Here is a 57,671-nt window from a genome sequence, read left to right as displayed (position 1 = left end):
CAAAAGCCGGCGGTTTTCTGAAATATTATGGAAGTTTTGATACCAATACACTGTCTGTTTCTCAACCGAGTTTAGAGAAAAATTATGACGAGCAGCAACCTTCAGTCAACGGAAACAATACCTTTCACAGTCTTACTTACAAGCAGAAAATTGGCCGATATCTGATGAATTTGGGATCGTCTTTCAGCATCAATAAAAGTGATTTCGAAATAGGAATTCTGAATGGCGGAACTCAGCTCGGAACAGTGAATACGCATAACGAAGGTATTTACTGGAACAGCAAAGCGGTTTTTGAGCGAAAAATTGCTGCTGTGAGCAACATTAAAGCAGGTTTTGAATTGCTTTCAGAAAATGATAAAACCGAATCTTCCGTTTTCGGTGCGCCTTCACAAAATACTTCCGTCCAGAATTTTACAACGGCTCTGTTTGCAGAAAATAATTTGTCTTTAAGCAAAAATTTATCTACAAGTCTCGGCGTACGGGCTGAAAATTCGAGTTTTCTGAACCAATGGAATTTTGCGCCGCGATTCTCTGCTGCGTACCGTCTTTCAGAAAAATGGGTGAGCTCGCTGGCATACGGAATTTTTTATCAGACTCCGGAATCTAAATTTCTCAATCAAAACTTTAAACAGAATTTTCAGAAAGCTACACATTATATTTTTCAGATTCAGAGAAGTGAAGAAAACCGCACTTTGCGTCTGGAAGCTTTTTATAAAGATTACAAAAATCTGGTAAAAACGCAGACTTCAGGGTTTCAGAATTTTGTTTTACCAACCTACGGAAGCGGTTTTGCGAAAGGTGTGGAAGTGCTTTGGAGAGACAAAAAAAGTATTAAAGATGTAGATTATTGGGTTTCTTACTCATATCTCGACAGCAAGCGTGAGTTTCTTAACTATCCAACGGAACTTTACCCGAATTTTGCTGCCAAACACAACATTTCAGTTGTCGCCAAAAAGTTTGTCACCACTTGGAAAACAGGATTTAATTTTTCTTACACTTACACATCCGGACGACCATTCTACAATATTGTCGCACAAAACGGAACGAATGTACTTTTAGGAGAAGGTAAGGTGAAAGACTTTAATTCATTAAATTTCAGTCTGAATTACCTGCCAAATCTTGGAAAAAAAGATGCGAAAGCCTTTACGATTTTGGTGGCCGGTGTTAATAATATTTTAGGAAATAAAAATGTCTATGGCTACCGTTTTTCGTCTGACGGAAGCCTCAGCGCACCAGTTCTTCCTGCCGCCCAGACTTTTGTCTATGTTGGCTTGCTGATCAGTTTCGGGATTGATAAAACACAGGAAGCAATCGATAATAATCTTTAAAATTCATTTAAATTTAAACATAATATTCAACCTTAAAATTTAGAAATCATGAAAAAATTAGTTGTAAGCTTTGCTTTAATCTGTCTTGGGACGTTCTCTAATGCTCAGACTTCTTACGAGAAAGTGATGACCGAGAAAATTGCAAAAGTGCAGTCGACGGAGAAAACAGAAGAATTTCAGGCACTCGCCAATGACTTTGGCCGAATTGCCGACAAAGAAAAAGACAAATGGCAGCCACAATATTACGCCGCGCTCGCCTACATCCAAAAAGGAAGAATGCTGATGCGTGAAGGGAAAATGGACGATCTGGATGCGATTGCTGATCAGGCTCAGAAATTTGTAGATGTTGCAGAAAGCGTAGAAAAAAACAATTCGGAAATTAAACTTTTGCAGAAAATGATTTACTCGCTCAGAATGATGGTAAACCCGATGGAGCGTTTTATGACGATGGGAATGAAAGCTCAGCAGGAACTTGCTGCTGCAGAAAAACTCAATCCTGAAAATCCGCGTGTAACATTGATTAAAGCTGAAGACACGTATTACACGCCGGAACAGTACGGTGGAAGTAAGGAGGAAGGGAAAAAACTTTTTGCAAAAGCGATGGAACAGTTTAAAACATTTAAACCTAAAAATGCATTAGATCCGACCTGGGGAAAAGGCGAGGCCGATTTTATGATGGCCAACATTAAATAATCTCAAAACCTTCTGCAAAGGAGGTTTTTTCTTTTCAAATTTCAAAACTATTCAGCAATAATCGCACCGCATGAAACCCAAAAATCTCATCAGTCTTCTCTGGATTTCGCTCGCGACGGGCACTTTTTTCTTTGTGTTTTTTACCGATGAAAAATCGCTGCACAAATTTTTGCTCAGCTTTGCAGTCTCTGCGATGTATTCATTCTTTCTGGGCGCTGGAAACGGTTTTCTGAACAACTTTCTGAATAAAAAATTTCCGTGGTCTGAGGTCACTTCAAAGCGCGCTGCGATCAGTATTGTTTCTATTCTGGTGGTTAACTTTGTGCTGGTTTATTTCTGCAATTATGTGAATTTTGTGATTTTCCAAAAATCTGCAACCACGCAGGAATTTCTTGACGGGAAATACAACTTCATGAATTGGTTTATGATCAATCTCGCGTTGCTGATCTCGGCATTTCTCCATGCGAAAGGCTTTATGGAAGAGCTTAGAAAAAATTCGAGGAAGGAAGTTGTAGAACAGAAACTTATTGCCAAATCTGCCAATGCTCAGTTTGAGAGTCTGAAAAATCAGCTCGATCCTCATTTTTTGTTTAATTCTTTAAATGTTTTAAGCGCGCTTATTGACGAAAATCCGGTGCAGGCACAGAAATTTACGGCTTCCATGTCTAAAATTTACCGCTACGTTTTGGAGCAGAAAGATAAAGAACTGGTCACTGTGGAAGACGAGATTGAATTTGCGAAAACCTATTGCGATCTTCTGAAAACGAGATTTGAAGACAGTGTTGGTTTTGAATTTAATGTGCAGAAAGATGAGCTGAGAAGATTTGTCGTGCCGCTTTCGCTGCAGCTTTTGCTGGAAAACTGTATTAAACATAATTTCGCAACGTCTTCGCGGCCGTTAATAATTAAAATCTTTTCCGAAAACGGAACTTTGTGCATCGAAAATAATCTGCAGGTGCGCGGGCAGATGAAGGAAAGCGCAGGAATCGGACTTTCGAATATCGTTCAGAGGTACGCCCTTTTGACCAAAAAGAATGTTTTTATCGAAAAGTCTGAAGATTATTTTAAAGTAAAACTTCCGGTTTTAGATGAGAAAAAAAATATCACAACTGCAAAAGTGGAAACCCAAGACGAAAGCTACGAACGTGCGCGCCAGCGTGTGAAAGAGATTAAAAGTTTCTACGGAAATCTCATTTCCTACTGCATCGTCATTCCATTTTTAATTATCATAAATCTTATTACGTCACCAAATAGATATTGGTTTTACTGGCCGATGCTCGGTTGGGGAATTGGCGTTATCTCACATGGAATCAGTGTATTTACCATCGGAACCAATTGGGAGGAACAGAAAATCAGGAAAATTTTAGAAAAGCAAAAACGAAATCATGGAAAATAGTGAAAACCGTTCGCGGGAATACCGAGCCGCCTACAAACAGATGAAAAAAGAGAAGGGTTTTTATAAACATCTTGTGGTTTATCTGTTGGTGAATATTCTCATTTTAGGAGTAAATCTGTATGAGATGTATTCCGGAAAAGATCCGTGGAGCTGGAAGATTCTGCAGTTGCCATTTTTCTGGGGAATCGGTTTGGGAGCGCACGCGCTTCAGACTTTTTCTTCAGACATCCGTTTTGGTAAACGTTGGGAAGAGAAAAAAATTAATGAAATTTTAGATAAAAATAAAAAAAATGACAACCAGTGAAATTATATTTTCTGCCGCGGTTTTTCTCTGGTTCGCGAGCGAAATTTACTACAAACAAAAGCTGAAATCGGTCGGCAATGCTGCGAAAAAAGATCATTCCACGCTGAATATTTTATGGATCGTGATTTTGCCGTCGGTATTTATTTCGGTATATATTTCAGATAAAATCGTGTTGCCTATTTCAACAAATCAGATGATTCAGCTTGCAGGAATTTTCTTGATTTTCCTGGGCGTTGTCATTCGTTTTATGATCATCCAATCGCTTGGGAAATATTTTACAGTCGATGTTTCTATAAGGCAAGATCATCAGGTGAAAAAAGACGGGTTTTACCGCTACGTGCGGCATCCTTCGTACACGATGGCGCTCACGAGCTTTCTTGGTCTTGGTCTATATCTGAATAACTGGCTGTCTTTGGCGATTGCATTTGTCCCGGTTTTCTGTGCTTTTCTGTATCGAATTAAAATCGAAGAGCGTGTGCTCACAAATCAGTTTGGCGAAGAATATTTACAGTATAAAAAGTCTTCAAAAATGCTGATTCCTTATCTGTTTTAAACTGATTTAAAGCTGAAAAAAAAATCCTGATATCGCTGATGTCGGGATTTTTGCTGTTCGGTCTGCGTTTTCGACGGTTCGGTTACATAAAATTGATTTGAGGCTTCCGGTCGCGATATCTTTGAATTATCAAAACAGAACAAAACAATTTAAAAACAAGACGTTATGGAAAATTTTAGCTCAAACCAAGAAAACGCAGCTTACGAAAAAGCCGCCAGAAGAGTAAAAGAACTGAAAAGTTTCTACGGAAATCTCACTTCGTACTGCATCGTGATTCCGTTTTTATTTATTTTAAATATGCTCACCTCACCTCGCGAACTTTGGTTTTACTGGCCGATGCTGGGTTGGGGAATTGGTCTTATCGCACACGGTGCCAATACTTTCGGAATTGGAAAAGACTGGGAAGAGAAAAAAATCAGACAGCTGATGGAGCAGGAGAAAAAATCAAAAATAAATTTTTAAAATTACTATTAACAAATAAAATTTACGATCATGAATTATCAAAGCGCTTACTACAGAGTAAAGGAAATAAAAAAGTTGTACAAAAGTATTTTTTGGTTTGCCATCATTTCTATCATTATTATTTTCAGAAATTTTTATAAGACCGGAGAACTCCTGTTACCAAATATTGGCGGATCTTTTATCCTGACGATTTGGGCGGTCATCATCATTGCAAGAGTTGCCAAACTTTTTATTTTCAACGCAGAATGGGAAGAAAGCATCTACAGAAACGAGGTCGATAAAATGAAAAAACAACCTTTATCTGAAAAATTTTAATACTTTTAGACACGTAATAAATCTAATTTTCCTGTAAAATGATCCGCACTGTAATTATCGAAGATGAAAAACCGGCCGCGAGAAAACTTGAGCGAATGCTGAGTTTAATTCCTGAAATTGAACTGGTTGCAAAGATAGAATCTGTGGAAGATGGAGTTTCTTGGTTTGCGGGAAACGAGCATCCCGAACTCATCTTTTCAGACATTGTGCTTGGCGACGGTTTGTCATTCGATATTTTTGAAAAAGTCGGAACAAAAGCATTCATCATTTATACTACTGCTTTCGATCAATACACACTGAAAGCTTTTAAACTGAACAGCATTGATTATCTGTTAAAACCAATACTGGATGAAGATTTGCAGAATGCGGTAGAAAAATATAAAAGTTTTGTGCCGCAGGGAAATGTAGTTAGTTCGCAGGAAATCAAATCATTAATAAAGACTGAAAAGAATACGCTGTCCAGAATTTTGGTAAAAATAGGATACAATCTTAAGATCGTCCAGACTTCAGAAGTCAGTTGTTTCTACAGTGAGAATAAAATCGTTTATCTGCAGACGCAGGAGCGCGTTTATCCTACAGACTTTACTTTGGACGAACTGACTGAAACGCTTGATGATAAGAAGTTTTTCAGAGTAAACCGCCAGTTTATCATTAACTCAGATTATATTAAGAATATCCACACATCTCCAAACTATAAAGTAGAATTAAACTTCCAGCCGGCAGAAGAAATTACGGTGAGCCGCGAGCGTGTGAAAGATTTTAAAGATTGGTTGGTACAATAAAAAAAGATTACCGTTTCCAATAATCCTTTAAATTTATGCAATAACGCCACTTCCCAGCAGTTCGTCATCCATATACCAGGCTGCAAACTGCCCTTCAGCAATCGCTGACTGGAGATTGTCAAATTCCATGTAAAAAGCATTTTCAAACTGAAAAATTGTTGCATCCTGAAGTTCCTGTCGGTAACGGAATCTGGCTTTTACACGCATTGATTTGCCATTTTTCAGTTTTAAATCTTCACGCACCCAATGCACTTCTTCATTATTTACTTTCAAAGCTTTTTTATGCAGACCAGGAAAACGTTGGCTTTCGCCGACGAAAATAATATTGTTTTCCATATCGCGCGAGATGATAAAACAACTTTCCTTATGCCCGCCGATTCCTAAACCACGACTTTGGCCGATCGTAAAAAACTGTGCGCCCTGATGTTTTCCGATTACTTTTCCGTCAGATTTCTGATAGTTTATTTTTCGGCTTAAAAATTCAAGTTCTTCTTCTTTTGATGTAAATTCTGGAGTTTTTTCCTGAAATAATGGAGAATTCTCGAAAATCTCCACGATTTCTCCTTCTTTCGGAACCAGTTGTTGCTGCAGAAACTGAGGCAAACTTACTTTCCCAATAAAGCATAAACCCTGAGAATCTTTTTTATCAGCGGTTACCAAACCGATTTCTTTCGCAATTTCACGAACCTGTGGTTTTGTGAGTTCACCAATCGGAAAAAGCGCTTTTGAAAGCTGATCCTGATTCAGCTGGCACAAGAAATACGACTGATCTTTATTATTATCTTTCCCTGCGAGAAGATGGAAAATTTCTTTTCCGTTTTCGTCGGTTGTTGAATTAACGCGTGCGTAATGTCCTGTGGCTACTTTATCGGCGCCAAGAGACATTGCCGTTTTCATAAAAACATCAAATTTTACTTCACGGTTACACAGAACATCAGGATTCGGTGTGCGTCCTTTCTGATATTCGTCAAACATATAATCAACGATTCTCTCCTTATATAAATCGCTCATATCGATCACCTGGAAAGGAATTCCAAGTTTTTGTGCAACCATCAAGGCATCGTTACTGTCTTCAATCCACGGGCATTCGTCTTCCAAAGTCACGGATGCGTCGTTCCAGTTTCTCATGAAAAGTGCCACCACCTCATGCCCTTGTTGCTGCAAAAGATACGCGGTAACGCTGGAATCTACACCTCCGGAAAGACCTACTACTACTTTCATTCTTTTAATTTAAATTAAACCCTGCGAAACGCGAAGAGTTTGAATCTGCAAATTTACGATTAATATAAAAACGCTTAGTTTGATATTATAAAACGCTTTTGATAGACTGAACAGATTATAAAAAAGCATCCGGAGAAATTTCCGGATGCTCACAATCAATTATATTTAAAACTATTATGATGACTTTTCTGTCGACTTTTTAGATTTTGAAGTTTTTCCTTCTAAGCCGTCTTTTGCTTCATTCACATCCAAAACAATCGTTTCGCCGCTTACAAGCTTTTTATTAACCAACATTTCAGCAAGTAAATCTTCTATATACTTCTGAATTGCTCTTTTCAAAGGTCTTGCACCAAAATCTTTGTCCCAGCCTTTCTCAGAAATTAGATCTTTGGCAGCATCAGTAAGTTCTACTTTGTAACCTAATTTATCAAGTCTGGTGTAGAGTTTTGTTAGCTCAAGGTCGATAATTTTCTTGATATCATTTTGCTCAAGCGAGTTGAAAATAACAATATCGTCAATTCTGTTCAGGAATTCCGGTGCGAAAGCTTTCTTCAGAGCGTTCTCAATCGTACTTCTTGTACGCGATTCTGTATTGCTTTTCTTCGCATTGGTTCCGAAACCAACTCCGTCGCCGAAGTCTTTAATATCTCTTGTCCCGATGTTTGAGGTAAGAATAATAATCGTATTTCTGAAGTCGATTTTTCTTCCTAAACTGTCCGTTACATGCCCTTCATCTAAAATCTGCAGCAAAATGTTGAACACATCTGGATGTGCTTTTTCGATCTCGTCAAGCAAAACCACCGCGTAGGGTTTTCTGCGAACAGCTTCTGTTAACTGCCCACCTTCTTCGTAACCAACGTATCCCGGAGGCGCACCCACCAATCTTGAAACTGCGAATTTCTCCATGTATTCACTCATATCGATTCGTACCAAAGCTTCATCAGAATCGAATAATTCGCGGGCCATTACTTTGGCAAGCTCTGTTTTACCAACTCCCGTTGTACCAAGGAAAATAAAAGTACCAATCGGACGGTTCGGATCTTTCAGACCAGTTCTGTTCCGCTGGATTGATTTTACGACTTTTCTTACGGCTTCTTCCTGACCGATTACTTTGCCGTTCATGTTTTCGTCCATCTGCGATAACTTGTCGAGCTCATTTTTGCCGACTTTCGTTACCGGAACGCCGCTCATCATCGAAACAACTTCAGCTACGCTTTCTTCAGAAACGGTTTCTTTTTTCTCTTTAACATTTTTATCCCAAAGATCCTGAGCAGAATTCAATTCCATCTGAAGTCTTTCCTCTTCATCTTTCAGTTTTCTCGCTTCAAGATAATCCTGCGCTTTTACCGCCTTCTGTTTCAGTTCTTTAATGGTTTCAATTTTCTTTTCAAAATCAATAATCTCCGTAGGAACTTTCATGTTTTTGATGTACACACGAGATCCCGCTTCGTCCATTGCATCAATCGCTTTGTCCGGTAAAAAACGGTCAGTAATGTATCTGGCAGTAAGGTTTACACAAGCATTAATCGCCTCGTCGGTATACACCACATTGTGATGCTCTTCGTATTTATCTTTAATCTGATTCAAAATCTGAATGGTTTCGTCAACCGAAGTCGGCTCTACCATTACTTTCTGAAATCTTCTTTCTAAAGCACCATCTTTCTCTATATATTGTCTGTATTCGTCAAGCGTAGTTGCACCGATGCATTGAATTTCACCTCTTGCCAACGCCGGTTTAAACATATTGGAAGCATCTAAACTTCCTGTCGAACTTCCTGCGCCTACAATCGTGTGTAACTCATCAATAAAGAGAATCACATCGCGGTTTTTTTCCAGTTCGGTCATGATGGCTTTCATTCGCTCTTCAAACTGACCACGGTATTTTGTACCGGCCACCAGACTTGCTAAATCAAGTGTGATGACACGTTTTCCAAATAAAACACGCGACACTTTTTTCTGCTGAATTCTTAAGGCCAAACCTTCTGCAATCGCAGATTTACCAACTCCAGGCTCACCAATAAGCAACGGATTGTTCTTCTTTCTACGTGAAAGAATCTGCGAAACACGCTCGATTTCTTTTTCACGACCGATAACAGGATCCAGTTTCCCGTCTCTTGCCAACGATGTTAAATCCCTTCCGAAATTATCAAGCGTTGGCGTTTTGCTTTTAGCTGCGCCAAGATTTCCCGCAGGTTTTCTCATTTGCTCAAATTCTTCTCTGTCGTCATCATCATCATACGCTGAGTTTTGCGGAGCTTCACCTGAATTTTTAAGCATCGTCTGATATTCTCTCGAAACTCCTTCGTAGTCGATATCATACGCGCTCAAAATGTTTGACGTCGGGTCTTCGTATTTGTACAAAATTCCCAAAAGCAGGTGAACCGTGTTGATCTCATTGCTTTTATATTGTCTGCACTCCAGCTCAGCGCGTTTCACCGAATGATCGGCCATTCTCGTAAAAGAAATATTGGCGCTTTCTTTAGCCAAAGGATTCATTCCGGCAGTACTCAGTGTTTCAATCTTTCTTCGGATCTGCGTAAGATCTGCATTCAGACTCTGCAGAATTTCTTTCGCAGAATTATCTGTTTTTATGATACCTAGAAGGAGATGTTCTGTATTTAGAAATTCACTTTTCAGCCGCTTCGCCTCATTTTTGCTCTGTTTGAACACCTGGCTCAAACCCTGTGAAAATTTATAATCCATAGTATTGTATCTCAAATATTAAAAACGGCAACATTTGTCGTTTTATTCTCTTTCTAAATTACAAATATTTTACCAAAAGACAATTCCTGACTTTATGGCAGAATAATGCTTGACTATCTCTTTGAAAATGACTAAGTTTGTGCTCCTCAAAATACACCAAATGAGCCCTGAAACCGCCACTTACGTAGGATATGCCGCCTCAGTTTTTATCGTTTTAAGTTTTGTACTGCGCGATCTGAAAAAGATTAGAATTGTCAATATGATCGGCTGCATCTGTTTCGTGGTCTACGGCATTTTCAGCGGCATGCTTTGGCCGGTAATCATCCCAAACGGAATTATCTGCGGAGTACAGGCGTATCATTTGCTTTTTCCTGAAAAGAAATCATGAGCAGAAAGAAAATTCTCGTTTCGGCATTCAGCAATCTGACCACAGATCAGCGCATCGAAAAAGTCTGCAAAACGCTTCACGATAATGGTTTTGAAATAGAATTAATCGGCAACAACTGGAACGGCGAAGAAGAAATGTCGCGTCCGTATCCTTTCAGCCGGATTTCTGTTCATTCTAAAACTTTAAAAACCGCCTATTTTGAGTTTAATGTAAAGCTTTATAAGGTTTTGCAGAGGAAGATCGACGGCAACACGATTTTGCTCGCCAATGATCTGGATGCACTTTTACCAAATTATATGTTGGCGAAAAAATTTAAAATCCCGCTGGTTTTCGACAGCCACGAAATTTTCTCTGAAATGCCTGCCGTTCAGGGGAAAATGTCGCAGAAAATCTGGCGGTTGCTTCAGAAAAAAACTGTACCCCATCTTTCAATGATGATTACCGCAAGCGAAGGTTATGCGAATTGGTTTCAGAAAAAGTATGGTGTTAAGCCAACAGTTGTTCAAAATGCCCCGCGAAAGGTTGATCTTAAATTCGAAATTCCTGAAAATCAGCCTAAAATCATTTTGTATCAAGGCGCATTAAATCCTTTCCGTGGAATTGAAAAAGCGATTCTGGCAATGCATCACATTGAAAATACTGTTTTCAAAATTGCCGGTGACGGTCCGCGAAGAAAGGAATTTGAAGATTTGGTTATTCAGGAAAAACTTCAAAATAAAGTTATTTTTCTCGGAAAACTGCTTCCTGATGATTTGCGCAAAGTCACCAGAACTGCAGATGTAGGTATGAGCATTGAAGAAAATGGCGGCGACAGTTATTATTTCTCGCTGCCAAATAAAGTTTTAGACTGCATTCAGGCGCGCGTACCGGTCATTTTATCTGCTTTGCCCGAATTATTAAGCATAAAAAAATTGTTTGATGTCGGCGAAATCATTGAAAATCATCAGCCGGAAAATATAGCAAAAGCGTTGAAAACCGTTTTAGATAGAGGAAGAAAATCTTATCAGCCAGCATTGGAACGTGCTGCCAGTCAGCTTTGCTGGGAAAACGAAGAACCAAAATTGCTGGAAGTTTTCCGAAAAGCATCGCAGCTTTAGTTTAAAATAAAAAAGCGTCTCACAATGAAACGCTTTTAAATATTTTATTTTGGCAAACCTTTTTTCAGAGCCCAGTTGGCACGCTCTACGGCTTTTTTCTCCTTCCAGTCCATGTATCTGTTCTTAAACTGGCCTTTCATAATATTGTCAAAGTTCCGCTGAACGGTAAGATTCCACAAAGAATTGGCTTTCACTGCCCAGGATTTATCCCAAGCGCGAAGCGAAATGGAGAAACTTCCGTCGAGATATTTCATCCAGTGCCACCAACCGGTCGGCATGAAAAGCGTATCGCCATGCTCAAGGAAACATTCAATACCTTCTACACCGTCAAGCGCCGGGAATTTCTGAAAATCAGGATGTTCGATATCAAAATCTTCGAGCGCGTAGGTTGCATAAGGAAGTTTGTATAATCGGTCTTTCCATTTTTGTTCGAAAAGAAGAACGTGTTTTCTGCCATTAAAATGCGTGTGAAAGATATGCGCAAGATCGATATCGTAATGTAAAAATGTCACCGAGCCTTTTCCTCCAAAAAACATCGAAGGATATTTATCTAAAAATCCGCCCATCAGATCTTTTGGTGACAGGTAATCGCTGAGCAGTTGATTTGCATGCTTGATAGGATCGAAAAAGAAAATCCGCAGATCGGTAGGTTCTCTTTGTATAAGGTCGATATAATCAGCAAATTTCATCTCGGTCGTCGGCGTATTGATTGGTGCAGAAGGATCTGCTTTGGCACTGTCATACAGCGGAACGGTAATGTCGCCCACAACTTCCTTTATATAATCCATGGTCCATTTCTGATATGCTGGCCATTTTTTAGCCATATTTTTGATGACCAAAGGTTTTCTGGGTTTCAGATATTTTTCATAAAAATCCTCTTTTGAGATGTCGTCTACTATATCTATCGGTTTTAGAATAACCCCCATTTCTGTAAATTTTAATGTTACAAAATTATTAAATAAATGTTTACCACAATTACATTAGTTTTCTATTGGTGCTATAGAGTACATTCGTGATGGTGTGCAGCTGAGTTTACTTTTTTCAGATTTAAAAAAAAATTAAATCTCTACCACGTGTAACGAATGTGATGACGCGCTTACTAATTATCAAAATAATAACTATGATAAGAAAAGTTTCCCTCTTTCTGATGATGATGTTTTCTGTGATCGCTTTTGCGCAGAAGACCGTTTCCGGGAAAATCACTGATGAAGACGGTATCGCGATCCCAAGTGCGAGCGTTACCATCGAAGAACCCGGCAAAGACGCCATCATCGCCTACGGAATTACCAATTCTAAAGGAGAATATAAAATTACATTTACTTCTGCTGAAGCCAATCTTGATTTTAAAGTAAAAGCTTTTAACCAGAAGCCGATTACCAAACAGATCAGCAACAGTGACCAGACGCAGAGTATAAAACTGCAGTCGCAGGCTACAGAAATCAAAGAAGTACAGCTGAAAACCAAAATGATCACCGCTCGTGGCGACACCATTTCGTATGATCTGAAAGCTTTTGACAGCAAAAGCGACCGTACACTGGCCGATGTGATGCGGAAAATTCCCGGAATCGAGGTGAAAACCGACGGTACCGTTTTGTATCAGGGAAATCCGATCAATAAATTTTTGGTAGAAGGAAAAGATTTAATGGAAGGCGGTTACGGAACGATTAACAACTCTTTGCCGAAAGATGCGGTAGCGAAAGTTGAGGTTTTGGAAAATCACCAGCCTGTAAAAATGCTTCAGGGTAAAATACCTTCCGACGCAGCTGCGATCAATATCCGCCTGAAAAAATCGGTGACAATGACTGGAAGAGGTGAAGTAGGAGCAGGTTTCAGTCCGATTCTTTGGAATGTGAAACTCACGCCCATGTTTTTCAGCAAAAAGCATCAGTGGGTTGTTAATTATAAAACCAATAACGTCGGCGATCAGGTAGAAAATGAAGGCAATATGCTCGGAAGTTTTACAAGATACGAAGGCCGAAGAACAAACGCTGCACAGAATGACTGGCTGAGTGTAGAAAATGCATCAGTCCCAAATCTTCCTGTTAAGAGATATTTATTTAATAATGTACATTATGTTTCGGCTAATTATCTGACGAATATCGACGATAAAAAAGAGTGGGAATTGAAAGCCATCGCAAACTATACAAACAATGCGGTGGAAAGACAGGCGTTTAATCAGATTGAATATTTTGCAACACCAAACTCGCCAGGATATTTTATCACAACTGATATTTTCAACAATTTTTATACAGATAAAGCAAAAGGTGAATTGATTTTCACGAAAAACGCTAAAAAAGGATATTTTAAAAACTCCACAAGTTTTACACAGTTCTGGAATGCAGACCGCGGGCAGGTTACACGATCCAATACCGGAGCAGGAACGGCCTTTGGCGGAGCTACAAGAAATTCTGCTCAGACAATCGAAAGTCCAACGACGACTTTTCAAAACTCATTAAGCACGATTATTCCGTGGAAAGAAAAGATGGTGAATGTGACGTCTTTCATCAATTATCAGAAAGATGTGCAGAAATTAGGCGTTTCGCCGGCGTCTTATCTTTCGCAGATTCCAGGTTTTAATCCCGGTTTTTACTCGACATCGGTGTTGCAGAGTCTTCGTTTAAATTCTTTTACAGCAAATCATTCTGCCAATATAGGATTCACTTATAAAGGTTTTACGCTAACGCCAGAGGTTGGTTTTAATTTTGAGTCGACTGATCTTCGAAGCGTTCTCGGTAATTTTCAGGACGGAAATTATCTGGGTTACGGGGCAAGATTCGACAATGATCTGAAATATACGACGGCAACGCCTTATGCAAGTTTAGGTGTGAATTTTAAAAATGATTCCTGGTTGCTGTTTGCCAATTTCCCGGTAAATTCAAACAATATTAAAGCTGAAGATCCACTAAGATTGGTTGACCGTACGCTGAATAAAGTGACTTTCGAGCCTTCTTTATTTGCGCAGTACAATTTTGCTTCGTTCTTCAAAGCATCAGTAAATGCCAATATCAACAACAATTTTGGTGAAATCAATACCGCATATTCCGGTTTTGTTTTAACGTCGCCGGACAATCTGAATGCGATGGATCCGAGAAACCCGATTCCGCAAAATTTAAATAAATCTGCAGGAACGCGATTGGAATACAGAAATCCACTGAATAATATTTTCTTTAATGTAAATTACCGTTTTTCGGATGCCAAGAGAAATTTGATTTCAAACCCGACCATCGAGAACGGTTATTTCATCACGCAGTACATTGTGCAGGATAATCACATTCTGAATAATTTCTACAGCGCAGAGATCGGAAAATATTTTCCAAAATTTAAAACAAATGCCTCGCTTACATTTAATAACAGCACGTCGAAATCTGACGCATTCTTAAGCAGCGCTGCGTACAGCAATACGAATACAAATCAGTCTTACGGCGTGAAATTCAACAACACGTATTTCAGCTGGATGAGCATCGATTACAACGCGAATCTTACACGTACGGTGCAGTCGAGCAGCGGAGCGATTAACACTAATGCGAAGAGAAGCGGTTTTACGCACAATCTTGGCGTATTTTTCTACCCGTTGGAGAATCATACAATTGGTTTCAATTGGGATCAGATTAACACAAAAGCTCCCGATAATGATTTTAGAAATGCATTCTACGATGTTTCTTATCAGTTCACATGGAGCAAGAGAAAAATCGATTTTGAAGTAAAATGGATGAATATTGCCAACAGAAAAGTTTTCGAAACATACAACTTCAACGCGACTTCGATCTCTTACACCAGAATGATGCTGAGACCAAGCCAAGTCATGTTTACCGTTAAATTTAATTTTAAATAAAATTTTTAAACCCAATAAAAAGAACCAACCTCGATGAGGTTGGTTCTTTTTTTATCTAAAAACTTTCGTTGTCTGCCGTCGGGCCATAACTTCCCGGCAACGGAATTTCGTTAAGCCGGAAATATATTCCAAGTTGTGCGCGGTGATGTGTAATTTGGTTTAAGGAATGACGAATCGCTCCATAGACCGTCCAGGCGGCTAAAATATTTCCATCGTTTTTCAGCGACCAGTCGCGTTCGAGATCTGTTTCTGAAGCGTTCTCCAAAGCTTTTTTGCTGAAATTATAATTGTCATCGGCTGCTTTCAGAAGTTCGTCTTTCGAGGTGAGCAATTTGGGTTCCATGCCGCTTTTCGCAAAATCGAGTTCCGAACTGTTGAGCATAAAACCGGGCCAGCCGATAATTTCTGCAATGTGCGTGGCAAGATGAGCCATTTTCATGCTTTTGGGATGCGGTGCGTAATCATTTTTCCCTTCCGGATAGACTTCGAAAAATCTTCTGGTTGTCTGATACTCGCTTTCAAGTTCTTCTTTCAGTTGTTGTAAAGTGTTCATATTTAATTTTTTTTGGTATTTAAAATTAATAAAACTTTAAAAAAGATCATTCTGAAAAAAATTAAAACAAAAAAACTGTAACAAAAGATTACAAGTGATTACTAATTGTTTAAATCATAATTTACAATGAAAAACTTATTCTCAGTATTATTTATAGCGCTTTTTGCCGTGATGAACGCGCAGGAAGGCGAGAAAAGCAACATTACAGCCAACCGTTTTTTTTATGAGCTTACTTTTAAGCCGAAAAAAGATTCTGCAAAGGTGGATAAAGTGATGACCGTGCTCGACATTACCAAAGACAAATCGATCTACCGCGATTACACGATGATTGCACAGGATTCTATCATGAAAATAGAAATCGAAGCGATGCAGAAATCCGGCGTTTACAAAGACATGTCGAAAATGGTAAGAATGCCGAAATTCTCGATGAAAGTGGATAAAACCTATCCGGATATGAAAGTTTTGTACGTAGAAAGAGTAGCAAACGGCTTTACACCGATGAGTATTGGCTACACAGAAGACATTAATTTCAACTGGAAAATTTCAAACGACAAGCAAAAAATCGGAGCATATAATGCGCAGAAAGCAACCGCAGATTATGGCGGAAGAACCTGGACGGCTTGGTTTACGACTGAATTGCCTTTTCAGGACGGACCGTACAAATTTCACGGTTTACCTGGTCTGATCGTGAAGATTGAAGATGCTGATAAAAATTATTCGTGGATGCTTCAGGGAAATAAAAAAGTGAACAATTACGAAGAGCTTGGTTATGCTGAGAAAATTTCCGGTGGAAATCTGAAAGTAACTGAAGTTTCCCGTGAAAAATTCAGCAAAACTTTTAATGACTTTAAAAAAGATCCTCTGGCAACGGCGAGACCTTATTTCAAGCCGGAAATGATGAGCCAGAAGATGCCAGGAAGCGATATGACCATTGGCGACATGGTGAAGCAGCAGGAGAAAATGTATAAAGATTTTTACAACTCAAACGACAACCCGATAGAGCTGGCTGATGCTTCTGCAACAGGAAAACCTGCAAAATCTAAGAAATAGATTCATTTTTTTCTAAACTATATTTGACAGAAACCTGAAGACAGTAATGTTTTCGGGTTTTATTTTGAGATTTAAAGCAATAATTAAAAATCGTTATTTAGATCAAATTTAAATAGAGTATATTTGCAGTCCAAACAAATTGTTTCTTGAAACAGAAATTTTCACACAAACTCAGCGACTTCCCACGAAACAAAATGGGGAAGATTCTCACCTATGACAACGATCATTTGCGCATGCCCAACAAGATTATCGAGATGGGACTTTTGCCGGAGACTGTTTTTAAAATCCTATATCAGGCACCTTTTAGCGGGCCGATGTATATAGAATTTGGTGAAGAAAAAAGCCGTATCGCGCTTCGTGAAGAAGAAGGCGATTACATCATCGTAGAAGAATTGAATTGATGCAGCAGAATCAGAAAAAACAGGTACTTTTAGTCGGAAACCCAAACGTAGGAAAATCTACTGTTTTCAATGCTTTGTGCAACAAAAAGCAGAAGACCGGAAATTACGCCGGCGTGACCGTCTCCAGCCATTCCGGTACTTATTTTTTCAGTAATGAAGAGGTAGAAGTGATCGATCTTCCAGGATCTTACAGCCTTTACCCGAGTTCGGAAGACGAGGCGATTTTTTCCAAATATCTTATCGATAGACAGGATTCTTACGCGGGTGTTATTTACATTGTAGAGACACTAAGTTTAAAACGCGGCCTGCTGCTTTTTCAGCAGATTCAGGATTTGGGAATTCCGATTCTTTTGATTGTAAATCAAATCGATCAGGCAGAGCGTCGCGGTATTACCATTGATACCAGAAAACTTTCGCGTTCTCTTGGCGTAGATGTTATCGAGACCAATGCAAAAGAACAGCAGGGAATTGACGACATCAGAACGGCCGTTGCCCAAAATCTCTTTGCAAAAACAGATAAACCTTCGTTTGATATTCCGGCCGAACACAGCGGTTTTGTGAAAAAAATGGTCGAAGCAAAAAACTTTGATAATGAATACAAAGCGTGGCTCAATATTTCATTCGGAAAAACTTTAGATAAAATAGATTCTCTGCAAAATATGCTGCAGGAACCCGATGCTAAAAGTTTGGTTCCGAAACGTTTGCAGGTACAGGAAACCGTGAGACGATATCAGATTATCGATAGAGCTCTGGCTGAGGTAATTCATAAAAAACCACAGATGAAAGAGCTGCTCACGGAAAAACTCGACCGGGTTTTAGTGCACAAATTCTGGGGTTACGTGATTTTCCTTTTCATTTTGCTGGTAATTTTCCAGAGCGTTTTTCTTATTGCAGAATATCCAATGAACTGGATCGACAGTCTTTTTGGCTGGCTTTCGACATTCGCTAACGAGCATCTTCCGGAAGGACCGATCAACTCGTTGGTTTCTCAGGGAATAATTCCCGGGATTGGCGGTATTGTGATTTTTGCACCGCAGATCGGGATTTTGCTGTATTTTCTTTATTTACTCGAGGACAGCGGTTATATGGCACGTGTAATTTTCCTGATGGACCGTTTTCTGCGGCCATTTGGCTTAAACGGGAAAAGTATTGTTCCGCTGGTTTCAGGAACGGCCTGCGCAATTCCGGCAGTGATTTCTACACGGAATATTGAAAATTTAAAAGAAAGACTGCTTACCATTTTGGTGACGCCTTTTATGACATGCTCGGCGAGACTTCCGGTGTACAGCATCATTATCGGATTAATTATTTCAGATAAAACGATTTTCGGAATTCAGTATAAAGCATTGGTGCTTTTAGGTATGTATCTTTTAGGATTCATTGTAGCCTTACTTTCAGCTGCAGTTTTGAAAAAATTCATTAAAAATAAAGGTAAAACGTATCTGGTAATGGATTTGCCGACGTATAAAAAACCGCTTTTTGGATACGATCTGAAAATGGTTTTGGTAAAGGTCTGGGAATTCATCACCGGTGCCGGCAAGATAATTTTCATCGTGAGTATTATCATCTGGGTTTTAAGTTATTTCGGACCAAAACAGCAGCCTGACGAATTTATGGCAAGTGATGTAGAATTGGATCATTCGTATCTTGCCAGAATGGGAAGAGCGATCGAACCTGCAATAGCGCCGCTTGGCTACGACTGGAAGATGGGTGTCGGTATTCTCACAAGTTTTGTTGCCCGAGAAGTTTTTGTGGGAACAATGTCTACTTTATACAGCCTGAATGACGACGCACCGGAAGGTAAAGTAATCGATAAAATGCGGATGGATGTGAAACCAAACGGCGAAAAAGTGTTCAGTTTTGCCACCGGAATTTCCATTTTGCTGTTCTATGCGTTTGCGATGCAGTGCGTTTCTACGATCGCGGTCGTTTACAAAGAAACCAAAAGCTGGAAATGGACAGGTCTGCAGGTCGCGATGATGACCGGTCTGGCCTATTTTGTGTCTTTAATTGCGTATCAGATTTTAAAATAAATGGATAATTCGCTGATTTTTCAATACATCATTATTGCTTTGGCTGTTGCTTTTGCAGTGTATTCGCTGTACAGAATTATCCGGAAGAATTTTGCTCCGAAGAAATTCGATTCCAAAAGATCTTCCTGCGACAAAGATTGCGGCTGCTCGTAAAGCTATTGCATACATAGTTTAAAATGTCTTTTCAGAACTCGAGTTATCCACGTTACGTACAATTCATCATCCTTTATTTCTTTTATTCTTACTTTTGCAAAAACATTTCAGAGTATGTCATTAATTAAAAGTATTTCCGGAATCCGCGGAACAATTGGCGGCAAAGTAGGTGATAATCTTACGCCGCTTGACGTGGTAAAATTTGCCTCGGCTTTCGGAAGCTGGCTTCAAAATAATAAAAACAAGAAAGATCTAACCTTAATTATCGGTCGCGATGCAAGAATTTCCGGCGCGATGGTTAATTCTCTCGTGACGGCAACTTTGCAGGGTTTGGGAATTAATGTTATTGATCTTGGCCTTTCGACGACACCAACTGTTGAGGTGATGGTTCCAGAACTGAATGCAGACGGCGGAATTATTTTGACGGCCTCGCACAATCCGAAGCAATGGAATGCGCTGAAACTTTTAAATGAAAAAGGTGAATTCATCAGCGGAGAAAATGGTGCCGAAGTTTTGGCTTTAGCTGAAAATGAAGATTTCAATTACGCTGAGGTTGATGATTTGGGAGCTTACGAAACGCGTGAAGACGGTTTTGATATTCATATTGAAAAAATTCTGGCGTTGCCGCTGGTGGATTTGGAAGCCATCAAAGCTAAAAAATATAAAATCGTTTTGGATGCGGTAAATTCTACCGGCGGAATCGCGATTCCGATGCTTTTGGATAGACTCGGTTGTGAAACGGTAAAACTTTACTGTGAGCCGACCGGCCATTTTCCGCACAATCCGGAACCTTTGAAAGAGCATTTGGGAGACATTTGCGAATTGGTAAAAAAGGAAAACGCAGACTTCGGAGTCGTTGTAGATCCCGATGTTGACCGTCTTGCTTTAATCGACGAAAACGGCGAAATGTTCGGCGAAGAATATACTTTGGTGGCAGTTGCAGATTATCTTTTAAAACATAAAAAAGGCGCTGCAATTTCTAATTTATCTTCGAGCCGTGCTTTAAGAGACATCGCAAACAGTCATGATTCACAATATTTTGCAAGTGCTGTAGGCGAGGTGAATGTGGTAAATTTAATGAAAGAGAAAAATGCCGTAATCGGTGGTGAAGGAAACGGTGGAATTATTTATCCTGATCTTCATTACGGAAGAGATTCTTTGGTAGGCGTGGCTTTGTTTCTGACACATTTGGCGAAAGAAAATAAAACCGTTTCTGAATTACGCGCAGGTTATCCGGCTTATTTTATGGGCAAAAAGAAAATTGAGCTGACACCAGAAATTGATGTGGATGCGCTTTTAACAAAAATGGAAAAAGAGTATCAAAATGAAGAGATTTCTACGGTAGACGGCGTAAAAATCGAATTTGAAAATAATTGGGTTCACCTTCGCAAGTCGAATACCGAGCCAATTATCCGAATTTATACCGAGGCAAAATCTCAGGAAGAAGCCGACAAACTGGGCGATGATATGATCGCCAAGATTAAAAGTCTGATCTGAAAAATTAACAAAATCTGATAAGCAATTTTAATCGTATTTATTATTAACTTTATGTATAAGATTTTCAGAAAAGAGTATTTGTACATCTCATATCTCAAGTCTTAAATCTTAAACTAACTACATTGGAAGAATATTTTGAAAATGAACTGATAAAAAGGTTCGAGGAAATGATAGAAACTGATGAGCAAATCTATTTCGACACAGAAGAGTTAGAAGACATCATCATTTATTATCTTGAATTGGGAGATTTTAATTATGCCGATATGGCCGTTAATTACGCTCTCAAACTGCATCCCAACTCGCTGGATATCAAGATTAAAAAACTTGAAGTCTTGCTGGAGTGGGAAGAATACACCATGGCCAAAGAAATGATCGATGAGCTGAAAAGTGTATCGATGGAAAATACAGATTTTCTGGTCTGCTACGCTAAGTATTATTCAAATCTGGGAAATCCCAAAAAATCTATAGAAATCTGCAAACAGGCGCTCACATTAGGTGAAGAGGAAAATTTCCTGAATAACTTCATTGGTGACGAGTATATGAATATTGGTGATCCTTTTAATGCGTTAAAACATTATCAGCAGGCTTTAATGCAAGATCCCACTGATGATTATGCTTTGGAGAATACAATGAATTGCTACGGTCAGCTTAAAAAGAGCGAAGAAGCAATTACTTTTTTAAATGATTATCTCGATCACTATCCTTATTCTGAAAGTGCTTGGAGTGAGTACGGACAGTATTATTTCGCAAGAAAAAATTATGAAGAAGCCATCAAAGGTTTCGATTATATTTTGGCAATAAACTCGGGCGCAGTAAGCTTTTACGCAAGTAAAGCAGCATGTCTGGAGGCGATGAAAGAGTACCGAAAAGCAATTGAGATTTATGAAGAAATGCTTGAGCTGGAATACACTAAAGCTTTTACTTTCTATAAGATAGGTCACTGTTATAATGCATTAAAAGAGCCGATGATGGCGCTTGGTTTTTTCCAGAAAGCGTTGCGTGAAGATCCGCAATATTATCTTGCGATGATGGAGCAATCTTACATTTATGAAGAAATGGGAAGCATGCAGGAAGCACTTTATTTTGCTAAAGAAGCAGCTTTGCTGAATGACAGCAGTCTGGAATATCAAAAAAGACTGGCATTTTTATACGTAAATGCGAGAAAGCTAGAGGAAAGTCTGGTTTGTCTGAAAAGACTCGTAGATGGCGAGCCGACGCAGTTTGTGCATTGGTACGCTTACGTAGAAATGCTGATGCTGGTTGGTGAATATGAAGAAGCAAAAGATGCTTTAGAAACAGCGATTTCCATTCACGACCGTGCAGAACTGTATTATCAGCTGAGCAACTGTTATCATTTTTTGAAATCAGATAAAAAATCTTCTGAAATCTTGGCAAAAGCTATCGAAATGGATCCGGAACTGATCGCAGATATGCAGGAAAAGTATCCGCATTCTGATGACGAAAAGCGAACCGGTAAAGAGAAATCTAAGAAGAAGTAATTTTTTTGTTTAAATAAAAATAATCCTGCTGATACGAATTGGCAGGATTTAATTTTTTACAGCTGCCGCTTTGCTTCTGAGGAATATCAAACCGCCGATAATCACAATAGCGCCGGAAAATTGAAGTGCAGAAAGCGTTTCGCCGTCAAGCAGTCCCCAGATGATCGCGACAATCGGCATTAATAAAGTTACAGTCGACGCAAAAAGCGGAGAAGAAACTTTAAGCAAGCGGTAATTCATCATCATCGCCAATCCGGTTCCGAAAACGGCCAAAAGACTTACGAATCCCAAGCCAATCAGATTTTCTTTATCTAAAGTCAAAGTCGACGCAAAACCTGTCGCCAAGAGTGAAAATAGCGACGGCAAAAACAGCACGAAAGAAAATACAAATGCCGAGAGTACAGTGGAAGAAATATCCATCAGTTTTGATTTTACTGTCGTTGTGCTGACCGCATAGCAAAACGTTGCTGTCAGCAGAATGAGAATTGGTAATATTTTAAATGCATTTTCTCCGTTTCCGCCAAATGCAAGAATACAGACCCCTACAAAACTGATCAAAACACCGATCATCTGGCGGCGAGTGGTTTGAAATTTCCAGATCAGAGAGCCTACAATAATCACGAAGATCGGCATCATCGAATTTACAATGCCTGCAATGCTGCTGCTGACTTCAGTTTCTGCAATCGGGAATAGAAACATTGGAAAAAAGTTTCCTGTAAACGCAGCCAGAATCAACCACTTCAACTGTTTTCTCGGGAAAAGTTTGTAGTTTTTTATTGCGACCGGCATCAGGATAATTCCGGCGATCAACACACGAAGTGCACCTACCTGATAAGGTGAAAAATGCAGCAGCGATTTTTTGATTAAAATAAAAGATGATCCCCAGATAAGACTCAGAGAGATGAGGAGAAGCCATTTTTCTTTTTCGGCGTTCATTATTCTTGATGTAAAATGTGTAAAAATTCTCTTTTTGGGATCATTTTTGCGCCCAGACTTTCGAGATGATCAGAATGAGACTGGCAATCGACAATCGAAAATTGGTCCGCATATTTTTGCACGAAATAAATAAATCCTGCTTTTGAAGCATTGCTCACTTTGGCAAACATACTTTCGCCACAGAAAACATTTCCGATGTGAAGCCCGTAAAATCCGCCGACAAGATCATTATTCAGCCAAACTTCAATGCTTTTTACAATTCCAATTTTGTGCAGTTTTGTAAAAACTTCGATTAATTCGTCTGAAAGCCATGTACCATCCTGTCCTTTTCTTGGAGCGTTTTTGCAGTTTAAAATGACTTCGCGAAAGTTTTTATTTTCGGTAAACTGAAAAATATTCCGGTCAAGAATTTTTTTTATTGATTTTGAAACTTTAAGCTCATCCGGAAAAAGCACAAAACGCGGATCTGGGCACCACCAGAGAATTTCTTCATCCGGATTAAACCAAGGGAAAATTCCGTTTTCATACGCAAAAAGAATCCGCTCAGGCGAAAGATCACCACCCACAGCAATAATGCCATCGTGGCTGTCATACAGTGCAGGATCAGGAAACGAAATTTCTTCAGAATTGAGTAAAACCATTGCAGTAAAAAAATCCCGCTTTATAAAAAGCAGGATTATATGATCTTTTATGAATTTATATTAAAATGGCAAATCGTCATCGTCGTCTGATGCAAATGGGTTTTCGTTTGATGCCGAAGAAGCGGCTGCAGACTGAGATTGAGTAGGTTCAGAAGCGTTATCTGCCACTTTCTCCACTCTCCATCCTGTAATCGAATTGAAATATTTTGTTTCTCCCTGTGGTGAAACCCATTCTCTTCCTCTTATGTTGATGCTTACCTTTACATTTTCCCCTTCGTTCAGAGAGTCGAGCAAATTGATCTTGTCTTGCAAAAATTCGATGTTAATCGGCTGCGGATACTGCTCCTGCGTAAGTATCACCATTTCTCTTTTCTGAAAACCACTTGCAAATGTTTGTACCTCAGTGATTTTCTTTACCGTTCCTTGTAATTCCATATCGTAAATATTAGCTTCGTAAAAGTAAGAAATAGAAATGTAAAAAAGATGATGCCATAAAAATTTTGTAAAAATTAAATTTATTTTGAGAAAATTCTTGCAAGTTTAGATTTTTGCCCTATATTTGCACTCACAAAAACGAAAGAAGTTCTTTAAAATATTTCAAAAAATAATTGCGGATGTGGTGTAATTGGTAGCCACGCCAGACTTAGGATCTGGTGCTGTGAGGCGTGGGGGTTCGAGTCCCTTCATCCGCACATTTATTTGCGAAAATAGCTCAGCTGGTAGAGCACGACCTTGCCAAGGTCGGGGTCGCGGGTTCGAGTCCCGTTTTTCGCTCCACAAAATAGAGGTTTTATTTAAACTTCTATTTTTTTTGCCCGCCCTGGTGGTGGAACTGGTAGACACGCAGGACTTAAAATCCTGTGTCCGCAAGGACGTACGGGTTCAAGTCCCGTCTGGGGTACTAAAAACTCTCTGTAACTACGGTTATCAGAGAGTTTTTTGTTTTAAGGGGGAACAATTAGGGGAATTAATTCTTAAAGTTTTCTCATACTATTATTTCACTTATCACTTTAATAAAAATTACCAATGTATCCTCAATTTGAGTTTATACTAAGCGTTTCTTGTCGTGTATTAAACTAATTGCTCCTAATTCCTCTTATATCGTATATATTTACTCCTACATCTACAATAGTCCCTTTCGAATTTTAGTTTCACCATATTACACAAACAAGACTATAAGTATAATAGGGTTGGTTATAACTTAATATCGCATTTGAGGGTATATTTATTTTTTCTCAGAAATTTCCCTCGTTTTTGTGAAAAGTTTATTTAATGTAAAAATTAACTATTTTTTTAAAAATAACGATTGTAACTCCTCTAACTTCCACTATTGGATGATGTAAAATAGATTTGTTATTTATACAACAAAAATTAATAGTAAAAAAGGTTGGTCTCATAAGTTTATATTTGATATTCATTTTCATGTAAAACATTGTCTCTAATTTAACGCAAAATTAAAACATAACATAAGTTTTGTAAATTGAACAAAAATTTATGATTAATTAAGCTTTTTACAACAAGAGTAATAAAACACAAAACAAATCCTATGTTTATAGAAAAAAAATCCCTCGATGATATAATTCATGAATTACTACAAAAAATTAAAGAAGAAGGTAGTCAACAAACAAATAAAAAAGGAGCAAATAAAGAATTATTAGGGGTCTATATTAAATTAACTAATCCACTAAACAGAATTAGTGCATCTTTTTCGAAAAGTGTTTTCGTAAGTCCTATAGGAGAATTTCTATGGTATATGTCTGGATCAAATGAGCTCGATTTTATAAAATATTATATTAAAGACTACATTAAATATTCGAATGATGAAAAAACACTGAATGGAGCATATGGGGCACGTTTGTTTAATAAAAAAAATCCTCTTTTCGATCAAGTAAATCAAATCGTTGACCTTTTAAAAAAAAAAGAAAATACAAGGCAAGCTGTCATACAAATTTTTGATAAAGATGATCTTTTAATAGAAGATAACAAAGATATTCCTTGCACATGTACCTTGCAGTTTTTTATCAGAAGTAATAAATTAATTCTTTCTGTAACGATGAGATCAAATGATGTGTTTGTAGGTTTGCCACACGATATTTTTTGTTTCACAATGCTGCAGGAAGTGATAGCAAAAGAACTTAATAAAGAATTAGGTGATTACCATCATTATATTGGAAGCTGTCATTATTACGATGCGGATGAAAAGATAGTGAATAAATATCTAAAAGAAGGTTATCAAACCTCAAAGACTCAAATGACTGCTATGACACAAGAAACTTCATTAAAAGTCTTAGAAAAGGTCTTAAAATACGAAGAAATGATAAGGAAACATGAGCCACTCAATATTGAAGATGTTGATTTAGATCTTTATTGGAAGGATATACTATACGTTTTAAAGATATTCTCTTTAAGAAAAAGTAATAAGGGAGAGATATTTAAAGAAAAAATAAAAAATGTATTACCTTTATTAGATAATCAGAACTACAAAACTTATTTGAAGGAGAAATATGATGTTTGAGAAGATACGAGAGCTTCTAAATACAGTTGAAAGCTCTGCATCAGAATTAATAATTAAGGAGTATGTTCCAATTTTATATTTTGGAGACTTACAAAACTCAAAAATTGCAACTGTGGGATTAAATCCAAGTGATAGAGAATATTACGATACCAACGGTAAATCTTCTAACCGTTTTTTGAGCAAGCAGAGCTTAAATGTAAATTCTTGGAATGAAATTTCAAGAGATGAAATTTTAAAAGTCAAAACTAGTTTTGACTTTTACTTCAGTAATAAACCTTATAAAAGCTGGTTTAATAGGTTAGAAGATTTATTGACTGAAAGTGAATTTTCATTTTACTTTCCATATAACAATATGGTACATTTGGATATCATTCCAGTAGCAACAAAAAATAAGTGGGGTAATTTATCTATATCGGATAAAGAATTATTAATAAGTAGCTTCGGAAGTTATTTGGAGTATTTGATTATGGAATCAAATATTGAAATATGCATTTTGAATGGTCAGGGAGTTATAGATAATTTTCAAAAAGTTTTCAAACAAACAATACATAAGGAGCGAGTTATAGAGTGGGATATAAAAACGAAAAATAAGGTTGTTAAAGGAAATTGTTATAAAATGACTGTAAATCAACATAATAAAAAAATCCTGATTTTAGGATATAACCATAATATTCAAAGTTCTTTTGGCGTAAGCAAAGATTTAGTAATTTCGATAAGAAAATGGATTCAAAATGAGATAAGTAATTTTTATGAAAAATAATGATTTATATTTAGATGTTAAGAGAAAACTAGATTTTTACAAACGAGGAATGGAATTACCTGGAATAGACAGCCCTGATGCTGAAAATTCATTTATTAGACAATTCGTAGATAGTTATAAGAGAATAAAATATATTGAAACACTTAAAGCTAGACAGATAAGTGAGGATCGGAGGAATCCTAACTTAGATATTTACGATCCAATCAGAGCTTCAATTTTATATCATAGAGATGGAGATATTAACGAAGCTGTTTGGAATTTACTTCTCTATGTGCACTTTGGGAAAAATATAAAATCAAATTATGGGTTGATTCAAGCTGTCTATGGAAAGCTTGGCGATACTAATATTTGGAATTGGAATACCATCACGACTGATCTAGCTAACTTCAAGGTGTGGTTAGGCAATAATTTTTATGAAATTAAAAGCTATGGGAGCTTTGGCAATCACAGAAAATATCAATCTCTGAAAACTACTTCTAGAAGTGGCACTTACCAAACCTTCGAATCCTTCTTTAATTTAGTTGATAACGATTTTAATTTATTTACTTCTTCAATACCAAACGAAATAAAAATAGATAAGAATAAATTTTTTGATCATTTATATTGGCATTTTGATGGTATAGTAGGTTTTGGTAGATTAGCGGTATTTGACTTTTTGTGTATGATTGGTAAAATAGGAATATTACCAATTGAACCAAATCATCCTTACCTTGGAAATAGTGGTCCTGTCGACGGAACAAGATTATTATTTGATTCTAATACCAAAACTAAAGAATTAAATGTTTTCTTAAAAGATTTAGGAGATACTGCCTTCAATGACTATCCCTTTATAATGCAAATTCTAGAAGACTGCGTATGCAACTGGCAGAAATCTTCTACATCTTATAGATTATTCAGAGGTTAATTGCTTTATAGTATTTTTGAATGAATAGTTTATTTCTTCCCTTGAAAATCTTCTTTTATATGCATTAAGATATGATTGACTGATAATTTTTTTATTTTGAAGCTGCCCTACTACAATACCAGGTGAAACATTTGCTTCAATTGAAAAAGCAATTAGGTTTTTTTTATTGCCGTTTATCAAAGAAAGTTTGCTTTTAAGTTGGAAAGGTATAAGTACCTCTTCAGCAAAAAAGTTTGCTTCTTCCTCTTCTTGCTTAAATTTTTCACTAAATTCTATCATACTTTCTTCTTCAAAGTTCAAGAATTTTTTTTCATGCAGAATAATATGTCCTGCCTCATGGAAAAATGTAAACCAAAACTGATCATCTGATAGATATCTAAAACTTAATATCATAATTGGATTCCCTTCTTTGGAAAAAGTCGTAACTCCATATACTTTGCAATTTTTTGGAGCTTTTTGTATTGAAATTTTTACGCCACAACTATAACACAATTCTATTAACTGTGGAATGAAATTATTTGGCGAACTTTTTCTAGTCAGATTCTTTATGTCATTTTCAAGTAAATATTCAAATTTATGCCTGTCATATTTGGGGTATTTTACATCCTTTATGTGCAACTCGCCCATTCGTAACCAAGAAATAACTGAGCTTTTCTTTGCATCGAATCCATCTGATTTTCTAAAAGATAAATTACTACTTAGTATGTATTTTATTTTCCAATCAAAAATGTTTTTTACGTCAAAGAATTCTAAACAGCTTTCAAAAAGATTATTTTCACTCGAATCCATAAAACCCTCATCAATAATTTCTTTAATAGGTAAGCTTTTGATCCAATCATCTTTTTCATTAGAATTCAAACGTTCAACTCTTGTGTCATATATTTTTTGTTTATTAATCCAAAAATCCTCAGTATTATTAAATATTGTAGATAAAACCGAAGCAACTTTTTGGTCAATATAAACTTTACCATCTAAAAGGTCACTTAGCTGAATTTTTTTCTCCTTCAAAGTCTCATTTAGTTGGCATTTATCCATATTATTATAAGAGATAATATCTTTTATAGTGCTGTACGGGCTAGAAACCCAATTAGGATTAAAGGTCATAACGTTATTTTGGTTAGTTTTACTCTTGAGATCTTTTTATATGAATGATAATTGATTGATAAGTTATCATCCTGAGGAGCTTCAAATGTCATATACTGATCATCTTGATGTGAAAAGTAATAATTGATTACTACCTTTATATTCGTTAATTCAATAATAACAAATCTCCCAATTTTAATATCTTCAATACAAGAAGCGGCTTCGATATCCGAGATCCGACCTAATAATAAGGTAGCCCTGTCATTCCCATATTTTTCAAACGTGAGTTCGTAATCTTCACAAACACCTCTCACTATTTCATTCTCAAAAGTAATTCTCACGCCAAATTTAAAATAAAGTTTTTAATTCTTAATTTATTAAATTTAAAAAAAAATGTCAACAGTTAGTACTTATTTTCAATAATATTACCGGAATAACTAAAATCAGTATTTTTTCCAAATCGGCTGAATCTTTAGCGTTAATGATCAGTGAGGAATGGATTAAAACTTTTTACCACCTTGCTTCATTCTTTCTTCAAGTGTATGATCCAATCTTTGTGCATTGTATGCTAATTTCTCAATAATGGCTCCTCCTATATCATAATTCCATCGTCCACAATAATCCATAATACGTATTATAGCATCTGCCATTTCAACTTCTGGCATAGGCCTATGAGGCAAATGACTATCCATCAAACCTTTTCTCTCGCCTTCTAGAGCCTCAGAAACCTCAGAGTGAATAAGAGAGATCATCTCCCCCTTATTTTTATCTAATAGATTTCCTGAGTGATCAGTGTGCCATCCTTTTTTAAATGCTTCATTGTAGCAAAGGTCACGCAAATCGTTTATCATTTTTTCTGCATTTTCCATTTAATTTAATAATTTTTCTGATCAAATATACATTATAGTCCGCAACAAAGATTGCAGTTTTATATTTAATGTCCCTCAATACAATAATTTTAATAATTTCCAGACGATATAAAATTTTCATTATTCGCTCAATTGCAGTCAATTAAAGTAATTCGAATTCTAGATTAGTCTAGTGAATATTTATTGACACCATCTATAAAAGTTTCATCGTTGTAATCACAGACAATCGCTACACTATATCGTGCTCTGGTTAATGCAACATAGAATTTTGCAACATCTAATAAACCTTTTTCTTTTGTCTTCCCAGTTCTTTTTTCTTTAATAGTTTTAGTTAGTAATCCAGTCTTCAAATATTGTACAATAGGTAGTGTTGGGTAAATAAGAACCCTATTAAAGCCCAATCCTTTACAATTTCCAAAATTCCATTCCGGTGCCAAAGCCAATTGATGCCTTAAGATAACCGGATTGTATTTTGAACGATATCTTTCGACTTCACTACTTTTAATAATATATATGCCGCTATGGTCATTAGAAAAGCTCCTGCACTCCAAACATTTACACGGCAGGCTATTTTCCAGTTCGGGAAATAATCTTGAGGAAAAACTACAAATCTCTGCACTATTTCTATGTGAAAAACGAAGTGTTTTTTCATCAATATCGCAATATTTACTACATTTATCTGTAATGTATTCTTTGATATTCCCGTTTTTATATTTGCTGTTTAGGCGTTCATGGTGAGTTAGGTAAGTCACTTGTCTAGGATCACCCACAAGAATTGTTCTAATATCAGTTTTAAAAATCAGTTTAAGAAATTCAAGATCATTACCAGCCAAATCCTGAACTTCATCTACAAATAAGTTTTTATATATCTTGGATAGTCGATTGATCACCAAACCATTGGATTTATCGTTACAACGTATAACGAACTTTGAAAGTTTGTCCGAATAAATCTTTCCGCTTTTGGAAAAATAGTGTTCTTTGAAATTTTTTTCTTCCGCAAACGGAATTGCAATACCCTTATTATTTTTAAAATTTATGCCTGATGCTGTATTAACCAGTAATAAACCATTAATAATTCCATCGTAAATCGAACTTTGATACGGCTTTGCTCCATGTTGAAGTAAGAAAGAGAACCATGTCTGGATAATTACATTAGAGGGAATTCCACCATTGATTTCGTAAAATTTCCTGCGTATCTCGTTTTCGTTAGCTTCTGTATAAGTTGTAATCAACACAGAATCCTTCACACTAAGTGCCTGTCGAACTAAATAGGTTGTTTTGCCTGATCCTGCTACGGAGATTATTAACTTATTTTTCGATTGCATCTAGAATGTATTTTGGAAATTTTAGTTGCTCTTTAGTTTCAAAAATCTTTAACGCACAGCTGGTCTTGTTACCTTTCATGTAAAGATGTAATTCATCCTCACTTTTATTTGACACTAAAATTTTATTGATCTTTTTAGTCCCGTTTACTTTCAAAAATTTTGGTTCGAGTGTATTATAATTAAATGGTTTTTTATTTGCTAAAATAAGTTCTCCTGAATCAATAAAATCATCGTAACAGATTTTTATGTACGACTTAGCATTACTACCTAAATAATCGGCATATTTTAACTCTAAAGCACTTACATCTCCATCAGAATCCGTAACGACACAGACCGGTTTTTCTATTTTGTATGCAATCTGTAAAAAACGTAAAAAGCTAGTACCGACAGAAATCACGTCGATCTGGTCTTCGATAGGTAACCTTCCATTATATTTATCCATGTACGCACGTTGTACCAAAAGCTCATCGCAATCTCCTTCAACTAGTATAGCTTTTTTACATAATATTAACCTAAGCGTATCATAACCTGGAAGTTTTTCAAAAAACTCCTGTGTATCTCCTTTTAAATTTTTTAGCCTAAGCGGAATCTTGTTTTCAATGATCACTAGTTTTTCAAGCCCAAGTTTGTTGGCAACAAAGCTGCTGTGTGTGGAAATGAGAATCTGCTTATCAATACATTTGTCGTGGATATCTTTTATAAGCTTATTTAATTTTGAGTGAGACAAGTGGTTCTCTGGTTCCTCAATTAGTAGAATATTTGCTTCTTTTGATTTTTTGTGCTCCAACGCAAGCTTAGTCTTTATTACAGCCTGCTCTCCTTTCCCAATGTGATGGAATGGTATCTCTTCTACTGATGTAAGAAAGCTAGATTCCCATGCGTCCCTTGATGAAAGATCAATAGTCAGTTTTAGACGCTTCTCTGTTGCACCATCAATGACTACTGAACTAATAATGTTGTTTACTTTTTTTACCGAGTCGTCCTTGACAAACTCCGTTTGCAACCTACGGTGAGCTTGAGTTAAACCATTCTTATCTTTCTCTTCAAGATGGTTTCGTAGTATATGGGATATATAGACATCCGATCCATTCCGATATCTGTTGGAGGTAGAATCTATCATAGCCGATTTGACTGGAATTTTTCTCGGAGTTATAGATTCTCTGGCAAAGGTCGTCCAGTTGACTTCGTAAAATTCAATTGGAAGTGCTGATATGTTACCCAAGGAAATATATTCATTATATTCTCCTCGATATTTTTCAGCCAACTCTATCTTAAAATTAATACCACATCCATTTATTTTAGTACTATTCCCATTTCCTTCAAAAAGAGGAAACTCGTCACCTGCAAAAAATATTTCAATGCTAATCTCTGGTGGTGGTAAAGGAGAAGAAGAGCCTAAGCTTAGCAAGTACTCCTGCACAGATTCGTAATTAAAAAAATATTCTGACAAATCATTAATAAAATATCTTCCATTTGACAGTCCTGAAAGAGCCAAATGTATAGCCTCCAGTATCGTTGACTTTCCTGTCTCATTATTACCAACCAATATGTTAAGCCCTTTTTCCAGTTCTAGGCAAAATGGTTTACGGTACGATTTAAAATTAGAAATAATTACTTTGTTTATATACATAAATTAAGTTCTCGGTTATTAGTTCATGCTCTGATGTTTTAAAATAGGACGATTCTAAGTTACTAATTTTATGTAGACTGAATAATAGGTTAATATGTCAATAATTTTTTTTTCACATATTTTAATAAACTCGTAAATTGTCTTTTGATTTCAATTAAAACTAATGACTGAAGCAATTTTTGGATTACTAGGTGTACTGATAGGATCGAGCCTTTCATGGATGCAATCATACTGGACAAGCAAAAAAGAAACTAATAAAAGCGCTCGATATTTAGCGATTAGATTGGTATGTATATTAGACAAATACATGGAGGACTGTGCAAGTGTAATTAAAGATGATGGTTTGTTTGAAGGACAGAGATCGTCAGAAGGCTGTCTTGAACCTCAAGTTATAAGTCCACCTGTACCAAAATATCCTGAGGATATCGATTGGAAAAGCATCGATCATAATTTAATGTTCGAAATTTTATCATTTCCAAGTGAAATTGAGGATGGAAATCGAATGATCAGCGCGAGCAACAACATAGCATTTCCACCAGATTATCAAGATTGGTTTGATGAAAGAAAATTTTATTACTGCCAATTTGGACTAATTGCAAACAAACTGTCGAATGGCCTCTCTCAAAAATATGGCATTAAGAAAAAAACATATAATGATTGGGATCCAGTAAGTGATTTTACTGTAGAGTTAAAAGCCGTTGCAAAAAAGCGAAACCATAGAATTGAAGACCATAAAACATTTGTAAAAAGAATACTTGGATAACAGACTAAAGCATAAATATCTTCTATGAGGGACGGTAGATTAATAAATATAGCAAAAGACAAAATCACAGGAAAACTTCTTTATGCAGATGATTTATAATAATGATTAATGGTGTTGAAGAGAGCAATCCTACAAGAATTTTGGAGGAATAAGAGTATTTATTGGGAAAAGGCAGATTAAAAACAGCAGTAAAACCACCCTATCAAGCCCTAATAAAGGCTAAAGGGGGAATGCATATGTTGAATAATTTTAATAAAAATCTGATAGAGATTTATGAACATATAGCGGTCAAATTTTTACCTACTGGTGAGAAAGTATTAATTTCAAAAATATAATATAGGATAGAAGAGCTGGGAGAGTTTACAATAAAGAAAGATAAACACACTTTTTTTCCAAAACAATGGGACTTAGAAAAAATAAAACGTATAGTAAAAGAAGCTAGCGAAAATATTACTTTTTCTGATGGAAATAAATTTCAAGGAATGACTAAGAATGGAATTGAAATAGAGTTTTTCATTGATAAGAATACAAGAGAAATTCAAACTGCATATATAATTTTTAAAAATTAAAAAAATGGATAAAGTAATATTTAGTAGTAAAGGGTTAAATAATGAAGATATTAAAGCTGTAAAATCTACAGATGATAAATATATTTTATTAAGTCATTTTGTTGGTCAATTCCGTTTCATAGACGATATACAAGAAGTATTAGATGATTTAGAAAATGTAAAAAATGGAGCAAAAAGCTGGGAAGAAATTATAGCACCTTTAGGTAACAATTGGGATATTGGATATGGTAATGGTAGTCTTGATATTGAGAATAATGTAGTTTATTTTTTGGCAGGAAATAAATATAATCAAAGTTTTAAGATGCCTTTGCAGGAACTTATTGATCTGATGAATGATTGGAAAACATTTATGAGTTAAAAAATTAGCAAGATAAATGCATTAAACTTTTTGAAATAGTCGTTAAATAATTTATAAGTGGATAAGGGCTATTCCTCCTTAATTAAGTTATCTGTTAAAAACATACTAATAGTTTTTCTACAAAAAAATTATAATCTCCAATTTCTACAACTTAAAAATTATATTTTGAAATGTGCCATGTTTACAGATGAAAAAGCAGTCCTGACAATAGTCAGGACTGCTTTTTCAATACGATTTATTTATTTCATCATATTTTTATCTAGAATCGGTTGCTCAGACCAAAAATATTTTAGATTCCAACTTTAAAAAAAAAATCAGATAATGCAATGTCTTTAGCCTCACATATTCTCATTATAGTTGTCAAGCTAATTTGATAATCTTTGTCCTCTCGAATTTGTCTTACAGTCTTTTCATCAATATTATTTTCCGTTGCAAATTGGCTATTATTGTTCATAGGAATGACCCATTTATCCCTTATAAATTCAACAATCTTTCTATTTGCAACTTTCATGTAAACAAATAAAACTCATATTCTATAAAATAATTCGGACTTAAATCCGAGTTGTGAGTATTTTTATTATATTTGTAAAACGAGTTACAGAAATGTAACTTTGCGATACTTCAAAGAAATATAGAAGCTATTGCTTAGAATCTTGATCTGAAAACTGGTAATTTTTAACGTACAAGATGATAAGTACTGAAGCTCACGACCGCGGCGTGGGCTCTCTTATCTGTACGTTAGGTATACCAGTGCCTCAGATCGGATAATGTAGAGTTCCATGCCGTTTTGTTTTTATGTTGTTCGATTATTCTTCTTTCATCTAAGCCTGCTTCACCACATAGAGTATCTTGATATGATACAGTAGGGTGTACAACCTATTGCGGCTTTTTAATAAGCTTTTTGCTTGACCATTTCATTCATATTTTAATGGCTTTCCGGTGCCTTCTGGTTATCGATCTGGGTTTTCTATGTCATTTTTTTGGCCGGGAGGCATTCAGGAAAGTTTTGTTTTCAGATACATGAATTCGGTAGTAATGGCTTCGGCAGGCTCAGCCTGACATTTTTATAGCCTAAAAAATAAATAGAGTTGGAATAAAATAGAAGAGAAATGGAATCATTTGGGTTTTGATCAGAAAAAAAGCCCTTTCCCCTTAGTTTGGACACTTGGGAAAGAGCAGTTCTGTTGAAATCGTTTAATTAAAACTTTACAAAACTATGAAAAAATCCTATACTGCTATAGGAAGTATGGGTCTTGCTTTGGTGTTAACCGCTTTCTGCGGTTCACTTCAAGCGCAGATCAGGAAGAATAGCGGCAGAGTTACTGCTACTGCTACAGACAGTACGGCTATTGCGAGGGACACGGTTAAGACCAATGCCATTGAGGAGGTGGTATTGAATGCGGGATACTATAAGGTTCGGGATAAGGAGCGTACGGGGAGTATCGCGAAGATCTCTGCGAAGGATATTGAGAATCAGCCGGTGACGAATGTGCTGTCTTCCGCACAGGGAAGGATGGCGGGTGTTTCTATTATCCAGAACTCGGGGGTTCCGGGTGGTGGGTTTGATATCCAGATCCGCGGGAAGAACAGTATTCGTCGTGAGGGGAATGAGCCTTTGTATATTATTGACGGGGTTCCGATCGGTGCCGAAACGCCTTCCCTTTATACGGCAACGATTCTTCCGTTTTCGTCCATCAATCCGCTTAATTCAATTAATCATAATGATATTGAGAGTTTCGAGATACTAAAGGATGCCGATGCTACGGCTATTTACGGAAGTAGAGGTGCGAACGGGGTGGTGATTGTGACGACGAAGAAAGGAAGGAAGGGGAGAACGGATTTTAAGATCAATTCGTCGTATGCTTTAAGTTCTGTGGCGAACCGTCTTCAGATGATGGATACGCAGCAGTATCTTGCTATGAGAAAGACCGCGTATCAGAATGACGGGATCACCACAATTCCTGCGATTGCTTATGATCTGAATTCTTGGGATCAGAACCGGTATACGGACTGGCAAAAGGAACTGATCGGAAGGACTTCGGATGCTTCTGTGGTGCAGCTTTCGGTGAGCGGTGGATCTGATAATGCCTCGTATCTTATATCCTATGGTCATCAGGAGCAGGCGACGGTTTTTCCGGCTGATTTTATGTATAAGACCAATAATATTACAGGGAACTTTACTTTCAGGAGTCCGGATAAGAAACTGGATCTGAATATGAGCAATTCATTTTCTTTTCAGGACAACAATGTTCAGAATGAGGACCTGACGAAAAGGAGCCTTACGCTCAGCCCGAATGCCCCGGCACTGTATGATGCTGCCGCGAATATCAACTGGGAAAACAATACGTTCACGAATCCCGTGGCCGGGTTTAAAAGTGAATACCTGAACAGTACGGTCTTTATCAACAGTGGGACGAATGTTACCTATAAATTGTTTCCGTTTCTTTCAGTGAAACTGAATGGTGGAATTACGTATCAGAATTTTGAGGAGCTGAGCCTGAAGCCTCATACGATGTTTAATCCGGCGTCCGGGCTGACGAGTGCGAATTCCAATTCTTCAAGAAACAACAGCACGACTTTTTCGTATTTGCTGGAACCACAGATCGCAGCGGATTACGGTTGGAACAACCACCGTTTTGATATGCTGATCGGAACGACGTTGCAACAGTCTGAGACGCGGCAGGGTTCGATTCAGGGAATCGGTTTTGAGAGCAATGCCCTGATTGAGAATCTGGGAGCTGCGAAAACGAAGGTGGTGTCTGACCAGGTTAAAAACCAGTATTACTACACCGCTGCTTTTGCAAGGCTGAACTATCAGTATAAGAAAAGATATATTATCAACCTGACCGGAAGGAGGGACGGTTCGAGCAGGTTCGGACCCGATAACCGTTTCGGGAACTTCGGGGCGGTGGGCGCGGCCTGGCTTTTTTCGGAAGAGAAATGGCTGAAGGATCTTTCATGGCTGAGTTTCGCGAAACTTCGCGGGAGCTATGGGACTACAGGCAGTGACCGGATCGGGGACTATCAGTACCTGAATACGTTCAGTGTGACATCGAATATCTATAACGGTATTACCGGGCTGTCGCCTTCGCGTCTGTACAATCCGAATTTCAGCTGGGAGAAGACGGTGAAGAAAGAGGCAGCTATTGATCTTTCGTTACTGAAGAACAGGATCAGCATGACGGTAGCGTATTATGATAATACATCGTCGAATCAGCTGGTCGGAATTCCGCTTCCTGCGACGACAGGGTTTTCCAGCATCCAGTCGAATCTACCTGCAAAAGTTCAGAACACGGGTTGGGAGTTTGAGACTTCCTTGCAGGTGCTTAAATCTGCAGCTTTGAAATACAGTACTTCCTTTAACCTGACAGTTCCGAGGAATAAGCTGCTGGAATTTCCGGGTCTTGCAGGATCTACGTATACTAACCAGTTTGTGATCGGGTATCCGACGTCTTTGGTAAAAGTGTACCAGTTTGAGGGGGTTGACCCGGCGACAGGGTTGTATAAGTTTAAGGATTTTAATAGTGACGGAAGGCTGACATCGCCCGATGACAATCAGGTGATCGAAAAGATCGGGGTGAACTTTTTTGGCGGCTGGTCGAATAACCTTCAGTACAAGCAGTGGTCGGCATCCTTTCTTTTTCAGTTTGTCAAGCAGAGAAATTACAATTACAACAGGCAGATGTTGATTCCCGGTAATATTACCAATCAGCCGGTGGAGGTTCTGGATGCATGGTCACCGACAAATACTGACGCAGCTTATATGCAGTACAGTTCGGGAAGCAATGCGCAGAAGAATACGCTGCACAGTCTGTTTCAGAATTCAACGGCTGCAGTTGGGGATGCCTCTTTTATCAGGCTGAAGAATGTACAGATCAATTACAGCATTCCTGTCCAGAAGTTTGGAATCAGGGAGGCGATGCTGTATGTGCAGGGACAGAACCTGCTGACGTTTACCAATTACTTTGGGCTTGATCCTGAGTTTCTGCTGACCGGTTATCTTCCTCCGCTTAAAACCTATTCGATGGGATTCCAGCTTACTTTTTAACACAATACTTATTTAGAGATGAAAATAGATACTATATATACTAAAATCATAAAGATGGGCTTTTTTAAAAGTCCGGTGATCAGCCGTAAATCAGTACTGAAGTTGATGGTTCTGGGAATGGCACTCGCAGCTGTGGTTGTTCCGGTTTCCTGTGAGAAGTGGATTGAGACGGACTTTCCGAATAACCAGCTTCCGACGGAACTGGTATTTGAGGATGAGCAGACGGCCGAAGCGGCACTGGCCGGAATGTATGCCAATTTGTGGAATAATTCGCTGCTTTCCGGAGGTGCGGATGGCATGGGCCTTTTGTTGGGAATCTATACGGATGATATTGGTAGTGTCTATCCTCCAGGAAGTAATGGTATCGTGGATATATTCCTGAATCAGCAGATTGCGACGAACTCAGTGGTCTCGAATGTATGGACGAATGCGTATCAGCATATTTACGCAGCCAACAGTATTATTAAAGGCGTACGGAAATCTGCTTCTCTGTCGCAGGCTTCAAAAGACAGGATAACGGGGGAAGCTTTGTTTGTCCGTTCGCTGCTTTATTTTTATATGTACCAGATCTATGGTGAGATCCCGTACACTGATACAACAGATTACCTGATCAACAGCCAGCTTTCCAGGATGCCGAAGGATCAGTTTNATCAGGCATTCAATATCGTGAATGGAGATATATTCCGATGGGCTTTGTTTGTCCGCTCGCTGCTKTATTTTTATATGTACCAGATCTATGGTGAGATCCCGTACACTGATACAACAGATTACCTGATCAACAGCCAGCTTTCCAGGATGCCGAAGGATCAGTTTCTGGCGAAAATTGAAACGGATATGTCTGAAGCGGTAAACCTGCTGCCGGCGGCTTACCGGAATACCGAACGTATCTATCCGAATAAGATGACGGGTTACCTGGCTTTGGCAAAGATCAAGATGACTCTTAACAAGAATGCCGAAGCAGGTTTGCTGCTTCAGGGTACGGAATCGGCAATCCCAAAGGATGCGTAAAAAGTGCNGGTAAACCTGCTGCCGGCGGCTTACCGGAATACCGAACGTATCTATCCGAATAAGATGACGGGTTACCTGGCTTTGGCAAAGATCAAGATGACTCTTAATAAGTATACCGAAGCGGGTTTGCTGCTCCAGGGTATTCTTCAGTCCTCTGCGTATGCATTTCAAAGTGATATCACCAAGGTGTTTCAGAAAACGGGAACGCATATTCTCTGGCAGCTAAAGCCGAAGAATACCAATGATGCAACGAAAGAAGCCACGTTGTACAACTTTGTAGGAGCACCAACCTCGTTTACTGCCAGTCCAAATCTGGTTAGTCAGTTTACGACAGGTGATCTGAGAAAGCAGCAGTATGTGACCGCGGTTCCTTTTCAGACGCAGACCAATTATAAGATCTCAAAGTACCGGAACTTAGGCGTTAATAACGCCACGGAATATTCCATTGTTTTTAGGCTTGAAGAGGTTTATTTCCTGTATGCAGAAGTGCTGATTGCGCAGGGGCAGGTAGCTGCAGCAATTCCGTATATTAATAAGACCAGACAGCGTGCCGGACTAACAGCACTTCCGCTGAACCTTACTGCTGATGCTGCCTTGTCTGAACTGAGGGCAGAGAAGAGGAAGGAATTGTTTGCAGAGCAGGGCATCCGGTTCTTTGACCTGAAAAGGTGGGGATTACTGGATCAGCTGGTAACGGTAAAACCCAACTGGAAATCCTTTCACGCGCAATGGCCGCTGCCGAATAAAGAACTGCTACTGAATCCCAAACTGAATCCCCAGAATCAGGGGTATTAACAGCGCTGTGTTGATCAGGTTTTTTTGATGGAAATATTTTCTGTTGAAAAATCAACGAATGGTTATCCGTGATTAAGTTATGATCCTGGATTGTCAGGGGACAGGTCTCACATACATTCTTTTCACAAAACTATTCACAGAAGTTCAGATAACCGTTTTTGGTTATCTGGCTTCTCTATGCCTTATTTATAAAGTAAACCTTCCCTGCGTGGCTGTCAGTTTGGCGAGAGGGATACATTGTGATAGGCATTCTTGAAATTCTAAATTCTAAATTCTTAACTTTTTAAATACCTGTATATGCCGAACCTGATTAAATTAGTTACCGCTTTGCTTTTATTGTTTACATCGCTGCCTTGCCTGAAGTCTCAGGAAACAAGTGAAATGCAGCATCTGGGGGATCTGGTAGAGAAGCAGGAGGAACTCCGTTTTCTTAGTGTATCCGGAAACGGTAAATGGATTTCGTGGCAGTCGGTTTATGAATCGCGACCGTCGGAATTGAAGGTGGCGTCTGTGCATCATAAAAAAGTCGTATTGACGAAACCTGGCGTTAGCTACTGGCAGTTTATACGTGATCATGAATTGGTGTACAGTTTTGGAACTGATACGAAATACGAAGATCTGCAAACCGGAAAAGAGATCGCTTTTTCTGATGTTAAAGCAGTGGGATTTGTAAAACTTTTGGATTTATTCTACGTGCATTACAATGAGAAGAAGTCGGGCTTGGTGGAGTTTTATAACAGGAGGATGAATCTGGTTCAACGTGTCCTGGATGTTAAAAGAGTGATTGTTCTGGCAAATGAAGTTATGATGATACAGCAGAAGGGTAATGGACAGGAACTTCTTAAATATGAGGGAAAGGACATCGTGAAGGTTTTTGAATCAGACCAGGAAATGTATGCGGTCAGTAAATCCGGTTTGGATAAAAGAGGGTGGCTGGTTACTGTCCGTAAAGGGAAGAAATTTTCAATGTATTGCATTAACGATGGTGGCGGAAATCCTGAACTATTATCTTATAACAGAAAGGCTGAGTTTGACGGTATTCAGCAGCATGCATCATCTGATCCTTCCGCGATCCTGATTGATCTTCAGACGTTGGAGCCGTTACAAAAGGGAATTGTTGATATATGGTACGGAAAAGATTTTGATCTTGAAGATCATTTCCGGGACAGGAGAAAAACGGTAAGGGTTTTATGGTACCCGGAACAAAATACAGTCGTTGATACTTCTGAAGATAATTATTCGAATGTTGTTGCTCTGGGTAAGACCGGTCTGTTTATCCGATCTGAAATTGATTCCCAGCAGGTTGACAGCAATGATCTGAATGCAAAGGAAACGGTCAGAAGATATTTTCTGTATAATCCGTTGGAAAAGTTAAAAAGAAAATTAGAATCTAAAACTGATAAATCAGGAATGACAATATTGGCTATAACGTCTAAGCCTATAATCACTGATTCAACAGGAGCATTTGTGTTTTACAGAACGGGAAAGTCGTGGTTTGTACGTAAGACAAAAGATTTAAATTTTCAGCCCCGCAAACAGGACTTTGGAGTGAACGCAATACCGTATTTTACCTCTGATCGGGAGGTGATTTGGGTCGAAGGCGAGATGCTTTGGAAACAGGATCTGGTTACATTCAGAAAGAAACTTCTGAAATCTTTACCTGATTCTGATATTGAGATACTGAATGCAGCGGTTGATAAATCATTGTTGCAGAACAATGTTCTTATCCATCAGGTTGATATAAGTAAGGGATTACTTTTAAAGTTGACCGGTGAGAAAGATTACAGCTCAAGTATTGTTCACTGGAACAAAAATAAGTTGAAGGTAGTTGTACCAAAGACAGAAAACAGAATTAGTGATCCGGTACATAATCAAACGGATAGGAATTATTTCTGGTTTTCTGAAAATTATAATAAGTCGCCAAAGATCTGCGGGAAACTTTCTTCTGATTCTGCCGAAACGCTTTATTCGGTATCTTCAGCCTCTAATACTTCGAAGATAAATATGAAGCGATTGCACTACAAAGGTATTGCAGGGGAAGATTTGACTGCGCTCCTGTATTATCCGCCGAATTATTCTGCCGGTAAAAAATATCCGGTGGTTGCATCGATTTATGAATTGCAGCATCAGAACCATAATAAATACCTGCTACCAACTTTTAAAAATTCGAGGGGTTTTAATGAAAGGCTGTTCCTGGAGCTGGGATACATGGTACTTCTTCCTGATATAAATAATACAGGAGAACAAGGGCCGGGCAATGCAGCTTTGCATTGCGTTAATGCTGCATTGGATGAAGTGCAGAAAGTAGGGCAGGCGGATATGAGTAGAGTGGGACTTCTGGGGCAGTCATTCGGAGGGTATGAGACTAATTTTATAGCCACTCAGTCTGACCGTTTTGCCGCGTATGTTTCAGGGGCATCTATTTCAGATATTATTAATACTTCTTTTGCTTTCAATTATAATTTTTTCTCTGCGGATTATTACCGATATGAAGACGGGCAGTTTAGGCTCGGGAAGTTTACAGATAACAAAGAAAAATATTACCGGAACAATCCGCTGTATTTTGCTGATCAGGTAAAAAGTCCGGTGCTGTTGTGGACGGGAACTGGTGATAAAAACGTGAATCCGGAACAGACCCGTTCATTTTATACTGCCTTGAGGAAATACCGGAAGCGTGTAATCTCTTTGTTTTACAAGGATGAACTGCACTCACTAATGGGAAAGGAACAGCGTATCGATCTTACGGAGAAAATGATTGAATGGTTTGATTATTTTTTGAGAGATAGAAAAGATGTGGAGTGGATCTCGAATGCAGAGTAATTTGTTTAGCAACTCTTCGGTTGGCATAATTTAATAATTACCTCTCGCAGAAGGATGTCGTAGAACAGTTATTCAAATTTACCGACTTTCATAACCATCTTTAAATCTTAAAAACTTTTCAGCATCTTCTGGATTCTTTTTCATCCATTTGTTCATTAGTTCAGTATTATAATGAAGCTTATCATAGTCACCTACTCGATAAATCGATTGACCTGTATTTTTAATTTCGTCCATAATTTCTTGCCTAAGCTCACTTTTGCTACGAAGACTCTCGGTGTACCATTGCTTTGCAAAAACGATATTTCCGAAAGTTATAATAAACGAAAGAAACAGTGATGTAATCATTCCATAAAAAACAGTTTTAACGAGTTTCGATTTTTTTTCTATTTGATCAAGTTGCTGGGTTGATTTATCTGAAAGATTTGCTTCAATACTCTTAGGAATAGTTGAAAGAAAGCCTTGCCTTTTCTGTTCTTCTAATTCCAGTAGTCTTGATGAATTTTTCAAAGTTTCATTTAAATTAAATAAAGACGCTTCTATTTTCTGATCCATACGAACCATATCCTCACGAGCATTCATGAGCATTATATAATGTTCGATAGTGGCTTCATTAGTTTCAATTACCTTTTGGAGTAACGCAAATCCATCTGTAAGGTTATTATTATCCATATTATCTAAACTTCCTTTTTTTCTTTTTTAGCAAATCATCTTGTGCTGACGTGAAGGTTGGCTTCAAAAATTCCTTTGTCAGATTTTCAAGCTGTTTGCTAACTGATATTAAGCTTTTGTATTTATTGTCACTGGTACTGTCATCTAAAGTCGCATTTATATCAGTGTAAATGTTTTCTGTTGAATCAAACTCCAAGGCTCTTTCGTGATTTTCCTGTAGTTTCTGCTTAATGTCTGTAATTTTTAGAGAATTTGTTATTTCAGAAAGCTTATAACCCGACTTATAGTCACGGTCGGTTTGATCATTAATATCTTCTAATCTTACGATTCGCATTCCTGAGATTCCGACTTTTTCGTTTTGAGAAACTGTTATTCGGAAACCTGCTTTTTTCATAGAATTTGTGAGTTCGTCAAAGTTTCTTGAAATCTTAAGAGCAGCTAGTAAAGCATCAAGCATAAGTTTTTTCTTTTCCTTGCCAATCTCAATATCTGTCTTCAGATTCATTTCGCGACAAACTTCACGAACAGCCTTTCCGAAGTTTTCACCGACTTTGTGAGCTTTAATTGCATTGACTCCATTAATATCCACACGATTTACGATGAAGTGAATATGCTTTTGTTTCGTAGAAGCATGAATATCCAAAAGTATCTGGTTTTTATCAGTTACTCCGATCTTTTTCAATGCTTTCAGTGCAAGTTCTGCAAGTTCGTCGTCGGAAAGTTTATCTCCAATAAACTTTTCAGGAGAGATATATCCGGTGAGTGCCCAGTTTTTTACATTTTTGTTTCTGTCGGCAACTGATTTCATTTCTTTAAACTGAAGTTCCGGATCTTCGCTTAACAGATTATTTTGGTAAATCCTTTGAGCAGTTCCTTTGTCATTGCTATTATATTCGATGGCAATCTTTGATATATTTCTGGTCGTTGCGCTGTTATTCATTCTTAGATTTGATTAAGTAGGTTTCTCCCAGTTTTGTTTTTCATACAGATAATGATAAATCAGCTTGGTAATGGTTTCAATCTCCTGAAGGATTTGCTTCTTGTTTTCAAATTTTGAGAACTCACGATGTTTCAACAAATTTTTAATTCTGATGAAATAATTTCCATATTTGAGCAAGACTTCATCGGTTTTAAATTCATTTATCTTCAGTTCTTTTCCCAGATAAACCATCCTTGCATAAGTGGATAATTTGAGGTTAAATTTTTCAGCGAATTTTAGATTCTCTTTATACTCAGAGTCAGTAACCCGAAAAGAAATTATTCTGCTTAAATGGTTATTGTTTTTCTTTTTCAAACCACCTTTTCTGCCGAGTTCTTGAAAATGTTTTTTTCTCTTTTCACCATCAAGTTTCTTCTCATTTTCTTCGACAGCTTTCTTTATAAATTCCTGTAAGAAATCTTTTTCCATGGTTTTAATTTTATCGTATCTCAAACATTTCTGACGACAGGAAGAAATCAAAAATCTAAATTTTGCAATCAGCGGCTACGCTTATTGTAAACTTTAGGTACTTTTTGCACTAATTGTCTACCGAATCTTTTCCAACCTTTTTTAATTCTACCTAATACTATTTTATACAGGTTTGCTACATAATATTAATTTGCGCACCTTCTAAGGAGACCTGGTGTTATTCTGTACAGGTGTACTATTACCTTTTTAACCTATATCCCATTTTGAGATCTGCATCTTCATTAGTTAGCCAATCATTTAAATCTTTATAGTCTTTATATAAATCGCGCAAATCTTTAGCGTTCTGATTTTCGCTCATAACCATTTTTACAGCACGATTTCCAGCTTCGTCATTGTCCAAATAGAGCTCAATATTTTCATAGCTACCGAGTGATTTTTTCAAGCTTGATATCATCGAAATGGAATTCAAAATGATGTAGTCAGAGGGTTCTTTTTGTGATTGGTTTTCCAAATTTTTGAAAGAAATAAAATCAAAAAAACCTTCGAAGATTCTTACTAGATTTGAATTGTTTGAGATGGTCGAAATATCTTTTTTGCCTAAGCATATTTTCGAATATTTATTGCGAATTTCATAACCGTCTGAATCGTTTTTGAAAGCTATTCCGAAATAGTTTTTGTTATTTATCCGGTAATGAATTTCAACTAAAAACTTAGTTTGGTTTTCGACTTTTCTTTCTTTCAGATATTCCAAAAGGGCTGGATGCTGAACATTTAATGTTTCAAGAATCTCATAATTTTTAGAAAGATTTTCCAATTTAGGATTTGATGTATTTTGATACTGAAGAGAAGAAAATTTTCGGTTTTCCGCCCATGTCAAAACTTCACTTACTGAAGCGTTCAAATATCTACGCATAAAATCTATATTATTGCCACCTATTCCTGCAGAATGTAAATACCAGTAGTTTAAATTTTTATTTACTTTGAAAGAGGCGTGGTTTTCTTTGGCAAAAGGATTGAGAAACCACGCTTCTTTTTCTGAGCGTTTAGCAGGAAGGTGTCCGAGAGAAAGGAGGACTTCTTCCAGCGGGATTGTATTAAATTGTTTACAGTTCATTTTATAATTAGTGCTATTTGTTTCTTTCAGCAACAAAAATATTACGGAGATAATATCCTGTTTTGATGCAACGATAGTGCGTAAAATATTATTGATGTTCAGCCTGTTGCAGCGTTAGAATTCCTGAGATTTATTCGCATTCATTGTTATAATTATTAAGATTAAAAAACTTAACAGGAATTATTATAATTAAGAAGATTTTTATTGTCTTTCTATCGGATTGGAAATGAGTCAACTAGGTTGCGTTTGGGTTGATTTATCGGAGATAAAATCCGGAATGGCGGAAACAATATCTCTTTTATCGGAAACAATATCCGGAAAGGCGGAGATAACATCTTATAATACGGAGTTAAAGTCCTGAAATACGGAGATAAGATCCTATTCATTCTCAAGCAATCGAAAAACCTCTTTTACATAATCAATTCCTTTAAATTTGGGATCAATCTTTCGTTTTAATCTTGAGGATAACACTTTGTAGCCCCGAATTTTATATAGCTTTCGCAGAACGGATAAATTGCTGTTATCCAGTTGTCTTGTCTTTTTTAAATATTTCAATGCCCGGTCTGTCTGTAGATCATTTAATGTAGAAAAGAATTCTCCCGCGCCAACAGTGTTCTTCGTATAGTAAATTGAAAAATTATAATTACCCTTGTAATACGTGTAATTAAAGCTTAGTTCATTGTAACTGTCAAGATCTGCTTTCACATTATTTAAAAAATCTCTTTCGAAACGATAATGCCCCTCATAGTAATCTTTAGAAATGTATAATTCTTTTAACACCTGCGTATAAGATTTCATTGTACCTCCATACTGCTTGTATTTCACTAACCACATTAAAAACCGAAGAGTGCTGGAAGTGGATGCTAAGGAGGGGAGATCTTTTTTGATCGGAAAATAACACCTCATATTGAGCAAATGTCTCATTACAGCTTTGTCCATTTTGAAATAAATACTTTTCTTATTCCACCTAGGCGCAATAATAAAAGGAACGGCTTTGTATCCATTAATGTTTTCATCCTTCAGTCTTAGCCAATTTAGATTTGCCATGTTTACCAGTGCTGATTGGATATACTCATTTTTCATTTTTCTATCAGGATTCAGATCGTCAATTGACAATAGAAAATCAACAGTTCCTTGATTTGCCCAATCATCATAGTAATCATCGAAAGAAAGTTGCTTTTCCTCTTTAGTCTTAATCGGAGATTTTACCGTTATAAATAAAGACTGCTCTTCTTTGATAGCAGATAAGATTACAACCAGAATTCTTTGCTCAATAATTGTTGTTTCGTGAGAAATTAAAACCTCCCGAAAATCATTTGAAATAAGCACTCTTCGTCTGGCTTTTGGAGAGAAAATTTTATCATTCATTTTTAATTGCTCTTGATCGTAAAATATTTTTGTAACACACTATGGGTTTTGCCGTCATGATGACTAATACTTAAGTAAGTTTGAATCAGCTATTAACTTTGCAAATCTCTTCTATCAAGGAGTGTTTTTCTAAAGTTTAAAGGTTTTGGAAGAATCGGAATGAAAATTTGGGATGGGGCTCAGTTTTTTCTTAGTTTTTACTACTTTCTACGATTTCTACCATATTCTAAAAGTTCTTTTTTAGAATAATAATAACGTCCGCTAAAATTGTAGTAGGGTAGGCTTTTGTTTTTTCTCCAGTCAATAATTGTTGGGATAGAAACATGTAGAAACTTTGCAGCTTCAATCTGTGGAACAAGATCTTCTGGCTGCTGTTCTTCTTTTATCGGTAAGGTAAATTCGGTTGCTTTCTTAAGAATAATTTCAACCGCTTTTTCAAGATCTCCTTTGGAATGGGAATAGAGTTGTAGTGACATATATTGTAATTAAATTTGTTTAACTTAATTGCAATAATATTACTTTATGATTTGTAAATCAAAAGGTTATAAATGGGATAAAGCCATCTATTCTAATTTAGAATAGAGTAGAATTTATATTTCATACTATAAATTGTTCTTGAATATAATAAATTAGACTTTGGGAGTAAGTCTTCTTTTTAACTAAATTTAACTAAAACAATTTATTTTTAGTATTAATTAACTTACCCCTGGCAATTAATTAAATTTAAATTTTGACGTATGATCCTAAATACATCAGATTAAGATAAATGATCAATAAAGCAATTAGATCTTTTTTGATAATTTTTTTTGGATAACTTGGAAGTATTTATGTCGAGGTACAAAAATATTTATTCCAAAGGATTACTACCAAGTGAAAACGCAATCAGACCATATCAATTTACTAAGCGGTGAAAACGAAATGTCAAAGATTCTCAAATGATACTAAATAAAAGAGGAGAAAGAATTACAGTACATTAAGATTTCTACTTTTGGAACTTATTTTTGGATATGTTGGATGAGTATCAGAATGGAGTGGAAGCGCCTGTTATCTCAATCAATTTGGCGCAAGGAATGGCAAACCATCTAACACCGAAAACCACAAATAAATATACAGTAGGGAAGTCTGATAGAAATAAAAATTTGCTCAAGAATATTAGAATTAAATAAAAAAAGCAGTCAACCGACTGCTTTTTAATGTGATTTAAACTCGCATTATGAGGGTTCAAAATACCTGATCTCTTTTTTTTCTTCTGGTAGAAATTCAAATTCGTAAGTTTGAAAATCGCATAACTGCATTACTCCCTTTTCATTTTCAACCAACCCAAATAACCATGTTGTTCCATCTTCGTACTTTTTTTCAAACCATTGATGAAAAGAACCTGTGAATGATTTTCCCGTACGTGTCACTGTTACTTTTACTTTTCTAAATTCTGGCATATATATTTGTTTTAAAGGTTAATAATTATTTGTTTAAGGTACGATTCTTTTAAAATTACTGAATAGATAATTTGAAAATAATTATTTTTAAAGAAAAATTTATGATAAAAAATTATCAACAACATTATTATCTATTTTTAATGGAATTAAACTGAATGATATAAAAGATCCGAACTCTCTATTTTTTCTCGCAACAAATTATATTAAAGAATGCAATGACTTTACTAAAAAGGATTCGCTTGAATCTGCTACTCTTTTAGCAGGAGTTGAAAATATGGGCTATATTAAATTTATAGGTTATTTCCGAGATATAGAACAATACATTCTTACGGAAACAGGGCATCAAAGAATTCTCGAAAATCAATTATAAAAATTTATTCATTCTGGTGGATTTTTCCAACCTCTTCTTTGTGCAATTTTATTTATTGATATTTGCATTGAGTCTGAAATTGATCTCTTTGACCCAATATTGTTAGTTTGTTCGATAAGTTCGGAGAGCAGTTCTATACGATTCCAAATTTCAGCATTGTCTTTTTTTTGTTTCTTTTCTATTCTATACTGCTTCTGCCGCAAAGCATTAATTTCATTTTTTAGTGACTCCATAATCTCTTTATTTATATTATGATTTTTCTTCTTATATTTAAAAAAAAATAACATGAAAGTATATTTTATTTCAGATATTTTAAACGAGGCAAAAATTTTAATTCCTGAACAGGTAATGACAATCGTTCCTAGACTTGATGATCATGTTGATATAATTCAATATCTAAAAGAAGATGATAAACAGGTTTTCAAAAGCTATGTTGAGCAAAATAATAAACTTGAGCTTGGCAGAGTAACAGGTCGGACATGGTCTAAGGCTGAAAGTGAAGATATTGTTTTTATTAATCTACTATTTATAGATGTTTAGGATGTGCAGAAGACATAGAGAATTTTTCAATTAAAATTTAAGATTACTTTCTATCAAGCCATCCTTTATAACATTCCACAGTTGGTTTAAAAAATCTAATTTCGTTACCTCGTCCTTTTCCACCGGGTTGACTTTTTCGTAAAGGACAACCAATCTTATTTAAATCTTTTTTTATCTTATCAACACCAATTCCTAAGTGTTTGCTGACTTGTGAAATCTTGGGTTCTGTAATTTCGGTCCACTCATCTTTTAAAACCTGTTTTTCTAACCATTTTAACGGTACAAGGCAATAACCATCCGGTATTTTCATTTAATAATTATTTCTGCATTTTGTAGGATAGCAATCTCATTAAATTTATAGAGATAATGTTCTTCACTTATTCAAAGGATTATCATGTAAATATGAAATTGAAAAAGCAACCAGTATGGTTGCTTCTAATTTGATTATTTTTCTGATTTACTCTCTGATGAATTTATATCAGGTTTGTTAGGAAAAAGATTTTTTATTACTGTTAAATAGAAAATTAAAACCGAAGCTGTTAATGTTCCGCAAATAAACATGAATTCATTTTCAGAAATATCAAATCCTAAATGTTTTTGCCATCCATGGATAAGTATAATAATACCAATAAATACAGCCCACGTACTAGAAAAATAAAAGGCTTTTTTTGCATTCTCCTTACGTAAACTCCTTTCATTTTCCCTATCCTTTAGTATAGATTCAGCCTCACCATTTTGCGTCTTTTCTCTGTGTTTAAATTCAAAGAATTTCAATTTGAATTCTTCATGTTTAATAAAGACATCAATATTATTCATGTCACCTCCAAACAATAGAAAAGATTCTTGTTCACTCACTCTATCATCAGTCGATATTGGTTGTGGAGGATTTTCTTCAAAGAAATGTTCCGCTATATCATTATTGTCCTGACTTTCGTTGATCATGAATCAATTCTTTGTAATATTCTTTAATTAATTCATTAGGGATAACTTTATTGAATGTACCATCGTAAGTTTTATCCCAAGGCGTGTCGGTCTGGTGTGTTTTAGATGACAACTCTAATCCATTAAATTTTTTGTAATTTTTCCATATAATTTTAATGAAATTAGAATCATCTTTTTCAAGACCTTTACCTTTCCACATTGACAGGATAACAGGATCTACATTACCAGAGCCAAATCTTCTAATTACATCATACAATACAGGTATGACAGGTCCATATTTCCATGCTTGTACGCTATCATTTATAAGAGCTTTATCTTTAAAACCCAAATACCATCCGTGAGCGATGTAGGTTAGTTTAAGTAACTTCATCGGCTCTAAAGTAGCACCTTCCTGTACAGCAAGATCCATAAATTCATTTGCGACATCTAAACTATTATACATATTTGTTACTTGTTTATTCTACTTTAAAGTTACACATAATTTTCTTATAAAAAAAGTGTGCAAAAGTACATAGTTAGTTTAACATACACAATACCAAAAAAAGCCCTTATTTATTGAATAAAGGCAAGTTTATGTTACTTTATAAATGCCATTTAGTAATGTAATTACTAATGCAAGTATTAACCGAAAAGCAGCTGTAACTACCGGAATTACAATCTCGCTAAGATTATAGTTCGTTTATGAATGCAATCAATCGATCTTTGATCACCTTTTTATTTCTTATCCATTAAATGGGATAGGAGCCTTTATTATAAGGCGGGTAAGGCTGTTGCGGGTTTTTGAACTGAAACTTTTTACAGAGCGGAAAAATATACCGGTATGTATCAACTTTGAAGGCATTGAAATCTCCGAGAATATACGCGATATTATCCCGGATGTAGCGCGCCCTTGATTTTGTGTTCGTCAAGTTTTGCTGATGCGTTATTTCACCGGTTTTCCGATTCTCAACAAAAATCGTTGATGCTTTCCAAAATACTTAAAATTGGAAGCCTTGTAAATCGTTCCACATCCAAGGCTGCCATCGACAAACGACTGAAATGCAACAATATTTTTATCGATCTTTTTTAAAGTTTTCAGCGAATTTCCAATTAACCTTTATGAAAACTAGTAAATTTTATCCTTTTATATTCCCGCTCAAAATTATCGATATGTTGAAGCGTTGTAAAAATATCGTGAATACAAATAATATTAATGTGTCATACATAATTTTCAGATTTAATAGCCTGATTAAACCTTCATTATCAGAAACTAGAGACATAATTTAGCTTCATGTATCGGAACGAAACTTTTTAATTTATGTTTTTTTTAAAGTAGGTCATTATTGCATATTGCAATATGCAATAAAACTTTATCCCCACGCTTTATTCATCTGTTCATCAGTGAATGCTTCTGTAACTTTCATGTATTTATCTAAAACAGCATCCTTTTTTATATTTGCAATTTTCTTTATTGCTTTAGGCTCCATCCCCAATAGCAGAGAATTCGTAATAAATGTTTTGCGTGCAGTATGGCTAGTTATAAATTTACATTTGGGTTGAGTAAGTGTATTTTTCCTATTGCCAACAAACCAATGAATTGTAAAAGGTTGTGTGATTTCCGCTAGCTCACAACAATCCTTTATATATTCATTAAATTTCTGTGCAGAGATTACAGGTAATGGTTCGTAAATAGTTCCCTTATATTTTTCAAGAATAGCCTTCGCATATTTATTTAATTTAATCGCGTGATTCTGTGTTTTGGTCTTTTGAATAGACAGAATTAGGTGATCATTAGAAATGTTTGCTAAATGCAACTTTGCTAAATCAGAAAATCTTAAACCAGTAAAGCATCCCATACAGTAGAAATCTCGGACTTGAGAAAGTCTGTCGGAATCAAAATCTTTTTCATAAAGTTTCATCAACTCCTCAAAACTCAAGTATATAATATCAATGTCATGTTCAGAAGCTTTAAATTTTTCAAAATCCCGTACTGTATTATATCCTTTTTCGGTTGCCCAATTTAAAAACGATTTTAAAACTTTGATAACTTTCGCAAAATAGTTTTGTTTCATTTCTTTAACCTGGAAAGAATAATCTCTCAGTTTTTCAAAAAAATTGTCATCGACTTTATCAAAAGTGAGGGTTATTAAATGTTCCTTACAGAAGAATTCTAAAAAATTCTTTACTGTTATCTGTCCTTTAATTGTATTGGGAGTTTTCGTCAGTTTTCCTTTATCAATATATTCAGAAAAACATTTAAAAAAATCAAGCTCATCAGACGCTTCAATTTTTTCAATTGAATCAAACTTCTCAATAAATAAATCCTTTGATGGTTCAATTTTATTTGCCCTGAAATAAAGAGAAATATCTTGAATCCTGGTTTCAATTTGTTGAAGCTTTTCATTTAACTCATCATATCCATAATACAAATCTCTTTTCAGATTGGCTTTTACCCGATTATTTTGCCAATCTTGAGGTTTACAGCTAAGACCAGTATTTCTTTTTAAAACCGAATTATTAAACCGAAATAAAATCCTAATAGGCATTAAACCATCTTGACTGATCTTATCTTTTCTTAATTCAAAATTATATTTTAGCATTAGTTAAAGCTTATTTAGTTATAGAAAAGGGGGAACAAAAGGGGGAACAAATTTGCATTTAAAATGATTAAAGTTAAAAAAATAAAAGTTTGCAAAATCGGCTCTAGATCAAATGTACTGAATATAAATGACTTAAAAATAGGTAAAGATTAGAAAGAAATATCATAACCTCCGTCTGGGGTACATAAAAAGACTGATAATCATTTATCAGTCTTTTTTGTTTTTACATCAATCCGAATTTTAATTAATACGGCGTCTGGCCCATAAAATTACCAGGAGGATCGTAATTGGCAACCACAATGTAATTTCCGTTGGTACATTTAGAAATTCCCATTCCTACCTTCTGTGTGCTTTTCCAGACCATTTGCGTGTAATGTCCCGTATCATACCAATTATTCGAATTTAAAGGAACATTTTTAAAAGTTTTAATCTCGCTGTACCAATTAGCTGACGCTTGTTTTGCGGTTGCCAGCGTACCACTTGCCATGTAAATATTTTCACCATAATTTCCGGTTGAGCGGTGCTCGAATGCACAGTTTCGGTTGGCAAGTTGATCTGCCCAGTCCTGAGCGTATTTGCTGAGTTCGGCTGACCAGGTAAGTGGAGCCGTACCGACATCTTTTCTCACTTGATTGTGCAATGCCAATGCATCTTTTGCATCTTCAATGCCTAGCCTAGAGCCAGTCGCAGCTATTTCCTGCGCGCTGACTGAGATCATCGCAAAGCAGAAAAAGGTTAAAAATTTGGATTTCATGTACTGTGTTTTTCGTTAAAGTAAATGTAATCAATATTTTCTGTCGCTGTTGGCTTTGTTCAAATTTAATTTTAGGCAAAAAAAATGCTCAGATTATTTTCTGAGCATTTCTGTGTGAGGAATATTATCTTCCAGATATTTTTTTCCGGTATCTGAGAAACCAAAATCCGAGTAAAATTTTAAAAGATAATCCTGCGCAGAAATTCTTATCTCTGAAGTTCGCAAGCGGTTTTCAATAGTTTCAATCGCATATTTTATCAGTTGCTTTCCTGCTCCCGTACCGCGAGCTGGTGATGTGCTTAAAACGCGCCCGATCGAAGTTTCATTATATTTAATGCCTTTATCAAAGATTCGGCAGTATGCCAAAACATTGCCGTCGCTTTCTGCCCAAATATGCAAAGCCTTTTGATCATAATCATCCAAATCAGGATACGGGCAGTTTTGCTCGACAACAAAAACATCGATTCTGGCTTTTATAATTGCATACAACTCCGAAGTTGAAAGTTCGCCGAACGTTTTTACTTTCCAGATCATTTTATTCTTCAAAAGTTACGCTGTTGTTTACCAGAAATTCATTGGTTTCTCTGATGAACTTTAAAATCTCATCGCCACCGATTTTTTTCTCTGCTGATGTTACATAAATTTCAGGAAGATCTTCCCAGGTTTTGTGAAGTTCGGCTTTATAATTTTCTACATTTTTTATGGCAATGTTGGGCTTCAGTTTATCAGATTTCGTGAAAACGATAGAAAACGGAACGCCGCTTTCACCACACCACTGGATAAACTCCAGATCAATTTCCTGCGGGCTGTGACGCGCGTCGATCAGCACAAAAAGATTCACCAGATTTTTTCTGTTGAGAATATAATTGTTGATGAGCTTTTCAAATTCCCGGCGCTGTACTTTAGAAACCTTCGCATAACCATAGCCCGGCAAATCGGTTAGATACCAGTTTTCGTTGATGATAAAATGGTTAATAAGCTGAGTTTTCCCTGGAGTTTGTGAAGTTTTTGCGAGATCTTTCCTGTTGAGCATCGCATTGATGAGCGACGATTTCCCCACATTTGATCTTCCAATAAATGCATATTCAGGTAGTATAGGCTCGGGACATTCCTGCCATTTTCCGCTGCTTTTTACAAATTCGGCTGTTTTGATTACCATTTTCGTCTTATTTATTTTAGAAAAACAAACCATTAAGAAGTCTTAATGGTTTGCGTATTATATTTTATTTTTAATCCAGCTGTAGAGGATTTCATTAAACTCATCAGGCTTTTCCATCATCGCTGCATGGCCGCATTTATCGATCCAGAAAAGATCCGAGTTTGGTATAAATTTGTGCATGTCTTCTGCCACTTCCGGCGGCGTCACATTGTCCTGTTTTCCCCAAATCAAACACGTAGGACGTGAAATTTTAGGAAGATCATTCAACATATTATGTTTGATGGCACTTCTAGCAAGCATAACGGTTTTGATACCTTTCATACGGTCATTCACCACACTGAAAACTTCATCTACCAAATCTTCCGTCGCCACAGTCGGGTCATAAAAAACTTCTTCTGCCTTTTTTCTTATGTATGAGCGGTCGTTTTTCCTCGGGAAACTGTCGCCAAAAGCTCTTTCATACAACCCTGAACTTCCTGTAAGCACAAGATTTTTAACTAAATCGGGTCGTGACAGCGTAAGAATAAGACCTACGTGGCCGCCCATGGAGTTTCCAACGATTGTTGCAGGCTCGCCGATGGTGTTCTCGATAAATTTCGCCACATATTTGGCAATTGTAGTAAGATTTGTACTGAGTACCGGCAAATCGTAGATCGGAAGTTGTGGCACAAAAACCTTAAAGCCTTTGTCAGAGAAAAAATTTACCATCTTGTCGAAATTGCTGAGACCGCCCATCAGGCCGTGCAGCAAAACCAACGGATGACCTTCTCCGGCCTCGATGTATGTATATTTCTTGTCTTTTTTTGTACTGAATCTCATAAAATGCCTTTCATAGAGCGTTGCAAAAATACGAATTAAACCTTAGAAGTTTTTTCATATCTCTAATTTAAGATAAAATTAATAGAATACTATGACTGCTGGTATTTATTTGAGTTAAAATGTAATTGCGTGCATTGCTTCTTCTGACAATCGATTTTGAATCAACTAGTTAAATGTTGGGTTCAAAACTTATTAACATTGAGTCAAAAAGTGGGAAAAAGTGGGAAACATTAGAATTTTTTATATAATTTTGCTCCCAAATGAAAAATTTCATTGGAACATACGAATGCAAAATAGACGACAAAGGACGTCTCAAAGTACCATCTTCTCTTATAAAGCAGATGGAGGATTTTGATGATAAGACCTTTGTGGTAAAGCGTTCTGTGTTTCAGCCATGTCTTGAAGTTTATCCGATGAAAGCATGGGACAGGCTAATGGAGAAGATCAATAAGCTCAATCGTTTTATAAAGAAAAATGCTGATTTTATCCGTGTTTTTACTGCGGGAGTCAAAACTGTAGAGATTGATAATGCGGGAAGACTGCAGATTTCGAAAGATCTTACGGTTTTCTCAAACCTGCAGAAAGATGTCGTGATAACGAGTGCCGGCGAGCTGTTTGAAATTTGGGATAAAGATGCTTACGAAAGCGTGATTTCTTCTAACGAAATCGATTTCGCGGGCCTGGCAGAAGACGTGATGGGCGATCTGACTGCAGAATAATCATTAGTAAAAAACACAAAAAATGTATCATAACCCCGTTTTGCTGAAACAGAGTGTAGACGATCTCATCACAGATCGAGATGGTGTGTACGTAGACTGCACCTTCGGCGGCGGCGGTCATTCGCGCGAGATTCTTAACAGGCTTTCAGACAGAGGAAGGCTTTATGCTTTTGATCAGGATCTTGATGCACTGAAAAATACAATAGAAGACGACCGTTTTACTTTAATCAATCAGAATTTCAGGTTTTTAGAAAACAGTTTGCTGCTGTACGGCGTTGCAAAGGTAGACGGTGTTTTGGCAGATCTAGGCGTTTCATCGCATCAGTTTGATGAAGCTGACCGCGGATTTTCTACCAGAAGCAACGCGCCGCTCGATATGAGAATGAATGTGATGCAGAGTCTTGATGCCAAGAAAATCATCAACGAATATGAGGAGGATGCTTTGGCTGATATCTTCTATTATTATGGCGAACTGCGTGAAGCAAGAAAGCTGGCCCGCGATATTGTGCA

The 57,671-nt window shown here is 36.7% G+C and carries 58 protein-coding genes, 3 tRNA genes and 1 pseudogene (2 of these 62 only partly in view); 34 read left to right on the top strand and 28 right to left on the bottom strand.

What is annotated here, in order from left to right; all coding sequences use genetic code 11:
- The 8 genes from ASG01_RS05070 to ASG01_RS05035 all read left to right on the top strand — a co-directional run.
- On the top strand, window positions 1-1,328 hold the 3' portion of the coding sequence (locus tag ASG01_RS05070; RefSeq protein ID WP_055860802.1) for a TonB-dependent receptor. Its footprint begins 898 nt before the window's first position; only the last 1,328 of its 2,226 coding nucleotides appear in the window; the start codon falls outside the window, past its left edge; the stop codon is at window positions 1,326-1,328.
- A 48-nt stretch (window positions 1,329-1,376) separates the two neighbouring features.
- The gene (locus ASG01_RS05065) at window positions 1,377-2,021 is read left to right on the top strand and encodes a hypothetical protein (protein WP_055860799.1); all 645 of its coding nucleotides are present in this window, start codon (window positions 1,377-1,379) and stop codon (window positions 2,019-2,021) included.
- A 70-nt stretch (window positions 2,022-2,091) separates the two neighbouring features.
- Window positions 2,092-3,417, top strand: a complete 1,326-nt coding sequence (locus ASG01_RS05060; protein WP_055860796.1) for a 2TM domain-containing protein — start codon at window positions 2,092-2,094, stop codon at window positions 3,415-3,417.
- Window positions 3,407-3,721 (top strand): 2TM domain-containing protein, encoded by a 315-nt coding sequence (locus tag ASG01_RS05055; RefSeq protein WP_055860794.1) that lies wholly within the window; start codon window positions 3,407-3,409, stop codon window positions 3,719-3,721. Before ASG01_RS05060 ends, ASG01_RS05055 begins: the two co-directional genes overlap by 11 nt.
- Window positions 3,708-4,274 carry a methyltransferase family protein gene (locus ASG01_RS05050; RefSeq protein ID WP_055860791.1) on the top strand — a complete coding sequence of 189 codons (567 nt, stop codon included), beginning with the start codon at window positions 3,708-3,710 and terminating at the stop codon, window positions 4,272-4,274. The genes ASG01_RS05055 and ASG01_RS05050 overlap by 14 nt, the downstream gene beginning before the upstream one ends.
- A 165-nt stretch (window positions 4,275-4,439) precedes the next feature.
- A complete protein-coding gene (locus ASG01_RS05045; protein ID WP_055860788.1) occupies window positions 4,440-4,736 on the top strand; it encodes a 2TM domain-containing protein in 297 nt (98 codons plus the stop codon).
- Window positions 4,737-4,766: 30 nt separating this feature from the next.
- The gene (locus ASG01_RS05040; protein ID WP_055860785.1) at window positions 4,767-5,051 is read left to right on the top strand and encodes a 2TM domain-containing protein; all 285 of its coding nucleotides are present in this window, start codon (window positions 4,767-4,769) and stop codon (window positions 5,049-5,051) included.
- Window positions 5,052-5,089: 38 nt separating this feature from the next.
- Complete coding sequence (locus ASG01_RS05035) at window positions 5,090-5,833, top strand: LytR/AlgR family response regulator transcription factor (RefSeq protein ID WP_082498291.1); 744 nt, start codon at window positions 5,090-5,092, stop codon at window positions 5,831-5,833.
- A 33-nt stretch (window positions 5,834-5,866) separates the two neighbouring features.
- Here ASG01_RS05035 and mnmA read toward each other — a convergent pair whose 3' ends face one another.
- Window positions 5,867-7,054, bottom strand: coding sequence for a tRNA 2-thiouridine(34) synthase MnmA (mnmA, locus tag ASG01_RS05030; protein WP_055860782.1), 1,188 nt, complete (start codon window positions 7,052-7,054; stop codon window positions 5,867-5,869).
- 174 nt (window positions 7,055-7,228) lie between these two features.
- Window positions 7,229-9,757, bottom strand: a complete 2,529-nt coding sequence (locus ASG01_RS05025) for an ATP-dependent Clp protease ATP-binding subunit (RefSeq protein ID WP_055860779.1) — start codon at window positions 9,755-9,757, stop codon at window positions 7,229-7,231.
- Between the two features lie 160 nt (window positions 9,758-9,917).
- On the opposite strand from ASG01_RS05025, the gene ASG01_RS05020 reads away from it, so the two are divergent.
- Both ASG01_RS05020 and ASG01_RS05015 read left to right on the top strand, forming a co-directional pair.
- Complete coding sequence (locus ASG01_RS05020) at window positions 9,918-10,145, top strand: hypothetical protein (protein WP_055860776.1); 228 nt, start codon at window positions 9,918-9,920, stop codon at window positions 10,143-10,145.
- Window positions 10,142-11,242, top strand: coding sequence for a glycosyltransferase (locus ASG01_RS05015; protein ID WP_055860773.1), 1,101 nt, complete (start codon window positions 10,142-10,144; stop codon window positions 11,240-11,242). Before ASG01_RS05020 ends, ASG01_RS05015 begins: the two co-directional genes overlap by 4 nt.
- Before the next feature lie 44 nt (window positions 11,243-11,286).
- Here the strand turns inward: ASG01_RS05015 and ASG01_RS05010 are convergent, their stop codons facing one another.
- The gene (locus ASG01_RS05010) at window positions 11,287-12,168 is read right to left on the bottom strand and encodes a cupin-like domain-containing protein (protein WP_055860770.1); all 882 of its coding nucleotides are present in this window, start codon (window positions 12,166-12,168) and stop codon (window positions 11,287-11,289) included.
- Between the two features lie 194 nt (window positions 12,169-12,362).
- On the opposite strand from ASG01_RS05010, the gene ASG01_RS05005 reads away from it, so the two are divergent.
- A complete protein-coding gene (locus tag ASG01_RS05005; RefSeq protein ID WP_055860767.1) occupies window positions 12,363-15,074 on the top strand; it encodes a TonB-dependent receptor in 2,712 nt (903 codons plus the stop codon).
- 55 nt (window positions 15,075-15,129) lie between these two features.
- Here ASG01_RS05005 and ASG01_RS05000 read toward each other — a convergent pair whose 3' ends face one another.
- Complete coding sequence (locus ASG01_RS05000; RefSeq protein ID WP_055860764.1) at window positions 15,130-15,627, bottom strand: DinB family protein; 498 nt, start codon at window positions 15,625-15,627, stop codon at window positions 15,130-15,132.
- Window positions 15,628-15,753: 126 nt separating this feature from the next.
- Between ASG01_RS05000 and ASG01_RS04995 the strand changes: the two genes are divergently transcribed.
- The 6 genes from ASG01_RS04995 to ASG01_RS04975 all read left to right on the top strand — a co-directional run bounded on the left by ASG01_RS04995 (window position 15,754) and on the right by ASG01_RS04975 (window position 22,260).
- Complete coding sequence (locus tag ASG01_RS04995; RefSeq protein ID WP_055860761.1) at window positions 15,754-16,677, top strand: GLPGLI family protein; 924 nt, start codon at window positions 15,754-15,756, stop codon at window positions 16,675-16,677.
- 146 nt (window positions 16,678-16,823) lie between these two features.
- Window positions 16,824-17,078, top strand: a complete 255-nt coding sequence (locus tag ASG01_RS04990) for a ferrous iron transport protein A (RefSeq protein WP_082498290.1) — start codon at window positions 16,824-16,826, stop codon at window positions 17,076-17,078.
- Window positions 17,078-19,111 (top strand): ferrous iron transport protein B, encoded by a 2,034-nt coding sequence (gene feoB, locus ASG01_RS04985; protein ID WP_055860758.1) that lies wholly within the window; start codon window positions 17,078-17,080, stop codon window positions 19,109-19,111. Before ASG01_RS04990 ends, feoB begins: the two co-directional genes overlap by 1 nt.
- Window positions 19,112-19,264 carry a hypothetical protein gene (locus ASG01_RS16090; protein ID WP_185097218.1) on the top strand — a complete coding sequence of 51 codons (153 nt, stop codon included), beginning with the start codon at window positions 19,112-19,114 and terminating at the stop codon, window positions 19,262-19,264. It abuts the gene before it with no gap.
- 114 nt (window positions 19,265-19,378) lie between these two features.
- Window positions 19,379-20,761 carry a phosphoglucosamine mutase gene (gene glmM / locus ASG01_RS04980; protein WP_055860755.1) on the top strand — a complete coding sequence of 461 codons (1,383 nt, stop codon included), beginning with the start codon at window positions 19,379-19,381 and terminating at the stop codon, window positions 20,759-20,761.
- Between the two features lie 122 nt (window positions 20,762-20,883).
- Window positions 20,884-22,260, top strand: a complete 1,377-nt coding sequence (locus ASG01_RS04975) for a tetratricopeptide repeat protein (protein ID WP_055860752.1) — start codon at window positions 20,884-20,886, stop codon at window positions 22,258-22,260.
- A gap of 48 nt (window positions 22,261-22,308) precedes the next feature.
- Here the strand turns inward: ASG01_RS04975 and ASG01_RS04970 are convergent, their stop codons facing one another.
- From ASG01_RS04970 to ASG01_RS04960, 3 genes are read right to left on the bottom strand one after another with little or no spacing between them, the layout of a single operon-like run.
- Window positions 22,309-23,196: a DMT family transporter gene (locus ASG01_RS04970; RefSeq protein WP_055860748.1), complete on the bottom strand. Its 888-nt coding sequence runs from the start codon at window positions 23,194-23,196 to the stop codon at window positions 22,309-22,311.
- A complete protein-coding gene (gene aat, locus ASG01_RS04965) occupies window positions 23,196-23,837 on the bottom strand; it encodes a leucyl/phenylalanyl-tRNA--protein transferase (protein ID WP_055860745.1) in 642 nt (213 codons plus the stop codon). Before aat ends, ASG01_RS04970 begins: the two co-directional genes overlap by 1 nt.
- Window positions 23,838-23,897: 60 nt before the next feature.
- Window positions 23,898-24,272 (bottom strand): DUF3127 domain-containing protein, encoded by a 375-nt coding sequence (locus tag ASG01_RS04960; protein ID WP_055860742.1) that lies wholly within the window; start codon window positions 24,270-24,272, stop codon window positions 23,898-23,900.
- A gap of 175 nt (window positions 24,273-24,447) precedes the next feature.
- Here ASG01_RS04960 and ASG01_RS04955 point away from each other — a divergent pair.
- The 6 genes from ASG01_RS04955 (at window position 24,448) to ASG01_RS04930 (ending at window position 28,016) form a co-directional block, all read left to right on the top strand.
- Window positions 24,448-24,529: transfer RNA gene (locus ASG01_RS04955), tRNA-Leu, on the top strand.
- A 9-nt stretch (window positions 24,530-24,538) separates the two neighbouring features.
- Window positions 24,539-24,614, top strand: a tRNA-Gly gene (locus ASG01_RS04950).
- Between the two features lie 40 nt (window positions 24,615-24,654).
- Window positions 24,655-24,738 (top strand) — tRNA-Leu (locus ASG01_RS04945).
- Between the two features lie 645 nt (window positions 24,739-25,383).
- Window positions 25,384-26,352, top strand: coding sequence for a thymidylate synthase (locus ASG01_RS04940; protein WP_055860739.1), 969 nt, complete (start codon window positions 25,384-25,386; stop codon window positions 26,350-26,352).
- Complete coding sequence (locus ASG01_RS04935) at window positions 26,342-27,112, top strand: hypothetical protein (protein WP_131725320.1); 771 nt, start codon at window positions 26,342-26,344, stop codon at window positions 27,110-27,112. The genes ASG01_RS04940 and ASG01_RS04935 overlap by 11 nt, the downstream gene beginning before the upstream one ends.
- Window positions 27,102-28,016: a hypothetical protein gene (locus ASG01_RS04930; protein WP_055860733.1), complete on the top strand. Its 915-nt coding sequence runs from the start codon at window positions 27,102-27,104 to the stop codon at window positions 28,014-28,016. The genes ASG01_RS04935 and ASG01_RS04930 overlap by 11 nt, the downstream gene beginning before the upstream one ends.
- Here ASG01_RS04930 and ASG01_RS04925 read toward each other — a convergent pair.
- From ASG01_RS04925 to ASG01_RS04905, 4 genes are all read right to left on the bottom strand, one after another.
- On the bottom strand, window positions 28,002-29,120 hold the full coding sequence (locus ASG01_RS04925; RefSeq protein WP_082498289.1) for an ImmA/IrrE family metallo-endopeptidase: 1,119 nt from the start codon (window positions 29,118-29,120) through the stop codon (window positions 28,002-28,004). The genes ASG01_RS04930 and ASG01_RS04925 overlap by 15 nt on opposite strands.
- Before the next feature lie 479 nt (window positions 29,121-29,599).
- Window positions 29,600-29,968 (bottom strand): hypothetical protein, encoded by a 369-nt coding sequence (locus tag ASG01_RS04915; RefSeq protein WP_055860722.1) that lies wholly within the window; start codon window positions 29,966-29,968, stop codon window positions 29,600-29,602.
- Between the two features lie 164 nt (window positions 29,969-30,132).
- A complete protein-coding gene (locus ASG01_RS04910) occupies window positions 30,133-31,293 on the bottom strand; it encodes a UvrD-helicase domain-containing protein (protein ID WP_055860719.1) in 1,161 nt (386 codons plus the stop codon).
- A complete protein-coding gene (locus ASG01_RS04905; protein ID WP_055860716.1) occupies window positions 31,277-32,923 on the bottom strand; it encodes an ATP-dependent nuclease in 1,647 nt (548 codons plus the stop codon). The genes ASG01_RS04910 and ASG01_RS04905 overlap by 17 nt, the downstream gene beginning before the upstream one ends.
- Before the next feature lie 163 nt (window positions 32,924-33,086).
- Between ASG01_RS04905 and ASG01_RS04900 the strand changes: the two genes are divergently transcribed.
- The 3 genes from ASG01_RS04900 to ASG01_RS04895 all read left to right on the top strand — a co-directional run bounded on the left by ASG01_RS04900 (window position 33,087) and on the right by ASG01_RS04895 (window position 34,613).
- The gene (locus tag ASG01_RS04900; protein WP_055860713.1) at window positions 33,087-33,686 is read left to right on the top strand and encodes a hypothetical protein; all 600 of its coding nucleotides are present in this window, start codon (window positions 33,087-33,089) and stop codon (window positions 33,684-33,686) included.
- Between the two features lie 341 nt (window positions 33,687-34,027).
- A complete protein-coding gene (locus ASG01_RS16385; protein WP_082498288.1) occupies window positions 34,028-34,255 on the top strand; it encodes an EndoU domain-containing protein in 228 nt (75 codons plus the stop codon).
- Between the two features lie 4 nt (window positions 34,256-34,259).
- Entirely contained in the window at window positions 34,260-34,613 is a 354-nt protein-coding gene (locus ASG01_RS04895; protein ID WP_055860710.1) for a hypothetical protein, read from the top strand.
- A 289-nt stretch (window positions 34,614-34,902) separates the two neighbouring features.
- Here the strand turns inward: ASG01_RS04895 and ASG01_RS04890 are convergent, their stop codons facing one another.
- Window positions 34,903-35,124 carry a hypothetical protein gene (locus ASG01_RS04890; protein ID WP_055860707.1) on the bottom strand — a complete coding sequence of 74 codons (222 nt, stop codon included), beginning with the start codon at window positions 35,122-35,124 and terminating at the stop codon, window positions 34,903-34,905.
- Between the two features lie 705 nt (window positions 35,125-35,829).
- Here ASG01_RS04890 and ASG01_RS04885 point away from each other — a divergent pair.
- From ASG01_RS04885 to ASG01_RS04870, 5 genes and pseudogenes are all read left to right on the top strand, one after another.
- The gene (locus ASG01_RS04885) at window positions 35,830-38,661 is read left to right on the top strand and encodes a SusC/RagA family TonB-linked outer membrane protein (protein WP_055860704.1); all 2,832 of its coding nucleotides are present in this window, start codon (window positions 35,830-35,832) and stop codon (window positions 38,659-38,661) included.
- Between the two features lie 18 nt (window positions 38,662-38,679).
- A pseudogene (locus ASG01_RS16380) lies at window positions 38,680-39,309 on the top strand (RagB/SusD family nutrient uptake outer membrane protein); the annotation flags it as partial.
- Window positions 39,310-39,384: 75 nt separating this feature from the next.
- Window positions 39,385-39,669, top strand: a complete 285-nt coding sequence (locus ASG01_RS16375) for a RagB/SusD family nutrient uptake outer membrane protein (protein ID WP_410492811.1) — start codon at window positions 39,385-39,387, stop codon at window positions 39,667-39,669.
- Window positions 39,670-39,732: 63 nt separating this feature from the next.
- On the top strand, window positions 39,733-40,464 hold the full coding sequence (locus ASG01_RS16370; RefSeq protein WP_410492810.1) for a RagB/SusD family nutrient uptake outer membrane protein: 732 nt from the start codon (window positions 39,733-39,735) through the stop codon (window positions 40,462-40,464).
- 297 nt (window positions 40,465-40,761) lie between these two features.
- Window positions 40,762-43,284, top strand: a complete 2,523-nt coding sequence (locus tag ASG01_RS04870; protein ID WP_055860694.1) for an alpha/beta hydrolase family protein — start codon at window positions 40,762-40,764, stop codon at window positions 43,282-43,284.
- Between the two features lie 78 nt (window positions 43,285-43,362).
- On the opposite strand, the gene ASG01_RS04865 is transcribed toward ASG01_RS04870, so the two are convergent.
- The 8 genes from ASG01_RS04865 to ASG01_RS04830 form a co-directional block, all read right to left on the bottom strand.
- A complete protein-coding gene (locus ASG01_RS04865; protein WP_055860691.1) occupies window positions 43,363-43,953 on the bottom strand; it encodes a hypothetical protein in 591 nt (196 codons plus the stop codon).
- Between the two features lies 1 nt (window position 43,954).
- The gene (locus tag ASG01_RS04860) at window positions 43,955-44,893 is read right to left on the bottom strand and encodes a relaxase/mobilization nuclease domain-containing protein (RefSeq protein ID WP_055860687.1); all 939 of its coding nucleotides are present in this window, start codon (window positions 44,891-44,893) and stop codon (window positions 43,955-43,957) included.
- Between the two features lie 12 nt (window positions 44,894-44,905).
- Window positions 44,906-45,361 carry a plasmid mobilization protein gene (locus ASG01_RS04855; protein ID WP_055862196.1) on the bottom strand — a complete coding sequence of 152 codons (456 nt, stop codon included), beginning with the start codon at window positions 45,359-45,361 and terminating at the stop codon, window positions 44,906-44,908.
- Window positions 45,362-45,599: 238 nt separating this feature from the next.
- Complete coding sequence (locus ASG01_RS04850) at window positions 45,600-46,508, bottom strand: toprim domain-containing protein (protein WP_131725319.1); 909 nt, start codon at window positions 46,506-46,508, stop codon at window positions 45,600-45,602.
- 345 nt (window positions 46,509-46,853) lie between these two features.
- Window positions 46,854-47,843 carry a RepB family plasmid replication initiator protein gene (locus tag ASG01_RS04845; RefSeq protein WP_055860681.1) on the bottom strand — a complete coding sequence of 330 codons (990 nt, stop codon included), beginning with the start codon at window positions 47,841-47,843 and terminating at the stop codon, window positions 46,854-46,856.
- A 200-nt stretch (window positions 47,844-48,043) separates the two neighbouring features.
- Window positions 48,044-48,319, bottom strand: a complete 276-nt coding sequence (locus ASG01_RS04840; protein WP_055860679.1) for a helix-turn-helix domain-containing protein — start codon at window positions 48,317-48,319, stop codon at window positions 48,044-48,046.
- 735 nt (window positions 48,320-49,054) lie between these two features.
- Window positions 49,055-49,279, bottom strand: a complete 225-nt coding sequence (locus tag ASG01_RS04835) for a hypothetical protein (protein WP_055860676.1) — start codon at window positions 49,277-49,279, stop codon at window positions 49,055-49,057.
- 378 nt (window positions 49,280-49,657) lie between these two features.
- The gene (locus ASG01_RS04830; RefSeq protein WP_055860674.1) at window positions 49,658-49,936 is read right to left on the bottom strand and encodes a hypothetical protein; all 279 of its coding nucleotides are present in this window, start codon (window positions 49,934-49,936) and stop codon (window positions 49,658-49,660) included.
- Here ASG01_RS04830 and ASG01_RS04825 point away from each other — a divergent pair.
- The gene (locus ASG01_RS04825) at window positions 49,935-50,189 is read left to right on the top strand and encodes a hypothetical protein (protein ID WP_055860671.1); all 255 of its coding nucleotides are present in this window, start codon (window positions 49,935-49,937) and stop codon (window positions 50,187-50,189) included. The genes ASG01_RS04830 and ASG01_RS04825 overlap by 2 nt on opposite strands.
- Before the next feature lie 43 nt (window positions 50,190-50,232).
- Here ASG01_RS04825 and ASG01_RS04820 read toward each other — a convergent pair whose 3' ends face one another.
- From ASG01_RS04820 to ASG01_RS04780, 8 genes are all read right to left on the bottom strand, one after another.
- Window positions 50,233-50,499: a hypothetical protein gene (locus ASG01_RS04820; protein ID WP_055860668.1), complete on the bottom strand. Its 267-nt coding sequence runs from the start codon at window positions 50,497-50,499 to the stop codon at window positions 50,233-50,235.
- Window positions 50,500-50,633: 134 nt separating this feature from the next.
- Window positions 50,634-51,131, bottom strand: coding sequence for a hypothetical protein (locus ASG01_RS04815; protein ID WP_055860664.1), 498 nt, complete (start codon window positions 51,129-51,131; stop codon window positions 50,634-50,636).
- Window positions 51,106-51,573 (bottom strand): Panacea domain-containing protein, encoded by a 468-nt coding sequence (locus ASG01_RS04810; protein ID WP_055860662.1) that lies wholly within the window; start codon window positions 51,571-51,573, stop codon window positions 51,106-51,108. The genes ASG01_RS04815 and ASG01_RS04810 overlap by 26 nt, the downstream gene beginning before the upstream one ends.
- 907 nt (window positions 51,574-52,480) lie before the next feature.
- The gene (locus ASG01_RS04800; protein WP_055860656.1) at window positions 52,481-53,710 is read right to left on the bottom strand and encodes a site-specific integrase; all 1,230 of its coding nucleotides are present in this window, start codon (window positions 53,708-53,710) and stop codon (window positions 52,481-52,483) included.
- A 244-nt stretch (window positions 53,711-53,954) separates the two neighbouring features.
- Entirely contained in the window at window positions 53,955-54,464 is a 510-nt protein-coding gene (locus tag ASG01_RS04795; RefSeq protein ID WP_055860653.1) for a CAP family protein, read from the bottom strand.
- 93 nt (window positions 54,465-54,557) lie between these two features.
- Window positions 54,558-54,998, bottom strand: coding sequence for a GNAT family N-acetyltransferase (locus ASG01_RS04790; protein WP_055860650.1), 441 nt, complete (start codon window positions 54,996-54,998; stop codon window positions 54,558-54,560).
- 1 nt (window position 54,999) lies between these two features.
- Window positions 55,000-55,623, bottom strand: coding sequence for a ribosome biogenesis GTP-binding protein YihA/YsxC (yihA, locus tag ASG01_RS04785; RefSeq protein ID WP_055860646.1), 624 nt, complete (start codon window positions 55,621-55,623; stop codon window positions 55,000-55,002).
- Between the two features lie 57 nt (window positions 55,624-55,680).
- On the bottom strand, window positions 55,681-56,442 hold the full coding sequence (locus ASG01_RS04780) for an alpha/beta fold hydrolase (protein ID WP_055860643.1): 762 nt from the start codon (window positions 56,440-56,442) through the stop codon (window positions 55,681-55,683).
- 260 nt (window positions 56,443-56,702) lie between these two features.
- Here ASG01_RS04780 and mraZ point away from each other — a divergent pair, with 260 nt between their 5' ends.
- Together mraZ and rsmH are read left to right on the top strand one after the other, a co-directional pair.
- Window positions 56,703-57,161 (top strand): division/cell wall cluster transcriptional repressor MraZ, encoded by a 459-nt coding sequence (gene mraZ / locus ASG01_RS04775; RefSeq protein WP_055860640.1) that lies wholly within the window; start codon window positions 56,703-56,705, stop codon window positions 57,159-57,161.
- Window positions 57,162-57,183: 22 nt separating this feature from the next.
- Window positions 57,184-57,671: the 5' portion of a 16S rRNA (cytosine(1402)-N(4))-methyltransferase RsmH gene (gene rsmH, locus ASG01_RS04770; protein ID WP_055860637.1), read on the top strand. 406 nt of this gene lie beyond the right edge of the window; only the first 488 of its 894 coding nucleotides appear in the window; its start codon is at window positions 57,184-57,186; the stop codon falls past the right edge of the window.

Source organism: Chryseobacterium sp. Leaf180 (assembly GCF_001424585.1).
Taxonomy (GTDB): Bacteria; Bacteroidota; Bacteroidia; order Flavobacteriales; family Weeksellaceae; genus Chryseobacterium.
Note: the sequence above shows the minus strand (reverse complement) of the source record. Positions and strands in the feature narration are given on the sequence as shown.

Excerpts from the sequence above, each read along its gene's own strand:
- ASG01_RS04940 (WP_055860739.1), top strand. The coding sequence starts at position 25,384 with ATGTTTATAGAAAAAAAATCCCTCGATGATATAATTCATGAATTACTA.
- ASG01_RS05015 (WP_055860773.1), top strand. The coding sequence starts at position 10,142 with ATGAGCAGAAAGAAAATTCTCGTTTCGGCATTCAGCAATCTGACCACA.
- ASG01_RS04790 (WP_055860650.1), bottom strand. The coding sequence starts at position 54,998 with ATGATCTGGAAAGTAAAAACGTTCGGCGAACTTTCAACTTCGGAGTTG.
- ASG01_RS04870 (WP_055860694.1), top strand. The coding sequence starts at position 40,762 with ATGCCGAACCTGATTAAATTAGTTACCGCTTTGCTTTTATTGTTTACA.
- ASG01_RS04780 (WP_055860643.1), bottom strand. The coding sequence starts at position 56,442 with ATGAGATTCAGTACAAAAAAAGACAAGAAATATACATACATCGAGGCC.
- ASG01_RS05005 (WP_055860767.1), top strand. The coding sequence starts at position 12,363 with ATGATAAGAAAAGTTTCCCTCTTTCTGATGATGATGTTTTCTGTGATC.
- ASG01_RS04925 (WP_082498289.1), bottom strand. The coding sequence starts at position 29,120 with ATGACCTTTAATCCTAATTGGGTTTCTAGCCCGTACAGCACTATAAAA.
- ASG01_RS04930 (WP_055860733.1), top strand. The coding sequence starts at position 27,102 with ATGAAAAATAATGATTTATATTTAGATGTTAAGAGAAAACTAGATTTT.
- ASG01_RS05045 (WP_055860788.1), top strand. The coding sequence starts at position 4,440 with ATGGAAAATTTTAGCTCAAACCAAGAAAACGCAGCTTACGAAAAAGCC.
- ASG01_RS04820 (WP_055860668.1), bottom strand. The coding sequence starts at position 50,499 with ATGAAAATACCGGATGGTTATTGCCTTGTACCGTTAAAATGGTTAGAA.
- ASG01_RS04885 (WP_055860704.1), top strand. The coding sequence starts at position 35,830 with ATGAAAAAATCCTATACTGCTATAGGAAGTATGGGTCTTGCTTTGGTG.
- ASG01_RS04895 (WP_055860710.1), top strand. The coding sequence starts at position 34,260 with ATGGATAAAGTAATATTTAGTAGTAAAGGGTTAAATAATGAAGATATT.
- ASG01_RS04935 (WP_131725320.1), top strand. The coding sequence starts at position 26,342 with ATGATGTTTGAGAAGATACGAGAGCTTCTAAATACAGTTGAAAGCTCT.
- ASG01_RS04900 (WP_055860713.1), top strand. The coding sequence starts at position 33,087 with ATGACTGAAGCAATTTTTGGATTACTAGGTGTACTGATAGGATCGAGC.
- aat (WP_055860745.1), bottom strand. The coding sequence starts at position 23,837 with ATGGTTTTACTCAATTCTGAAGAAATTTCGTTTCCTGATCCTGCACTG.
- ASG01_RS05065 (WP_055860799.1), top strand. The coding sequence starts at position 1,377 with ATGAAAAAATTAGTTGTAAGCTTTGCTTTAATCTGTCTTGGGACGTTC.
- ASG01_RS04845 (WP_055860681.1), bottom strand. The coding sequence starts at position 47,843 with ATGAATGATAAAATTTTCTCTCCAAAAGCCAGACGAAGAGTGCTTATT.
- ASG01_RS05020 (WP_055860776.1), top strand. The coding sequence starts at position 9,918 with ATGAGCCCTGAAACCGCCACTTACGTAGGATATGCCGCCTCAGTTTTT.
- ASG01_RS04910 (WP_055860719.1), bottom strand. The coding sequence starts at position 31,293 with ATGCAATCGAAAAATAAGTTAATAATCTCCGTAGCAGGATCAGGCAAA.
- ASG01_RS05010 (WP_055860770.1), bottom strand. The coding sequence starts at position 12,168 with ATGGGGGTTATTCTAAAACCGATAGATATAGTAGACGACATCTCAAAA.
- mraZ (WP_055860640.1), top strand. The coding sequence starts at position 56,703 with ATGAAAAATTTCATTGGAACATACGAATGCAAAATAGACGACAAAGGA.
- ASG01_RS05055 (WP_055860794.1), top strand. The coding sequence starts at position 3,407 with ATGGAAAATAGTGAAAACCGTTCGCGGGAATACCGAGCCGCCTACAAA.
- ASG01_RS04905 (WP_055860716.1), bottom strand. The coding sequence starts at position 32,923 with ATGTATATAAACAAAGTAATTATTTCTAATTTTAAATCGTACCGTAAA.
- ASG01_RS05025 (WP_055860779.1), bottom strand. The coding sequence starts at position 9,757 with ATGGATTATAAATTTTCACAGGGTTTGAGCCAGGTGTTCAAACAGAGC.
- ASG01_RS04970 (WP_055860748.1), bottom strand. The coding sequence starts at position 23,196 with ATGAACGCCGAAAAAGAAAAATGGCTTCTCCTCATCTCTCTGAGTCTT.
- ASG01_RS04815 (WP_055860664.1), bottom strand. The coding sequence starts at position 51,131 with ATGATCAACGAAAGTCAGGACAATAATGATATAGCGGAACATTTCTTT.
- ASG01_RS05000 (WP_055860764.1), bottom strand. The coding sequence starts at position 15,627 with ATGAACACTTTACAACAACTGAAAGAAGAACTTGAAAGCGAGTATCAG.
- ASG01_RS04860 (WP_055860687.1), bottom strand. The coding sequence starts at position 44,893 with ATGAATAACAGCGCAACGACCAGAAATATATCAAAGATTGCCATCGAA.
- ASG01_RS16090 (WP_185097218.1), top strand. The coding sequence starts at position 19,112 with ATGGATAATTCGCTGATTTTTCAATACATCATTATTGCTTTGGCTGTT.
- ASG01_RS04825 (WP_055860671.1), top strand. The coding sequence starts at position 49,935 with ATGAAAGTATATTTTATTTCAGATATTTTAAACGAGGCAAAAATTTTA.
- ASG01_RS05060 (WP_055860796.1), top strand. The coding sequence starts at position 2,092 with ATGAAACCCAAAAATCTCATCAGTCTTCTCTGGATTTCGCTCGCGACG.
- ASG01_RS04890 (WP_055860707.1), bottom strand. The coding sequence starts at position 35,124 with ATGAAAGTTGCAAATAGAAAGATTGTTGAATTTATAAGGGATAAATGG.
- ASG01_RS04810 (WP_055860662.1), bottom strand. The coding sequence starts at position 51,573 with ATGTATAATAGTTTAGATGTCGCAAATGAATTTATGGATCTTGCTGTA.
- ASG01_RS04840 (WP_055860679.1), bottom strand. The coding sequence starts at position 48,319 with ATGTCACTACAACTCTATTCCCATTCCAAAGGAGATCTTGAAAAAGCG.
- ASG01_RS04800 (WP_055860656.1), bottom strand. The coding sequence starts at position 53,710 with ATGCTAAAATATAATTTTGAATTAAGAAAAGATAAGATCAGTCAAGAT.
- ASG01_RS04995 (WP_055860761.1), top strand. The coding sequence starts at position 15,754 with ATGAAAAACTTATTCTCAGTATTATTTATAGCGCTTTTTGCCGTGATG.
- yihA (WP_055860646.1), bottom strand. The coding sequence starts at position 55,623 with ATGGTAATCAAAACAGCCGAATTTGTAAAAAGCAGCGGAAAATGGCAG.
- feoB (WP_055860758.1), top strand. The coding sequence starts at position 17,078 with ATGCAGCAGAATCAGAAAAAACAGGTACTTTTAGTCGGAAACCCAAAC.
- ASG01_RS04865 (WP_055860691.1), bottom strand. The coding sequence starts at position 43,953 with ATGGATAATAATAACCTTACAGATGGATTTGCGTTACTCCAAAAGGTA.
- ASG01_RS04960 (WP_055860742.1), bottom strand. The coding sequence starts at position 24,272 with ATGGAATTACAAGGAACGGTAAAGAAAATCACTGAGGTACAAACATTT.
- mnmA (WP_055860782.1), bottom strand. The coding sequence starts at position 7,054 with ATGAAAGTAGTAGTAGGTCTTTCCGGAGGTGTAGATTCCAGCGTTACC.
- ASG01_RS04835 (WP_055860676.1), bottom strand. The coding sequence starts at position 49,279 with ATGCCAGAATTTAGAAAAGTAAAAGTAACAGTGACACGTACGGGAAAA.
- ASG01_RS05040 (WP_055860785.1), top strand. The coding sequence starts at position 4,767 with ATGAATTATCAAAGCGCTTACTACAGAGTAAAGGAAATAAAAAAGTTG.
- ASG01_RS16375 (WP_410492811.1), top strand. The coding sequence starts at position 39,385 with ATGTACCAGATCTATGGTGAGATCCCGTACACTGATACAACAGATTAC.
- ASG01_RS05050 (WP_055860791.1), top strand. The coding sequence starts at position 3,708 with ATGACAACCAGTGAAATTATATTTTCTGCCGCGGTTTTTCTCTGGTTC.
- ASG01_RS04830 (WP_055860674.1), bottom strand. The coding sequence starts at position 49,936 with ATGTTATTTTTTTTTAAATATAAGAAGAAAAATCATAATATAAATAAA.
- ASG01_RS04795 (WP_055860653.1), bottom strand. The coding sequence starts at position 54,464 with ATGAAATCCAAATTTTTAACCTTTTTCTGCTTTGCGATGATCTCAGTC.
- ASG01_RS16370 (WP_410492810.1), top strand. The coding sequence starts at position 39,733 with ATGACGGGTTACCTGGCTTTGGCAAAGATCAAGATGACTCTTAATAAG.
- ASG01_RS04855 (WP_055862196.1), bottom strand. The coding sequence starts at position 45,361 with ATGGAAAAAGATTTCTTACAGGAATTTATAAAGAAAGCTGTCGAAGAA.
- ASG01_RS04915 (WP_055860722.1), bottom strand. The coding sequence starts at position 29,968 with ATGGAAAATGCAGAAAAAATGATAAACGATTTGCGTGACCTTTGCTAC.
- glmM (WP_055860755.1), top strand. The coding sequence starts at position 19,379 with ATGTCATTAATTAAAAGTATTTCCGGAATCCGCGGAACAATTGGCGGC.
- ASG01_RS05035 (WP_082498291.1), top strand. The coding sequence starts at position 5,090 with ATGATCCGCACTGTAATTATCGAAGATGAAAAACCGGCCGCGAGAAAA.